This window comes from Streptomyces sp. NPDC053755, from assembly GCF_040677675.1.
Lineage (GTDB): Bacteria > Actinomycetota > Actinomycetes > Streptomycetales > Streptomycetaceae > Streptomyces.
This window is the reverse complement of the sequence record NZ_JBFASK010000017.1, coordinates 1-55,359: the sequence shown is the minus strand read 5'-3', so window position 1 is coordinate 55,359 and position 55,359 is coordinate 1. Positions and strand designations below refer to the sequence as shown.

The following is a 55,359-nucleotide window of genomic DNA, read 5'->3' as shown; positions in this document are numbered from 1 at the left end:
CATGTCGGGCCAGCCGCCGTCGCGGGTGTAGCCCTCCTCGGGGAGCTTGCGGGTCGCGTCGATGCCGGCCTTGCCACCCCAGAACTGCTGGTAGGAGGCGTGGTCCAGATGGTCCACCGGGCCTTCGACGACCGTCAGGTCACGGGCGTAGTCGGTGTTCCCGAGGGCCCGCCAGGACACCTCGTGCAGGTCGTGGACGTCGCAGTCCTTGTCCACGACGACGATCAGCTTGGTCAGCGACATCATGTGCGCGCCCCAGATGGCGTGCATCACCTTCTGCGCGTGCTTCGGGTACTTCTTGTCGATCGAGACGATCGCGCAGTTGTGGAAGCCGCCCGACTCGGGCAGGTGGTAGTCCACGATGTCCGGGACGATGATCTTGAGCAGGGGGAGGAAGAAGCGCTCCGTCGCCCGGCCCAGCGGCCCGTCCTCCGTCGGCGGCCGGCCCACCACGATCGACTGGAGCAGCGGGCGCCTGCGCATGGTCACGCAGTCGATCCGCAGGGCCGGGAACGGCTCCTGCGGCGTGTAGAAGCCGGTGTGGTCGCCGAAGGGTCCCTCCGGCAGCATCTCGCCCGGCTCCAGCCAGCCCTCGATCACGACCTCGGCGTTCGCCGGGACCTGCAGCGGCACCGTCTTGCAGTCGACCATCTCGATCCGCTTGCCCTGCACGAAGCCGGCGAAGAGGTACTCGTCGATGTCGCCGGGCAGCGGCGCCGTCGAGGCGTACGTCACGGCCGGCGGGCAGCCGAAGGCGATCGCGACCGGCAGCCGCTCTCCGCGCTCCGCCGCCACCGCGTAGTGGTTGCGGCTGTCCTTGTGGATCTGCCAGTGCATGCCGATGGTGCGCTTGTCGTGGCGCTGGAGACGGTAGAGCCCGAGGTTGCGCACGCCGGTCTCCGGGTGCTTGGTGTGCGTCAGGCCGAGGTTGAAGAACGACCCGCCGTCCTTCGGCCAGGTGAAGAGGGCCGGCAGCGCGTCCAGGTCGACGTCGTCGCCGGTGAGGACGACCTCCTGCACCGGGGCGTTCTCGGACTTCACCTTCTTCGGCGGCACGTGGACCATCGAGCCGAGCTTGCCGAAGGCCTCCCGGACCCCGACGAAGCCGTGCGGCAGCTCCGGCTTGAGCAGGCCGCCGATCTTCTCGCTGATCTCGCCGTACGACTTCAGGCCGAGTGCCTTGAGGAGCCTGCGGTCCGTCCCGAAGACGTTCATCGCCAGCGGCATGGCGGAGCCCTTGACGTTCTCGAAGAGGAGCGCCGGGCCTCCCGCCTTGTTCACCCGGTCGACGATCTCCCCGACCTCGAGGTACGGGTCGACTTCGGCCTTGATGCGCTTGAGGTCGCCTTCGCGTTCCAGAGCCCTGAGCAGCGAGCGGAGATCGTCGTAAGCCATAGGGGTCAGTATCCGCCACCGGCTAGGCTGGGCTCGTCACCGGGGCCGTCGAAACGGGCTCCGCCATTGCTTCCAGGGGGCCGTCCCACATGCTCAGGGCGCTGATGTACATCCTGCCGCTGGCGCTGACGATCTATGCCTTCATCGACTGCCTCAACACCCCCGAGGACGAGGCCAAGCACCTGCCGAAGGTCGTCTGGGTCATCATCATCCTCCTCTTCTGGATCGTCGGACCGATCGTCTGGTTCGCCGCGGGCAAGATGCGCCGTGCTCCCGCCGGAGGCCGCACGCCCTCGGAGTGGCACCGCAACCACCGCCAGGAGTGGGTGGCCCCCGACGACAACCCCGACTTCCTGGCCTCCCTGCGCGAGGAGAACGAGAAGGACGAGGCCGTCCTCAAGGACTGGGAGGCGGACCTGCGCCGCCGCGAGGAGGAGCTGCGCAAGCGCGAGCAGGGCGACGACGGGGAGAAGCCCTGACGCGGAGCTCCGGCTCCCGGCCGCCTTCGAGGAGGCGGCCACCGCCCTCTCCCCCGCCCGCGCCGCCGCCGGGCGGGCGTACGCCCGGTGGCGCGTGACGGGTCGGATCAGGGCGCCCTCGCGCGGGTGAGTCCGAGGGCCCGCCGGTGTCGGTCCTCGTGGCCACGACGCCGGGGACCGGGGCCGGCCGGCCCACGGGCCGGCGGGGCGTCCTGCCGCCGGGGCCGTCGCCGGGTCCGCCGGAGGCTCCCGGCGGTCGGCCGGAGCCGACGGAATACCCCCGCGCGCCGGGAGGTTGGAAGCGTGGCACCCACCCCCCGGCGGCGGCCGGCGCCCGACAGCACGGCGGCCGGGCGAGCCGGGGGCCGAGACCGGAGCGGACATGACCACCGACACGACGCCCCCTGCCCCCGCCACCGACCCGACGGCCGACGGCCGCTCGTTCCTCTTCGTCCTCGGCAGCGCCCGCCCCGGTGGCAACACCGAGATCCTCGCCCGCGCCGCCGCCGCCGCACTGCCCGAAGGCGTGCCCCGGCACTGGGTGGACCTGGCCCGGCTGCCGCTGCCCGACTTCCAGGACGGCCGCCACGAGAGCGACGACTGGACGGCCGGGGAGAACGAGGAGGCGCTGCGCCGGGCCACCGTGGAGGCCACCGACATCGTGATCGCCTCGCCGCTGTACTGGTACACCGTCTCCGCGCACACCAAGCGCTACCTGGACTACTGGTCGGGGTGGCTGACCGCGCCTGGCTCGGACTTCAAGGCGCGGATGGCGGGCCGGACCCTGTGGGGGGTCACGGTCATGGCGCAGCGCGAGGAGGTGGTCGCGGACCCGATGGTGGGCGCGCTGCACCACACGGCGGCGTACATGCGGATGCGGTTCGGCGGGGTGCTGACCGGGAACGGCTCCCGGCCGGGACAGGTGCGGAGCGACGAGGGCGCCCTGCTCCGCGCCCGCACGTTCTTCCGGGGCGAGACCCCGCTCGCCCTGTTCCCCTACGAGCAGGAGCCCGCCGGCGTCTGACACGGGGCACGGCCCCGGCCACGGGGCACGGTGCGACACCTTCGCCACAGGACGACAACACCCGCACAGCAGTGTCGAAAAGCCTGACGCCTTGCCAACAGCCTGTCGATACCCTGGACTTGGGATGTGACGGGGCACGCCCGGTGGGGATGCGGGGGCGCGGTGGACAGAAATCTGTACGGCAGGGAAGCGGTCCTTCACCCGACCGGGCTCGCGGCCCGGTTGATCGGACTGACGCCGGAGACCTTCGAGCGGGTGGCGTACGAGCACGGCGACGACCCTCCGGTCACCGTCTTCACCGGCGGCCGCGGCATGGGCAAGACCGCCCTGCTCAAGCAGGTGCGCAACGCCTACAGGGGGGCGACCCCGCTCGCCCTGATCGACTGCGGGCACATCGACCGCCCCGCCGACCACGGCCCCGGCTGGAACCCGCTCACCGGGGCCCTCGCCGAGCTCGCCGTCCAGCTGGCGCCGAGGGTGCACGCCGCCAAGCCCGTGCAGTTCCCGCGCCTCTCGCTCGGGCTGGTCGCCGTCGCCTCCATCAGCTGGTCCCAGGAGGACGACGAGCGGGCCCGGCGGGACCTGCAGCGGCTGGGTCCGGTCCTGGCCACCGTCGACGCGGCCAAGGGCGCCGCGACGACCTGGGTGAGCAAGGTGCTCGCCAAGCTGGCCGCCGACTTCGCCGAGGCCACCGCGCCGATGGCCGGACTCCTCGCCGAGGCGACCGTCGAGACCGTCCTGGAGGAGGTGTTCGGCCGCTTCCAGCAGAAGTCGGAGAGCTGGTACGGGAGTTACCGCAACGCCGGCGGCCGGGGCAAGGCCGGGCTCCAGCAGCTGGCCGTCGACTTCGAGCAGGGCGGCCGGCGCCGCCGCGAGGCCGAGGACTTCCTCGTCGGGGCCCTGGTCGAGGACCTGTGCCGGGCCTACACCGGGCTCACCCGGCTCGGCACCCGCCGGGGCCGGCCCGTCGTCCTCCTCGACAACGCCCACGAGCCGCTCGGCCGCCGCCTGGTCGAACCCCTCCTGCGGGCCCGCGCGGACGGCCGGCGGGACCGCGTCGTGGTCATCGCGGCCTCCCGCGTCCGCGACCACGAGGGCGTCCGGCACGCGACCCGCGTCCGGCTCCCCGAGACCGCCCACCGGGCGCCCTGCCCGCGCGGTACGGACGTCACCTCGGGCGTCCTCGCCGTCGAACTGACCCCGCTGAGCGCCGCCCAGACGCAGAGCGCCTTCGACCACTTCGACCCCGCCGGCCGGACCCCCGCCGACCTGGCCCGGGGCGTCCACCGGCTCACCGCGGGACGCCCCCTCGGCGTGGTCCTGCTCGGCCGGGCGGCGGGCGAGGCGCCGGCCCGGCTGAAGCCCCGGCTCACCCCGGGCGCCCTGCTCGACCTCACGGTGGAGCTGCGCGAGGACACCCCTCCGGTGCCGGTCGCGCCCACCCTCCTCGCCGAGCTGCTGCCGGGCCGCGCCCCCGGCCCCTTCGCGGTCCTCGCCGCCGCCCACGACGAGGAGTCGGCGCGGCTGCTCGCCCGGACCCGGCTGCGCGGCGAGTCCCTCGACGGGGACATGGCGCTGCGCGTCCGGGACCAGTTGCGCGCCGAGGACTGGCCGGAGAGCGGCGAACGGTTCGTCGCCGACCCGCTGCTGCGCGCGCTGCTGCTGCACCGGCTGCGCTTCCACGACGCCGACCATCCCGCGTACGCCGCGTGGCGGGCGGTCCACGAGACCCTGCACCGGCACTACGGACCCGAGCCCGGCCCGTACCGGCTGCACCAGGAGCTGGCGCTGGGCCGCACCGAGGAGGCCGTGACCCATCTGCGCTCCACCTTCCCCGAGGCGGACGTCGTGGGCTGGCTGGACCGTCTGCGGTTCATCACCTCGGCGCCGTACCCGCGCGAGCGGCACAGCGCCGGGCCGGATCCGCGCCGCGCGATCGCGCTCGGCCAGGAGCCGACCGAGCGACTGCCCGCGGGGCTCGACGACGACCGGACCGAACTCCACCTGCGCGTGCGGAGGTTGCTGCACGCCGCCTGGCTGCTGACCGACCCGCTCGCCCTGCCCGACGACGAGGTGACCGACAAGCTGGCCCACGAGCTGCGCCAGCTCTCCGGGCGCCACCGGACGGGCAACAGACCGCTGTGGGACGCGGCCACCCACTGGCCGCGAGACATCCGGGCCTGGCGGGCGCTGTCGCTCCCGCCGGGCGGGGAGAACGGAGGCTGAGGACCATGGCCAACCGGCTGCGCTACCGCGTCTTCTACACGACCCGCCAGAAGGTCCTCACGACCCTGGTGGCCCTGGCGGTCCTCGGCACCCTCATCGGGTACGCCGTCAACCGTGCCACGACCCCGGAGGACCGTTCCTGCGCCCCGGGCGTCGAACGGCCCCCGGGCACGTCGGAGTGCGTCGGTGTCAACGGCTCCGGATACGACTTCGGCGTCCCGTCCCTGACGGACGTCGCGAAGGCGGTCAGCCGGGAGAACGCCATGCTGAAGGAGGGGGAGTACGCGACGGTCGCGCTGCTCCTGCCGCTCACCTCCACCGACGCCGGGATGCGGGTGAAGGTCCGGCACGAGGTGCTGGGCGCGTTCGCCCGGCAGTACCGCGCCAACCACGCCTCCAACAGCGAGACCCCGAAGATCCGGCTCGTGCTGGCCAACACGGGCAAGGGCAACGCGCACTGGAGCGCCACCGTCGAGCGGCTCAAGACGATGACGGCCGCCCCCGACCGGCTGCGAGCGGTCTCCGGCGTCGCCACCAGCTCCACCGAGGTACGCCTCGCGGTGGCCGCCCTGACCGCCGCCGGGATCGCCGTCGTGGGCACCACCATCACCGCCGACGACATCGCCAACGGGCCGGGGCCGGGCAACAACCGCTACCCCGGTCTGGCCAGGGTCTCCCCCACCAACGGCGACGAGGCGAAGGCGCTCGCCCACTTCGGCCGGGTGGATGCGGCGAAGGCGCTGCTCGTCCAGGACACCCGGACCGGCGACCACTACACGGACACCCTGAAGGCGGCGTTCACGGCCTCGCTCAAGGGCGCGCCCTACGAGCCGCAGCTGTTCACCTCGCCCGCCGACCCGACGGAGGAGGGCACGACGGCCAACACCTTCCGCCAGATCACCCATCTGATCTGCGACACGAGGGCGGAGACGGTCTTCTTCGCGGGCCGCCACACCCAGCTGCGGCAGTTCATCAACGCCCTGGGCTCCCGGGGCTGCGCGGAGCGCTCCTTCACCGTCCTGACCGGCGACGAGGGCTCCTACCTGGGCGCCGATGTCCGGCTGAACAAGGCCGCGCTGAAGGCGAGGCTGACCGTGCGCTACGCCGCGCTGGCCCACCCCGACGCCTGGAAGCCGGCGGCGGGCCGGCCGGTGCCCGGGACGGGCGGCTCGACGGTGGCGTACGAGACGTTCCTCGCCGACATCGCCAAGGTCTCCGCGAAGCCGGTGCCGCTCGCCGACGGCCAGGCGATCGTGTCGTACGACGCGATGGCCACGGCGGTCCACGCGATCCGGCAGGCGACCCCGCAGGGCAGGCAGTACCCCGAGCTCGCGGACGTGGTCACCCAGTGGCCGCAGGTGAAGGGATCGCTCCGGGTCGACGGCGCGAGCGGCTGGATCTGCCTGGACAACTTCGGCAACCCCTTCAACAAGGCGGTCCCGATCGTGGAGCTGGCCCCGGACGGCACACAGAGGTTCGTGCAGATCGCATGGCCCGAGGGCCGCCCGCCGACGGGCGACTGCCTGCCGCCCCGCAAGGGGTAGCCTCCGGTGTTCTGTCTAGGGGATCCAGACGGGCCAGGGCGCCTCGTCCCTCGCGTACAGCTCGCGCAGGTGCAGTCGGCGCTCCGGCGTCCACCCCGGCCAGTCCGCCGGGGTGCCGTCGAGCGCCGCCGCCAGCCGCTCGACGTGGTCGTGCCACCGGGCCAGCAGGTCGAGCGCGGCCTCCGGCGTCGCCCGGGTCCCGAGGGTGAGACGCAGCACGGTCGACCCGCCGCCCGTCCCGCCCGGCTCCAGGTGGAACCGGATCCGGGCGTGCGGCGGATCGACCGTGTACTCGGCCACGTACTCCGGGTCCCACGCCGTCACCCGCCCCGCGAGCACCGGGTCCCCGGTCAGCGGGCGCAGGGAGACCCGGCCGCCCAGCCTCGGCTCCAGCACCTCCGCCGCGCAGAACCACCGCCGCAGGCCCTCCGGTGTGGCGACGGCCGCCCACACCCGCGCCGGCGGGTGCGGCAGCTCCACCACGAAGCGCAGGAGCCGCGCGTCGCCCTCGTGGGTCTCGCACCTGCCCCGGGGTATCTCGCTCATATCCTCAGCGTGGCCCCGGGGCCGTCACGGTGCCAGCTCAGACGCCCGCGTAGGAGTGCTTGCTGCTCACGAAGATGTTGACGCCGTAATAGTTGAAGAGGAAGCAGCCGAACGCGATCAGCGCGACGTACGCGGCCTTGCGGCCCTTCCAGCCCGCGGTCGCCCGCGCGTGGAGGTACGCGGCGTAGCCGACCCAGGTGATGAAGGACCAGACCTCCTTGGCGTCCCAGCCCCAGTAGCGGCCCCACGCGTCGCCGGCCCAGATCGCGCCCGCGATGATCGTGAAGGTCCACAGCGGGAAGATCGCCGCGTTGACCCGGTAGGAGAACTTGTCCAGGGAGGCCGCCGACGGCAGCCGCTCCATGACGGACCGGGCGAAGGGGCCCGGGTTGCCGCCGGTCGCGAGCTTGTTCTCGTAGGAGTCGCGGAAGAGGTAGAGCAGGGTGGCGACGGCGCCGAGGTAGAAGACGGCGCCGCAGAAGATCGCGGTGGAGACGTGGATCCACAGCCAGTAGGAGTCGAGCGCCGGGACGAGCTGGTCGCTGTCGGTGTAGAGCCACGTGGTGGCCAGACCCAGGTCGAGCAGGACGGTCGTCACCAGCGGCAGACCGAGCCAGCGGACGTTCTTCTTCGCGACGAGGAAGCCGAGGTACGCGCCGACCGCCACGGTGGAGAAGGTGGTGGAGAACTCGTACATGTTGCCCCAGGGGGCGCGCTGCACGGCGAGGGCGCGGGAGACCACGCCCGCGGCCTCGACCAGGAACGCCAGCACGGTGAGCGAGACGGCGATCCGGCCGTACAGGTCGCCCTTGACCGTGCCTCCGGCGGCGCCGGGGCCGTCGGGCACGTCACGGGCGCCGGAGGCGGAGCGGGTGACGACCTTCGGCTTGTCCAGGACGGCGGTGGAGCCGGCCGCGCCCCGCACGGTCACGGCGGGAGCGGCGGCCGCGGCGGTGGCCGACGTCAGCGCGGCGGCCGTGCGGCCCACCTTGCTGCGGCTGCCGAGCACCCACTCGGCGATGTGGGCCAGGAAGGCCAGGGTGTAGACGGCCATCGAGGAGTAGATGAGCGTGTTGCTCATCTGCGCCAGGCTTTCGTTGGTCTCGGCGGCGAGCATCACTTGGTCTCGGCCCCTTCGGCAGGTACGTCGGCTGGTACGTCGGCGGGTTCTTCTGCGGGATCGGGCGCGGTCGGCGCCTGGGCGTGGAGGGCGGCCGCGAGGCCGGCCAGCTCCTCGGGGAGCTTCGCGGACTCGCTCCGGCCGAGGCCCGCCATCTCGACGACGGTGACGCCGTCCTTCGCCCGTACCGCCCGGACCCAGATCCGGCGCCGCTGGATGAACAGCGAGCCGGACAGTCCGGCGATCGCGGCGATCGCGCCCGCGAGGGCGAGACCGTTCCCGGGCTGCTGGGAGACCTGGAAGCTCGCCCACTCCTTGATCTCCTTCTCGAAGGTGATCGAGCCGGCGCCGCCGGGCAGCGTCATGGTCTCGCCGGGCAGCATGCGCTGCGCGAGCTTGTTGCCGTCCTTGTCCGTGAACTGGGTCATCTTGGACTTGTCCAGCTGGTACACGTTCTGTGGCAGTCCGGAGTCCACGCGCAGGTCGCCGTGGTAGCCGGTCAGCGCCATGACCGGGAAGTCGAGCGCGGGGAACTGCGAGAACATGTCACCCTTGCCGGCGCCCGCGAAGGTCGGCACGAAGAAGGCCTGGAAGCCCAGCTGCTCCTTCTTGCCGTTCTTGTCGCGGTAGCCGTCCATCACCTTGATCGCTCCGGTGGAGGTGATGTTGTTGTCGAACGGCAGCAGCGGGACGGCGCCGTGGAAGACGACCTTGCCCCGGCCGTCCTTGACGGTGACGACGGGCGCGTACCCGTGGGAGATCAGGTAGACCTTCGAGCCGCCGACCTTCAGCGGTTCGTTGACCTTGATGACCGCCTTCCTGTCCGCGCCGCCGGCCTCGGAGTAGGTGACGGCCGCCTCGAAGGTGCGCGGGGTGCCGCGCTGGGGTCCGCTCTTCTCGTACGTACCGGTGAAGCGGTCCAGCTGGAAGCTGAAGGGCGCCAGGTCGTCGGTGCTGTAGAGGGAGCCGGACTTGAAGTCGTCGTACTGCGTGAGCGTGTTGGAGAAGCCGTCGCCCTCGACGATGAGCTTGCCGCCCTCGGACTTGAACAGCTGGCCCCAGGCGAAGGCGACGAGCATCACGATGAGCGCGATGTGGAAGAGGAGGTTGCCGGTCTCGCGCAGGTACCCCTTCTCGGCGGCGACGGCGTCACCGGCGGAGTCGGCGCGGAACCGCCGGCCCTTCAGCAGCCCGAGGGCGGCCTCGCGGACCTGCTCGGGCGTGGCGTCCGTCCGCCAGGTCGTGTAGGCGGGAAGCCGGTCGAGGCGCTTGGGGGCGCGCGGCGGGCGGCCGCGCAGCTGGCCGACGAACTGCCAGGTGCGGGGCACGATGCAGCCGATGAGGGAGACGAACAGCAGGATGTAGATCGCGGAGAACCACACCGAGCTGTAGACGTCGAAGAACTGCAGCTTCTCGTAGAGCGGCGTGAGGGTCGGGTGGGCGTCCTTGAAGGTCTGCACCTTGAGCTCGTCCGCGCTGGTCTGCGGGATGAGGGACCCGGGGACGGCGCCGAGGGAGAGCAGGAAGAGCAGGATCAGCGCGACCCGCATGGACGTCAGCTGCCGCCAGAACCAGCGGATCCAGCCGACGACGCCGAGGGTGGGGCCGCCGACGGCGGTCTCCTCCCTCGGGGCGGTGGAGAGCTGCGCTCCGGCCTCGCCGAGATCGTGTGTTTCGGTTTCGGTCTTGCTCATCGGAACTCTCAGATCCCCACCGTGAAGCCGTTGGACCAGCCCTGCATCGTGGACACCATGCTGTCCCACACGCCTGTGAGCATGAGCAGCCCGGTCAGGATCATCATGCCGCCGCCGATCCTCATGACCCACGCGTAGTGCTTCTTGACCCACCCGAACGCGCCGAGCGCCTTGCGGAAGGCGATCGCGGCGAGGATGAAGGGCAGCCCCAGGCCGACGCAGTACGCGAAGGTCAGCAGCGCCCCGCGGCCGGCGCTGGCCTGCTCGGTGGCGAGCGCGTTGACCGCGGCGAGCGTCGGGCCGATGCACGGCGCCCAGCCGATGCCGAAGAGCGCGCCGAGGAGCGGCGCGCCGACCAGACCGGCGGCGGGCTTCCGGTGGATGCGGAACTCCCGCTGGGTGGCCCACGGCATGAGGCCCATGAAGAAGAGGCCCATGACGATCATGAGGACGCCGAGGACCTTGCCGAGCACGTCCCGGTGCTCCTGGAGGGTCCATCCGAAGTAGCCGAAGAGGGCGCCGCCGGAGACGAAGACGGCGGAGAAGCCGAGGACGAAGAGGGAGGCTCCGACGGCCATCCTGCCGCGCCTGGCCTCGGCCAGGTCGGTGCCGGTGACGCCGGTCACGTACGACAGGTAGCCGGGGACGAGCGGCAGGACGCACGGGGAGAAGAAGGAGACCAGGCCGCCGAGCACGGCGATGGGCAGAGCCAGCAGGAGGGCTCCGCTGAAGACCGTCTCGTTCACCGGATCACTTCTCCGCGAGAAGCGGCTCGATCATCGAGCGCAGCTTCTTCTCGTCGAGTGCCATCAGCGAGCGGGCGGCGATCTTCCCGTCCTTGTCCAGCACGACGGTGGACGGGATGGCCTGGGGGTTCAGGGTGCCTTTGGGGAAGCCGTTGAGGATCAGCTTCCCGGAGGGGTCGTAGAGGCTCGGATAGGGAACCTCGTAGTCCTCCTCGAAGGCGACCGCCTGCTGCTTGTTGAAGTCGCGGGTGTTCAGGCCGACGAACTCGACGCCCTGGGGCTTGAGGTCGTTGGCGACCTTGGTGAAGTGGGACGCCTCGGCGCGGCAGGGGGAGCACCACGAGCCCCAGACGTTGAGGACGACGACCTTGCCCTTGAGGTCGGCGACGTCGAGCCGCTCGCCCTCGATCGTCTCTCCGGCGATCGTGCGCGGGGCCGTGCGTTCGCCCTTGGCGACGGTGGAGATACCGCCCGTGTTGGTCACGAAGTTGGTGTCACCGCCGCCACCGGACTTGCCGTTGGAGTCCGAGCCGCAGGCCGACAGAGCGAGGGCGGCCGACAGCGTTCCGACGGCGAGCAGGGTGCGTCGTGGGGCACGGTCAAGGCTCATGTGAAAAGTTTCGCATGGACGTTTGGGAGATCTTGGGCACCCCCCTACGTGCCCGTTAAGACCCTTGTCAAGGTCGCCTAAGGGCGCTCCGGCAGTCACCGGCGGCCGTCAGGCGGGCTTGAGGAAGGCCTTCCAGCCCCCGGCCGGCGCCTGGCCGACCTCGAGCGTGCGCAGCCTGGCGAGGATCCCGGGGTCCTGGACGTCCAGCCAGTCCGTGAACTGCCGGAAGGACACCAGCCGGACGTCCTTCTCGCCGGCCATGCCCTTGAGCGCCTCTTCGACGGCGTCCATGTAGATGCCGCCGTTCCACTGCTCGAAGTGGTTGCCGATGAAGAACGGCGCCCGGTTGGACTCGTACGCGCGCCGGAAGCCGGCGAGGTAGGCCCCGGCGGCCTGCTCGCGCCAGCCCGGGTAGCGCGAGGGCATGCCCTTGGTGGTGTTCTTCGACTGGTTGGCCAGCATGTTGTAGTCCATGGAGAGGACCTCGAAGGAGTGGCCGGGGAAGGGCACGGCCTGGAGGGGGAGGTCCCAGACGCCCTGGCGCTTGGCCGGCCACATCTGGCGGCCGCCGGGCGAGCTGGCGTCGTAGCGCCAGCCGAGGCGCTTGGCCGTGGGCAGGAGGTTGTCCTGGCCGAGGAGGCAGGGGGTGCGGCCGCCGACGAGTTCCTTCGTGTAGTCGAAGGGCAGCGGGTCGAGGTCGGTCCAGCCGCTGTTGGTCTTCCACTCGGTGACGAACCTCACCGCCTGGTCGATCTCGTTCTGCCACTGCCCGGGGGTCCAGTTGCCGACGGAGCCGGAGCCTCCGCAGAAGTGGCCGTTGAAGTGCGTGCCTATCTCGTGTCCGTCGAGCCACGCCTGGCGGACGTGCCTCAGGGTGTCCTTGATGTGGTCGTCGGTGAGGTAGCCGATGTCGGAGGCGCCGACGCGGTTGTTCGGGGGGCGGTAGAGGTGCTTCTTCGACTCGGGCAGGAGGTAGATCCCGGAGAGGAAGAAGGTCATCGCCGCGCCGTGGTTCTTCGCGAGTTCGAGGAAGCGCGGGAAGAGTCCGTTGCCGACCTCGCCCGCGCCGTCCCAGGAGAAGACCACGAACTGCGGCGGGGTCTGGCCGGGCTCGAGGGGGACGGGGGCGTCGGGCTGGTGCGGCTGCTTGCCGGTGTCGGCGGTGGAACCGTCACCGAGGAGCTTGGCGTCGTCCGGCGTCGGGGCGGGCGAGCTCGGCCCACCCGAGGCGTCACCACCCTTACCCGTCCCGGAACGACCCTTTTTGTCCTGATTGCCGGTTTGACATCCGGCTACCCCGATCGCCGCGGCGGCACCAACGCCCGCCCCCAGAAGTCCCCTTCGAGTGATCCCGCGCATGTCGTTCCCCATTCGCGCTTACGTATGACCCGAAGGTCATCCAAACCGACAATGAGTGAGATGCCGGGAGGAAGGCGGAGGTTCCGGAAATTCGCACGAAAAAATTCAGGGCGACCGGATGACAGTGCGTCACCTGGTCGCCCTGAGGGGTGTACCCGCTGGACGCCTGTCCGAACGTTTCGCCCGGACGGGTCGTGTGAAGGGGTCGCGCGGAGGGGGCGCGCGGGCGGGGCCTACGCGCCGAAGGCCTTCGACTTCCCCTTCACCGGCTTCGCACCCGCGAGGAGGTGCGGCGGCACGAGATCCCGGGCCGGCTCGCTGTACCCGACCGACACGATCCGGTCACCCTGGTACGTGAACGAGGTCAGCGAGGCCAGCGTGCACTGCCGGCGCCGCGGGTCGTGCCACAGCCGGCGCTTCTCCACGAAGCTGCGCACGATCCAGATCGGCAGCTGGTGGCTGACGCAGACCGCCTCGTGGCCGCGGGCCGCGTCCTTCGCCGCGTCCAGCGCGCCCATCATCCGGACGACCTGCTCGACGTACGGCTCGCCCCACGACGGCTTGAACGGGTTGGTCAGGTGCTTCCAGTTGCCGGGCTTGCGCAGCGCGCCGTCGCCGACCCCGAACGTCTTCCCCTCGAAGACGTTGCCCGCCTCGAGCAGCCGCTCGTCGGTGGCCAGGTCCAGACCGTGGCTCTTGGCCACCGGCTGCGCCGTCTCCTGGGCGCGCTCCAGCGGCGAGGCGACGACGTACGTGACGTCCCGCTCGGCGAGGTGGTCGGCGACCCGGTCGGCCATCCGCCGCCCCAGCTCGGACAGGTGGTAGCCCGCGCGGCGGCCGTAGAGGATGCCGTCGGGGTTGTGGACCTCGCCGTGCCGCACCAGGTGGACGACGGTGATGTCACTGGCGGAGCCGGTCATGCCGTGGCCTCCGCTGCGGCGCGGGCGGCGGCGGGCAGGGCGGCGGCGATCCGCTCGACCGCGCGCTCGTCGTGGGCCGTGGACACGAACCAGGACTCGAAGGCGGACGGCGGCAGATAGACCCCGTCGGCCAGCATCGAGTGGAAGAAGGCGTTGAAGCGGAACGCCTCCTGCTTCTTCGCGTCGTCGTAGTTCCGGACCTCGGCGGCCGTGAAGAAGACGGAGAACATGTTGGAGGCGGTCTGCAGCCGGTGCGCGACGCCCTCCTTGGTGAGCGCGTCGGTGACGAGCCCCTGGATCTCCCGGGAGACGGCGTCGACCGTGGCGTAGGCGGCGTCGTCCAGCAGCCGCAGCTGGGCCAGGCCGGCCGCGGTCGCGACCGGGTTCCCGGAGAGCGTGCCCGCCTGGTAGACCGGGCCGGCCGGGGCGAGGTGGCCCATGACGTCGGCGCGGCCACCGAAGGCGGCGGCCGGGAACCCGCCGCCCATGACCTTGCCGAACGTCATCAGGTCGGGCGCGACGCCGTCGACGCCGTACCAGCCGGCCCGCGAGGTACGGAAGCCCGTCATGACCTCGTCGGAGATGTACAGGGCGCCGTTCTCGGCGCACAGCCGCTTCAGTCCGGCGTTGAAGCCCTCGGCCGGCGGGACGACGCCCATGTTGCCGGGCGACGCCTCGGTGATCACACAGGCGATCTCGCCCGGGTGCGCGGCGAACGCGGCCCGCACCGCCTCCAGGTCGTTGTACGGCAGGACGACCGTGTCCCCGGCCTGCGCCCCCGTCACTCCGGGCGTGTCGGGCAGGCCGAAGGTGGCCACACCGGAGCCGGCGGCGGCGAGCAGCGCGTCGACGTGGCCGTGGTAGCAGCCGGCGAACTTCACGACCTTCGCCCGGCCGGTGAAGCCGCGGGCGAGGCGGATCGCCGACATGGTCGCCTCGGTGCCGGAGGAGACCAGCCGGACCTGCTCGACCGGCTCGACACGGGCGACGATCTCCTCGGCGAGGGCGACCTCGCCCTCGCCCGGCGTACCGAAGGAGGTGCCGCGGGCGACGGCGGCCTGCACCGCGGCGATCACCTCGGGGTGGGAATGGCCGAGGATCATCGGCCCCCACGAGCACACGAGGTCGACGTACTCACGACCGTCCGCGTCGGTGAGGTACGGACCCGCACCGGACACCATGAACCGGGGCGTTCCGCCCACGGCCCGGAAGGCGCGCACCGGTGAGTTCACGCCGCCGGGCGTCACGAGGGAGGCGCGGTCGAAAAGCGTCTGTGAGACTGGGGCTTCGTATGAATACGGCACTGTGGTCCTGACCTGCGAGTACGGCTGCGAGTACGGAGGGAAGTCGTGGGCGCCCTGTGCGCTACGCCGAGGCGTCGCTCCTCCGGGTCTGCGAAACTGGGGCGTCATAGGGATGGCTCACGGAATCCATGGTGTCAGAGCGTCGGACGTTCTTGCGGACGGGTGTTTCACCGCGAGAGCGTGGGGGAGGTCACTGACACGATGATCGGGTTGCGCGGCGGGGGTCGTGCTGCCTAAAAAAGCAGTCGGGTGGAGATATGCATCGCGGTGGCGGACTGGGCGAGGGGACGGACGACCTGGGTCCTGAGCCTGCCCGTCGGGGGAGGCACCGGCGAAGGCGTACGGAGGAACCGACGGAGTCCACGGGACCGACCGGAGCGCCGGGACCGAAGGGGCCGACGGGGCCGATGGGATCGATGGGACCGACGAGTCCCACAGGACCGATGTCGACGAGTCCCACAGGACCGATGTCAGGGAGCGGGAGTGGCCGGTTGGGGGTGACGTACAAGTACTTCGGCGCACCCGACGGCGCCACGGCGGCCCGCGTCCCGATCTCGATGCGCCCGGAGGAGCTGGGCGGCGACGAGCTGGGCATGGGCGGCATGTTCACCAAGATCAAGCCGGAGACCATAGCCGCGATGGTCCTCACCGGCATCCAGGGCATGCCCCTGCACAAGGTGCCCCCGCTGGAACTGGTCGTCCTGCACCCCGACTACGCCGTCGTGAAGCTGCCCATGACCGTGGTGGACCCGCTGCGCGGCATCGGCGAGGAATCGGTCGGCGCAGCGGCCTTCATCTGGTCCACGGTCCCCGACCGGGGCGGTCCGCGGGACGCCTTCAACGTCTACCAGCTGCTGCACGAGTGGCAGGACTTCTCCGTGCGGCTCCACGAGGCCGGCCACCAGCCGTACTGCCTGGTCTGGCCCTGACCGCCCGCCGGACCGACGGCCCGTGACCCGGGTCGGTCGCAGCGGTCCGTGTCCGCGATCCGCACCCCGGCTGAGCACCCGTGTCAGCGGCCCGTGTCAGCGGCCCGTATGCGCAGGCGTTTCGTCACACTTTCCCCTCTCATAAGTGCTGAAGTGTGGACAAAAGCGGCATGCAGTGCGCGCGGTCGTCTCCGGCGGCGCGCCCGCGCGAGGAAGGACGACGACGTGAGCGGTGTACGCGCAGTACGCGTGGCGGACGGGCCCATGCAGATCGGGGAGGTCGCGGCGCGGACGGAACTGTCCCTGCGGGCCATCCGCCAGTACGAGGACAGCGGCCTGGTGGTCCCCTCGGCCTCCTCGCCGGGAGGCTTCCCGCTCTACACGGACGCCGACGTGGACCGGCTCATGGTGATCCGCCGGATGAAGCCCCTCGGCTTCACCCTGGAGGAGACCCGCGAGCTGCTGGAGGCCATGGACCGGCTCGCCGTGGACCGCCCCGGCACGGACGCGGAGCTCTCCCCCGAGGAGCGGTCCGCGCTGGTCGCCCGGGTACGCGGGTACGAACAGGCCGCCACCGCACGGGTCGCCGAACTGCGCGAGCAGCTCGCCCGCGTGGAGGAGTTCGCCGGCTCCCTGCGCGCCCGCCTCGGGACGACCACGCCGGCGTGAGCCGGGCGCGGGGAGGGGACCGGGGCGGGAAGAGGGTTGCGTCGCCGGGCGCGGCCGGAGGCCGACCGGTCGTGTGGGGCGGTGTGGTTGCCCGTGACGGAGGGGCGGCGGCACGGCGGGCCTGCCCGCGCCAGCACCACGGCGGCACGGCGGGTCTGCCCGCGACGGAGACGGGGCCGGCCAGGACGGGCCGGGGTTCCCGCGCCGCGAGGTCCGCACAAAACGGACCGGGTCTGCCCGCGACGGAGACGGGTCCGGCCAGGACGGGCCGGGGTTCCCGCGACGCCGACGGGTCGGGTCTGCCCGGGCGGGCGGGCCCGTCGGCGCGGGCGGGACTACCTCGGTGGAGCGGCCTCGGGCCGGTGGTCGCGGAGGGCCTCGGCGAGATCGCCAAAGAAGCGGGCGTACGCCGCCGGGCTCGGCGGGGTCTCGGGGTTCCAGGGCGCCACGCGCGCATGGCCCACGGGCGGGAGGTCCGCGGGCTGGACGGCGTTGGCCCGGCTGTCGAAGAGGACGAGATCCGGCCGGAGCCGTGCGGCGTGCTCCCAGTCGGCGGTGAGCCAGTTCGCGCCGGGCCCGGGCCCCGGGTCCAGGACCCGCACCCCCAGCTCGACGAGCCGGGCCAGCTCGGGCCAGGCGTGCGGACGCGCCAGGTGGACCTGGTCGCGGCCCGCGCCCGAGAGCACCAGGACGCCGACGTCGGCTCCTCCGTCAAAGACGGCGGCCCGCAGGGCGTCCTCGGCCGGCTCCACCGCGCCGAAGACCTCGTCGAAGCGCGAGCCGGAGCCCGCGCCTAAGCCCACTCCGGACCCCGCGCCCGTATCCGGCCCCGTGCCTCCGCCCGCCGCCCCCAGCGCGGCGCCCAGCTCGCCGAACCGTCCGATGATCTCCCCCAGGGTCGTCTCGTTGCCCACCGACAGCGCGACCAGCGGTACCCCGACCCGCTCGGCCACGGCCTCGTCCAGCGCGTACGGGCTCTTCCCGTCGTACGTCACCTCGACCACCAGGTCAGGCCGCAGACCGCGCAGCGCCTCCTCGTCCAGGCTCCGCCCAGGACCGAGGTACGGCACGCCGGCCGCCTCCAGGTCGCCCGCCTTGACCGGATCGAGCACCGCCCCGTCGTGCCCGGAGCCGTACACCGCCACCGGTGTCACCCCGAGGTCCCGCAGCGCCGCCCCGGCCCGTACATAGGCCACCACCCGCTCCGGCTTCCGCACGGCCGTCACCGCCGCGCCTCTGTCGTCGACGAACTCCCACACACCCGCGTCCGACATCCGGTTGCTCCCTCCCCGGCCGGAAATAACCCTCTGCCCGCCACCTTGGAGGGCTTCCCGCACCCGCACAAGAGCGCCTCCGGCGGTCTCCGGCGCCTCCCTCCGGCGCATCCCGGGCGCCGCGCGCGGCCCTTCCCTCGCCGCCCTGCCGAAAGGCCGTCGGCGGGTGTTTACTGAACAGGTCGGGAGGAAGCAGTAGGAACCGTCAGCGCCGTACGCGGGCGCCGGAGGTACGCGTCGTCCACCGAGGCGCACCGGCGTAGCGGCCCTCTCGCCTGGAGTCAGCCATGTCGCCCTCGCACCGCACGTTCTCGGCCCCCCGTGTGCTCTCGCTCCTCGGTCTGCTCGCCGCCTCGGCGGCCGTGGGGACGGCCCACGCCCTGCGCTCCCGCGCCCGCCGCGCGCGGGCGGCCACCCCCCTGGACCGGGTCTGGCACCCGAGGGAGACGGTCCCGCTCACCGCCGCGGAGGAGGACACCTTCGGCCAGGTGGTCTCCCGGCTCTCCCTGGGCTCGGCCGGCCGACTGCGCTGAACCCGTCCCTTAGAGTCCGGCCATGGACCTCCTTGCCTCACCCGTACGTCTCGAGCCGTGGGCCGCGTCCGACTTCGAGCTGCTGCGGGCCATGAACGCGCCGGACCTCATGGAACATCTCGGCGGCCCCGAACCGGAGGAGGCGCTCGCCGGGCGGCACCGGCGCTATGTGGATCTCAGCGCCGACACCACCGGCGCCGGGCGGATGTTCCGCGTCGTGCTCCTCCCCGAGGAGGTGGCGGTCGGCAGCGTCGGTTTCTGGAAGAAGACCTGGCACGGGGAGCAGGTGTACGAGACGGGCTGGACGGTGCTCCCCGGCTTCCAGGGGCGCGGCGTCGCGACCGCCGCCACGCGCGCGGTGGCCGAACGCGCCCGGGCCGCGAGCGTCCGGGCCGGGGGCGCGTACCGCTTCCTGCACGCCTTCCCCTCGACGGACAACGGTCCCTCGAACGCCGTGTGCCGCAAGGCCGGCTTCGAACTGCTCGGCGAAGAGGCCTTCGAGTACCCGCCGGGCCGCCCGATGCGCTGCAACGACTGGCGTCTGGAGCTGCTCCCGGGACGGAAGGGCTAAGGAGTGCCGGCAGGGGCGGCGAGCGACTTGGCGAAGTGGAAGGCGACGATGTCGAGGCGCTCGCGCAGGTAGAAGCGGTGGGCGCCGGTGCGGTGCGTGCCGGAGTCCAGATTGAGCGCGTGGCAGCCTGCCTCGCGCGCGTGCTCCTCCAGGTGCGCCAGGAGGGCGTGGCCGACACCGGTGGAGCGGGCGGAGGCGGCGGTCACCAGGTCGTCGACGTACAGCGTGCGGATGGCGCTGGTGTTGTCGACGACCCGCCAGCCGGCGGCGCCGACGCAGGGGCCCTCGTCGCCGTAGGCGGCGGAGAAGCGGAGCCCCTGGGCGTGTCCGCGGTCGTACACCTCGGCGAAGAGCCGCGGGGTCAGATGGGGGCGCAGCTCGCTCAGGACGGGAAGCAGGTCGGACTCCAGGCGCGGGTCGCCGGGCGGGAGGTCGATGATCTTCATGGCGGGACGGTATCGCAGGGGTGGCGGCCGCGGGCGGCGGTCCGAATTCCCTGGCCGGACGGCGCACGCCGGTGACATCCTGTCCCCGTGAACGGACCGGAGATCCAGATCAGCTTCGCCCCCGGCCTGCGGCTCTTCGTCGCGGCGGATCGGCGCTCGGGGCGCACCACCGTGGTGACGGACGGCGTCTCGACGCTCGGCCACGTCGTGGAGTCGCTCGGCGTTCCGCTGACCGAGGCGGGGCGGCTGCTCGTGGACGGCGCCCCGGTCGGCGTCGCGCACATCCCGGCGGCGGGCGAGACGGTGGAGGTGGAGGGCGTCGAGCGTCCCCAGCCGGTGCCCGGCGCCCCGCTCCGGTTCCTGCTGGACGTCCATCTCGGCACGCTGGCCAGGCGCCTGCGGCTGCTGGGGGTCGACGCGGCCTACGAGAGCGAGGACATCGGCGATCCGGCGCTGGCCGCGCTGTCGGCCCGGGAGCGGCGGGTGATGCTCTCGCGGGACCGCGGGCTGCTGCGCCGGCGGGAGCTGTGGGCCGGGGCGTATGTGTACAGCGACCGGCCGGAGGACCAGCTCCGGGACGTACTGGAGCGGTTCGCTCCGGCTCTGAGGCCGTGGACGCGCTGCACCGCCTGCAACGGCGAGCTCACGGACGCGGACAAGGACTCCGTGCGCGAGCGGCTGGAGCACGGAACGGAGAAGACGTACGACGTCTTCGCGCGGTGCACGGCGTGCGAGCGGGTGTACTGGCGGGGTGCCCACCACGCCCGCCTGGAGGCGATCGTCACCGACGCCCTGCGCGACTTCGGCGGCGCGACGGCCCGCTGACCGGGGCCGGAATGACGACGGCGCTCGCACCGGTCGCCGTGGCGCCGCCCACCAGCCGGATGACCGGGCCGGGTGCGACGGACCGCGGACCGGGCCGGATGACGACGGCCGGGTGACCGACGTCTCCGGTGTTCGGGCCGGACGGCGGGCGCCTCCGGAGTTCGGGCCGGACGGCGGGCGCCTCCGGATTTCCGCCGCGCCTCGGCCGGGGGTCTTCGGCTTGCCCGCATGCCCTACGGCCGCTCGGCCGTCAGGTACCGCTGGACGGTCGGGGCGAGCCACGCCACGATCTCGTCGCGGGACATCTCGACAGCGGGCGGCAGCCGCAGCACGTAGCGGGTCAGCGCCATGCCGAGGATCTGCGAGGCGACCAGCGCGGCGCGCCGAGGCGCGTCGGCGGGATCGGGACAGACTCCGCGCGTCACGGGACCGAGCTGTTCGGCGAAGATCGCCTGCATCCGCTCGGCGCCGACGGCATTGGTGACGCCGACCCTCAGCAGCCCGGTCAGGACGTCGTCACGCTCCCACCGGTCGAGGAAGTGCGTGACGAGAACCGCCCCCACGTGCCGGTCCGGCAGCGCGCCCAGTTCGGGCAGGCGCAGGTCGAACTCGGACGCGGCCGCGAACAGGCCCTCCTTGCTGCCGTAGTAGCGCATGACCATCGACGGGTCGATGTCGGCGTCGCGGGCGATGGCCCGGATGGTGGCGCGCTCGTAGCCGTCCGTCGCGAAACGCTCGCGGGCGGCCTCCAGGATCGCGGCGCGGGTGGCGTCGGAGCGACGGGCGGTGGTCATGTCCACAAGTGTAGGCCAACAGGTGTTGACACTCCATTGAGGGCGGCCCTAACGTTGCCAACAAGCGTTGACCAACACCCGTTGGCCTACGTCGCAGCCCTTGTGCCGACGCGTCCGCGCGCCGGCCCCGGCCCTGGGAGGCAGCCATGGACCACCACCTGGACACGGACGTGCTCGTCGTCGGCGCGGGCCCCACCGGCCTGCTCCTCGCCGGTGACCTCGCCGCCTCCGGCGCGCGCGTCACCCTGATCGAGCGGCGCCCGCAGGGCATCGCCAACATGACCCGTGCCTTCGCCGTGCACGCCCGCACGCTGGAGCTGCTCGACGCCCGCGGCCTCGCGGACGACCTGGTCGCCACCGGCAGCCGGGTGACCCGCATGCGCCTCTTCCGCCGCCTCACCTTCGACCTGAGCCGGCTCCCCTCCCGCTTCCCGTATCTCCTCGTCACGCCCCAGTACGAAGTGGAGAAGCTGCTCACACAGCGCGCGTTGTCCACAGGTGTGGACGTCCGCCACGACACCGAGCTGCGCGGCCTCACCCAGGACGCCGACGGCGTGACCGCCTCGATCACCGGGCCCGAGGGCGCCCCCGCCACCCTCCGCGCGCGGTACGTCGTCGGCACCGACGGCATGCGCAGCTCCGTGCGCACCACGCTCGGCCTGCCCTTCCCCGGCTCGTCGGTGATCCGCTCCCTCGTCCTCGCGGACGTCCGCCTCACCGAGGCGCCGGCGGAGCTCCTCACGGTCAACGGCGTCGGGGACGCCTTCGGCTTCATCGCCCCCTTCGGCGACGGGTGGTATCGCGTGATGGGCTGGGACCGCCGCCGCCAGGTCCCCGACAGCGAGCCCGTCGACCTCGAAGAGGTGCGCGCCATCGCCCGCCGCGCCTTCGGGACCGACTTCGGCATGCACGACCCCCGCTGGATCTCCCGCTTCCACAGCGACGAGCGCCAGGCTCCCGCCTACCGCGTGAACCGCGTCTTCCTCGCCGGGGACGCCGCCCACGTCCACTCCCCCGCCGGAGGCCAGGGCATGAACACCGGCCTCCAGGACGCGGCCAACCTCTCCTGGAAGCTCGCCGCCGTCCTGCGCGGGGACACCGCCGAGCCCGAGGCCCTCCTCGACAGCTACCAGGCCGAGCGGCACCCGGTGGGCGCGGCCGTGCTGCGCAGCAGTGGAGCGATCATCCGCCTCGCCATGGCGCGCGGCCTGTTCCTGCGCGCCGCCCGCACCCTCGTCCCCCCTCTGGTCACGCTCATGAGGCCCCTCTCCGCCAAGGTCATGGGCATGATCAGCGGCATCGGCATCGCGTACGGCCGGGACGGCGCGCGCGTCCCGGACCTCGACCTGCGCGAGGGCAGGCTCTACGAACTCCTGCGCGGGGGCGAGTTCGTCCTGATCGCCCCCGCGGGCACCCGCCCGCCCCTTCCGCCGGCCGCGCCCGTCTCGCCCGCGCGGCTCACACGGGCGACCTGGGCCGACCCGGCCCGCCGCACGGTGCTGCTGGTCCGCCCCGACGGATACGCGCTGCCGACCGGTCGCGCGAGCGGCTGAGAGCCCTGCCCCGACGTCAGAAGACGTACGGATCGCCGGTCGCCAGGACGAGCACGCGGTGCCGGTCGTTCCCCGGGTGGCGGTCGGCGGCGCCGTCGCTCCAGACCGTTCCGATGTCGACGGTCATCTCGTCCGGGGACCCCGCCGCCCGCAGGTCCAAGGTCAGCTCGCCGGCCGCCCCCGCGGCCCGCAGCTCACCCGTCCGGCAGGCGATGATCCGGTCGCTGACCCACAGGCAGGCCGCCGGCAGCCGTTGCCCGCCGGCCAGCGGATGGGAGAAGCCGAGTCGCACGGTCGCCTGGGACACGTGCGCCGGCCCGTGGTTCTCACTCACCAGCCGGAGACCCAGCCGCCCGTCCCAGAGGGACACATGACCGTGGTGGGCCAGGTCCGCCTCGGGGGCGGCCTCCGGACCGGCCGCACGGGCCGTGCCGCCCGCACCGACCACCACAGCGGCCACCAGGGCCGCACCGAGCAGAGCCTTGCGCATCGCACACATGCCCCGAAGATACCCATAGATCCGCATATCGTCTGACTAACCATCAGTCCGCGTGTCTCCGTGGCACGCTGACCGCATGCTGATCGCCCGTTCCGCCGCCCTGTTCGCCCTCGCCGCCCTGTTCGAGATCGGCGGCGCCTGGCTCGTCTGGCAGGGCGTCCGGGAGCACCGCGGCTGGGCCTGGATCGGCGCCGGAGTCATCGCCCTCGGCGTCTACGGCTTCGTCGCCACCCTCCAGCCCGACGCCCAGTTCGGCCGTATCCTCGCCGCCTACGGCGGAGTGTTCGTCGCCGGCTCGATCGCCTGGGGCATGGTCGCCGACGGATACCGCCCGGACCGGTGGGACGTGACCGGGGCGCTGATCTGCCTCCTCGGCATGGCCGTGATCATGTACGCGCCCCGCGCCCGCTGACGGGCGACGACGCCCGCCACCTATCCTGATCAAGCGATCGACGTCATCGAACCCACGCGCGAGGAGCACGCCATGACTGCCGCCGCCACCCCCATCGCCGTCGTCACCGGAGCGAGCAGCGGCATCGGCGCGGCCACGGCCAGGCAGCTCGCCGCGGCCGGATACCGCGTGGTCCTCACCGCCCGCCGCAAGGACCGCATCGAGACCCTCGCCGCCGAGATCAACGAAGCCGGCCACCAGGCCACGGCGTACGCCCTCGACGTCACCGACCGGGACGCCGTCGACACCTTCGCGACGGCCTTCCGCACGATCGCCGTCCTGGTCAACAACGCGGGCGGCGCGCTGGGCGCGGACCCCGTCGCCACCGGCGACCCCGAGGACTGGCGCCGGATGTACGAGGTCAACGTCATCGGCACCCTCAACATCACCCAGGCCCTGCTCCCCGCCCTCACCGCGAGCGGCGACGGCACGGTCGTCGTCCTCTCCTCCACCGCGGGCCACTCGACCTACGAAGGCGGCGGCGGCTACGTCGCCGCCAAGAACGGCGCCCGCGTCCTCGCCGAGACCCTCCGCCTGGAGATCGTCGGCACCCCTGTGCGCGTCATCGAGATCGCCCCCGGCATGGTGAAGACCGACGAGTTCGCCACCACCCGCTTCCGCGGCGACTCCGAGAAGGCCGCCAAGGTCTACGCGGGCGTGTCGGAACCCCTCACCGCGGACGACGTCGCCGACACCATCACCTGGGCCTGCACCCGCCCCTCCCACGTCAACATCGACCTCCTGGTGGTCCGCCCCCGCGCCCAGGCCTCCAACACCAAGGTCCACCGCGAGCTGTGACCGTCAGGGAAGACCGAAGAGGGGGCCGGCGCACCGCGCCGGCCCCCTCTTTCCTTCAGCCCTTCACGCAGATGACCTGCTTCAGCTTCGCGACGACCTCCACCAGATCCCGCTGCTGATCGATGACCTTCTCGATCGGCTTGTAGGCACCCGGGATCTCGTCCACGACGCCGGAGTCCTTCCGGCACTCCACGCCCCGCGTCTGCTCCTCCAGGTCCTTCGTCGAGAAGCGCCGCTTCGCCGCGCTGCGGCTCATCTTGCGGCCGGCGCCGTGCGAGGCCGAGTTGAAGGACGCCGTGTTGCCCAGGCCCTTCACGATGTAGGAGCCGGTGCCCATGGAGCCCGGGATGATCCCGAACTCGCCGGACCCCGCGCGGATCGCCCCCTTGCGGGTGACCAGCAGGTCCATGCCCTCGTACCGCTCCTCCGCCACGTAGTTGTGGTGGCAGGAGATGACCTGGTCGAAGGTGACCTTCGCCTTCCGGAACTCCCTGCGGACGACCTCCTGGAAGAGCGCCATCATGATCGCGCGGTTGTACTTCGCGTACTCCTGCGCCCAGAAGAGGTCGTTGCGGTAGGCCGCCATCTGTGGGGTGTCGGCGACGAAGACCGCGAGGTCGCGATCGACGAGCCCCTGGTTGTGCGGCAGCTTCTGCGCCTCACCGATGTGGTGCTCGGCGAGTTCCTTGCCGATGTTGCGTGATCCCGAGTGCAGCATCAGCCACACCGAACCGGACTCATCAAGACAGAACTCGACAAAGTGGTTTCCGGATCCGAGCGTCCCCATCTGCAATGCGGCACGTTCACGACGGAACTTGACCGAATCGGCGATCCCGTCGAACCGCGACCAGAAGTCGTCCCAGCCCGACGTCGGGAACTGGTAAAGCCGCTTCGGATCCACCTCGTCCGGGTGCATCCCCCGGCCCACCGGAATCGCCTGCTCGATCTTCGACCGCAGCCGCGACAGGTCCCCCGGCAGGTCGTTCGCCGTCAGCGAGGTCCTGACCGCCGACATGCCGCAGCCGATGTCGACCCCCACCGCCGCCGGACACACCGCCCCCTGCATCGCGATCACCGACCCGACCGTCGCACCCTTGCCGTAGTGCACGTCCGGCATCACGGCCAGACCCTTGATCCACGGGAGCGTCGCCACGTTCCGGAGCTGCTGCATGGCGCCGCCCTCGACCGTGGAAGGATCGGCCCACATCCGGATGGGCACCTGCGCTCCCGGCACCTCTACGTACGACATACTTCCTCGATTCCCCCGAAAAGCCTGAAAACGCAAAAACCGGCACCAAAGCCCGTACAGGTGACGACGGACCGGCATCGACGGCAGTGCGTGCGATACACATTGTGTCCATCGGCCGACATCCGGCGGCAAACAGTTTTCGGGGGCGACCCCGGGAGAAGGGAGCCTGGGAGCGTGCAGCGACAGGCGTACGGACCCGGCCGCACACGGCCCGCGGCGTTCACGGCGGCCGCGCTGGCGCTGGGGCTCGGCATCGGGGCGGGCCTCACCGGATGTTCGGCGGGCGGCGGCGACGGCCGCGCCACCGTGGACTCCAAGGCGGGGCCTGTCACCGCCGTCGCACCGCCCGGCCGGTACCGCACCCTCTTCGAGCCCTGCCGCGCCGTCGCGCCCGCCACGCTCAAGGACCTGCTGCCCGGCGCCGCCGATCTCCCGGAGCCGGAGCGCAACAAGGCGTACCGCGGCACGGCGACCGCCACGTACGACACCGACCGCCGCGTCGGCTGCACCTGGAAGGCCGACGCCCCCGACGCCTCGCACCGTCTCGTCCTCGACATCGAGCGCGTGGTGTCGTACGACCCCGCCGTCAGCGACGACGACCGCGCGCAGGAGGTGTTCGACCGCAAGCAGACGGCGGCGGACCTCCCGCAGCCGGCCCGTACGCAGGAGTCCCCCCAGACGCCCGCCGGCACGCCGGGCACTCCGGGGACGGCCGGGACCGGCGCCGCCTCGGGCACCGGCGCACCCGGTGCCCCGGTCACCCCGAGCCCCACCGCCACCACCGGCGCCCCCGCCGGCACCCCCACCGGCACTCCCCCGACCGCCCCGGCCACCGGTTCTCCCACCGGCCTGGAGCCCCGGGTCCTGGACGGCCTCGGCGACGTGGCCTTCCTCGACGACGCCCTCGTCACCGGCGAATCCAGCGACCACCATCGCGCGGTGAGCGTGGTGTTCCGCACATCCAACGTGATCGTGACCGTCGAATACCTGGAGCAGGCGACCGATCCCGCGGTGGCGCCGGACAGCCGCAAGCTGCAGGAAAGGGCCCAGAATCTGGCCCGCCTGCTCGCCGAGCGCCTGGAGGAGTAGCCGGACGGCCACGCCCCGTGAGGCCGCGGCGACCACGTACCGTGTCGGCGTACCGTGGCCGCCGCCCAGGCCGTACGACAAGCGACCGACCCGTACGACAAGCGACTGAGGGAACCATGCACCGATCAGCCCCGCGACTCACCCGCATACTCGCCTGCGCAGCCGTCCCGGTGATGCTCGTCGTCGCCGGCTGCTCCTCGGACTCCGACGGCGGTTCCGGTTCGACTCCGGACAAGGGCAAGGGCTCGGCGTCCTCCGCCGCCCCGCAGCCCACGCCGTCGAAGCCGAAGGTCGAGCCCGCGAAGTACGCGAAGCTGCCCGACTTCTGCAAGTCGATCTCGTCGAAGACGACCGCGGCCCTGGTGCCCAAGGCGAAGACGAAGAACGGCACGGCGGCGGCGTCCACCGACCTCACCCGGCGCGGCGGCTGCTCGTGGAACGGTCTGGACGAGAAGGGCGTGAAGGGCTCCCAGTACCGCTGGCTCGACATCTCCTTCTACCGGTACGCGTCCGACGAATCGCTCGGCAGCGGCCAGGACCGCGCCCAGGAGAACCTCGCCAAGGAACTGGCCAAGATCCAGGCCACCGAGGGCGCCAAGAAGCTGCGGACGACCGCCGCCGGCGGCATCGGCGACGAGGCGAGCGCCGTCACCTACGAACTGCGCAAGACGAACGAGGACTTCGAGTACGCCTCGATCGTGGCGCGCACGGGCAACGTCGTCGTGCTGCTCTCCTACAACGGAGCCGGTTACGCCGGGGCCGCCACCCCGAGCGACAAGACGATCCTGGACGGCGCGGTGAAGGCCACCCGGGAGGCCGTGGCAGCGGTCGCGGCGGCCAACAAGTAGGTACTCGACTCACCTCGAACACCCGCATATGCGCAGGTTTCCGCGGAGCCCGGCCCTCCCCCGAGGGCCGGGCTCCGCACACGTGTGCCACGCTGTGCCCGCGAGATGTCGAATGACGGGAGGGGATCGCGGGTGGCCGCGGTGCAGCTGACACGCACGCACAAGATTCTGATCGGGGTGGTGGTCGCCGGTGCGGTGGTCATCGCCGGGATCGGTTTCGCGGGTTCGTACGCCGCCGTGCGCGAGCTCGCCGTGGAGAAAGGTTTCGGCGACTTCTCCTACTTCTTCCCCATCGGCATCGACGCCGGCATCTGTGTGCTGCTCGCACTCGACCTGCTGCTGACCTGGATCCGGATCCCCTTCCCGCTCCTGCGTCAGACGGCGTGGGTGCTGACGGCGGCGACGATCGCGTTCAACGGCGCGGCCGCGTGGCCGGACCCGCTGGGTGTGGGCATGCACGCCGTCATCCCGGTGCTGTTCGTGGTCGCGGTGGAAGCGGCGCGGCACGCGGTGGGCCGGATCGCGGACATCACGGCCGACAAGCACATGGAGGGCGTCCGGCTGACCCGTTGGCTGCTGTCGCCGATTCCCACGTTCCGGCTGTGGCGGCGGATGAAGCTGTGGGAGCTGCGGTCGTACGAGCAGGTCATCAAGCTGGAGCAGGACCGGCTGATCTACCAGGCCCGGTTGCAGGCCCGTTTCGGGCGGGCATGGCGGCGGAAGGCGCCCGTGGAGGCGCTGATGCCGCTGCGGCTGGCGAAGTACGGGGTGCCGCTGGCGGAGACGGCCGCGGCCGGTCTCGCCGCGGCCGGTGTGGAGCCGGCGCTGATACCCGCGGCGCCCGCGGCGTCCGATCCGCTCGGGTCCCTCGGCCCGGGCCGTCCCCAGGCGCAGGTGCAGGCGCAGCCGCAGGCTCCGGAGCTGGTACGGGGCCCGCAGGGCCGGGCCGCGCGGGATCGCACCGGACCGGGCGCGCAGGAGCCGACCGAACAGGAGCTCGCGGCGCAGGAGCTGGCGGCGCAGGAGCTGGCGGCCGCGAACCACGAGAGCCCGTGGTTCCAGGCGCAGCAGCTTCCCCCGGAGGCGTACGAGAACGCCTACGCCCCCCAGTACGTCGAGGGCTTGGAGCCCACGCCGGTGGCGGTTCCGCAGGGCCCCGAGGACGTGCCGGCCGCGGGCCCGGAGCACCCGGAGCGGTTCGAGGAGTACGCCGAGTACGTCGAGCCGGAGCCGCCCCTGGAGGAGTTCGCGGACGTCGCGTACAAGGCGATGTGGATGTACGTCGAGGAGAACCAGCAGCCGCCGAGCGTCGAGCAGCTCGACATACTGCTGAGCGACCGGTACGGCGTGCGGCACCCCCGCAGCGCCTCGATGCTGCGCCAGCTGATGCCCGCTCTGCGGGGTCGCATGGAGCAGGAGCTGGCGGAGAACCACATCGCCTGATCACCGCGCGCGGTGATCAGGCCTTGGCGCGCTTCGCGCTCTCGCCCCAGAGGGCGACGGCGATTCCGGCGGCCGCGATGACGAGGTAGCCGGCCGTCGGGATGTCCCACCACCGGTGGAGCAGCCCCCAGGGCTTGTCCCCGAACATCCGCCCTCCGGCGCCGAGCGCCCCCTGGACGAGGGCGATCCAGCCGATGACTGCGATGGCTTCGTTCTTCATGCCTCCACGGTCTCCCGCGTCGTGCGCGTGTGCGTCATGCCCACGACCGAATCGCGCCTCGTCCGAAGGATGCAGAAGGACCGCGGAGGGCGCCGGGCTTGGAAGGCCCCGACGGATCGCGGAAGGCCGAGAGTCGCGGAAGGCGCCGAGAGCCGTGGAGACGCGTCAGGCCGCCGCCCGGGGTTCGGGCGGCGGCCTTCTCGTCCGGCAGGCGACAGGCGGGAGACCGGCGGGCGCGGGCCTCCCGCGGGCCGTCAGGCTCCGAGCAGCTTGCGCACCCGGTCCGCGCCCACGGCCAGCAGCAGCGTGGGCAGACGCGGTCCGGTCTCGCGGCTCACCAGGAGCTTGTAGAGCAGGGCGAAGAAGGCGCGCTGGGCGACCTTCAGCTCCGGGGTCGGCTTGGCCTCGGGGTCGAGGCCGGCCATGACCTTCGGGACGCCGTAGACGAGCGTCGTCAGGCCGTCGAGCGACCAGTGCGTGTCCAGTCCCTCCAGGAGCAGGCGAAGCGACTCGCGCCCCTCGTCGTCCAGGGAGCCGAGCAGCTCCGCGTCGGGCTCCGAGCGGACGATCGTGCGCTGGTCCGCGGGGACCTGGGTGGTGATCCAGTTCTCGGCGCGGTCGAGGCGCGGCCGCACCTCGTCCAGGGACGTGACGGGATTCTCCGGGTCCAGGTCGGTCAGGATGCGCAGCGTCTGCTCGTCGTGGCCGGCCGTGATGTCCATGACCGAGGCGAGCGTCCGGTACGGCAGCGGGCGCGGGGTGCGCGGCAGCTCACCGGCCGCCGTGCGCGCGGCACGGGTGTAGGCGGCGGCGTCGGCGGGCAGCACGCTCCCGTCCTGCACCTTGGACTCCAGCTTGTCCCACTCGTCGTAGAGCCGCTGGATCTCCTGGTCGAAGGCGATCTTGAAGGACTGGTTGGGCTTGCGGCGCGCGTACAGCCAGCGCAGCAGCGGCGCCTCCATGATCTTCAGCGCGTCCGCCGGCGTGGGGACGCCGCCGCGCGAGGAGGACATCTTGGCCATGCCGCTGATGCCGACGAAGGCGTACATCGGGCCGATCGGCTGCACGCCGTCGAAGATCTGCCGCACGATCTGGCCGCCGACGACGAACGACGAGCCAGGCGAGGAGTGGTCCACGCCCGACGGCTCGAAGATCACGCCTTCGTAGGCCCAGCGCATCGGCCAGTCGACCTTCCAGACCAGCTTGCCGCGGTTGAACTCGCTCAGCTTGACGGTCTCGGCGAAGCCGCACGCCGTGCAGGTGTAGGCCAGCTCGGTCGTCTCGTCGTCGTAGGAGGTGACGGTCGTCAGGTCCTTCTCGCACCGCTCGCAGTAGGGCTTGTACGGGAAGTACCCCCCGGCGCCGCCGGAGCCGTCGTCCTCGCTCGCGGCGCCGGAACCCTCCTCGGCCTCCAGCTCGGCCTCGTCGACCGGCTTCTGCGACTTCTTCCCCGGGGACTTCTTGGTGCGGTACTGGTCGAGGATCGCGTCGATGTCGCCGCGGTGCCTCATGGCGTGCAGGATCTGCTCGCGGTAGGTGCCGGCCGTGTACTGCTCGGTCTGGCTGATGGGGTCGTACTCGACGCCCAGCTCCGCCAGGGACTCGACCATGGCCGCCTTGAAGTGCTCGGCCCAGTTCGCGTACGCCGATCCGGCCGGTGCGGGCACGGACGTCAGCGGCTTGCCGATGTGCTGCTCCCACGACGCGTCGACGCCCTCGACGCCGTTCGGCACCTTGCGGTACCGGTCGTAGTCGTCCCACGAGATGAGGTGCCGGACCTCGTGGCCCCGGCGGCGGATCTCGTCGGCGACCAGGTGCGGGGTCATGACCTCGCGGAGGTTGCCCAGGTGGATGGGGCCGGAGGGGGAGAGTCCGGAGGCGACGACCACCGGTTTGCCAGGCGCACGTCGCTCCGACTCGGCGATGACCTCGTCCGCGAAACGGGAGACCCAATCGGTCTCGGTGCTGCTCTGAGCCACGGTCGGTTCGTCCTTCTTCCTTGGTTACCTCGGAGCCTTACAGCCTTACGTCAGTCATTCTCCCAGACGGAACGACGCGCTCGGAGGTTGTCCACAGGTCCGGGTCCGTCCACCGGCCGAAGGGGCGCGAGCGGGCGGCGAAAACGCGTTGCCCGCCCATGGGACACTTGACAGGCGAAACAGCCCTTCCGGAACCGACCCCGGGAACCGGAACACGACGACTCAGGAACGGAAGCTCATGGCCTCGGTCCCTTCCCTCGCTTCGACCGTGCAGCAGCGCCTCGCGGAAGGTCTCTCGGCAGCCCTGCCGGAGGCCGGTTCCGCCGACCCGCTGCTGCGACGAAGCGACCGGGCGGACTTCCAGGCCAACGGCATCCTGGCCCTGGCCAAGCGGCTGAAGGGCAATCCGCGTGAGCTGGCCACGCAGGTCGTCGGCGCGATCCCGGCGAACGACCTCCTGAAGGAGATCGAGGTCTCGGGCCCCGGCTTCCTGAACATCACGGTCACCGACGAGGCGATCGTGCGGACCCTCGCCGCCCGCGCGGCCGACGACCGTCTCGGCGTGCCGTTCGCGGAGAACGCCGGCACGACGGTGATCGACTACGCCCAGCCGAACGTGGCCAAGGAGATGCACGTCGGCCACCTCCGCTCCGCCGTGATCGGCGCCGCGATGGTCGAGATCCTGGAGTTCACGGGCGAGAAGGTGGTCCGCCGCCACCACATCGGCGACTGGGGCACCCAGTTCGGCATGCTCATCCAGTATCTGATCGAGCACCCGCACGAGCTGGACCACTCCTCCGGCGAGGAGGTCTCCGGCGAAGAGGCGATGTCGAACCTCAACCGGCTGTACAAGGCCTCGCGCGCGCTGTTCGACTCCGACGAGGAGTTCAAGACGCGGGCGCGGGCGCGGGTCGTCGACCTCCAGGCGGGCGACGAGCAGACCCTCGCGCTGTGGCAGCGGTTCGTCGACGAGTCGAAGATCTACTTCTACTCCGTCTTCGACAAGCTCGACATGGACATCCGCGACCCGGACGTCGTCGGCGAGTCCGGCTACAACGACATGCTGGTGGAGACCTGCCGCATCCTCGAGGAGTCGGGCGTCGCGGTGCGGTCGAACGGCGCGCTGTGCGTCTTCTTCGACGACGTCAAGGGCCCGGACGGCAATCCGACTCCGCTGATCGTGCAGAAGTCGGACGGCGGCTTCGGCTACGCGGCGACCGACCTGTCGGCGATCCGCGACCGGGTGCGGAACCTGAAGGCGACGACTCTGCTGTACGTGGTCGACGCCCGGCAGTCCCTGCACTTCAAGATGGTCTTCGAGACGGCCCGCCGGGCCGGCTGGCTGAACGACGAGGTCAAGGCCGTGCAGCTGGCCTTCGGCACGGTCCTCGGCAAGGACGGCAAGCCGTTCAAGACCCGTGAGGGCGAGACGGTCCGGCTGGTGGACCTGCTGGACGAGGCGATCGACCGGGCCGCGTCCGTGGTCCGTGAGAAGGCGCGCGACCTGACCGAGGACGAGATCGCCGAGCGGGGCGCCCAGGTGGGCATCGGCGCCGTGAAGTACGCGGACCTGTCGACCTCGGCGGCGCGGGACTACAAGTTCGACCTGGACCAGATGGTGTCGCTCAACGGCGACACGTCGGTGTACCTCCAGTACGCGTACGCGCGGATCAAGTCGATCTTCGGCAAGGCCGGCGAGCGCACCCCGCTCGCCCACCCCGAGCTGGAGCTGGCCCCGGCGGAGCGCGCCCTCGGCCTGCACCTGGACCAGTTCGGCGAGACGGTGGCCGAGGCCGCCGCCGAGTACGCACCGCACAAGCTCGCCGCGTACCTCTACCAGCTGGCCTCGCTGTACACGACGTTCTACGACCAGTGCCCCGTCATCAAGCCCGAGCCACCGCAGGAGGTCGCGGAGAACCGCCTCTTCCTCTGCGACCTGACGGCCCGCACCCTCCACCGGGGGATGGCCCTGCTGGGCATCCGGACGCCCGAGCGTCTCTGACGGGACCCCGCTGCACGACGAGGGCCCCGGCACCGTATCCGTACGGTGCCGGGGCCCTCGCTCACTCCGCCGCGGCCCACTCGTTCCTGTCGTACTGGTAGTTGTAGAGCTTCCTGCCCTCCATGGCGCTGACCCGGAACGGCTTGCCGCCGTCGTCGACGACGATCGTGCCGCGCCGCTCGCCGTCACTCCATTCCAGCTCCAGGTACCAGGCGACGACATGCCCCTCGGTGTGCACGTCGAGGTTGAAGACCTGGGGGTCGCTCGTGGACACCTTGAAGGGGAAGTCCTTGGCGGGCACCGTGCTGTCGCCGTCCTGGCCCGCGATGGGCTTGGCGGACGGGCGTGCCGCGTCGAGGTCGATGTCGAAGGTCTGGGGCGTGACGCCGCCGCCGCAGCCCTCGCCCATGGCGTAGACCGCCCGGTCGAGGGGCTCGCCACGCTCCACCACCCGTACGTGGATGCCGGTGACGACCACGGCGGCGTCCGTGCGGCCGGTGGCCGTGAGCTCCAGGTACACGTGACCGGCGTCGACCCCGTCGAAGGGCGCCGCCCAGCGGCGGGACTCCTGCGGCGCGGGCGGCGGCGGGACCTGGTCGGGCCGCCGGTCGAGCAGGTAGTACTGCCCACAGGGTCCCGCCCAGTTGTACGAGCTGACGCCCGCGCGCAGAGGCGTTCCGGACGCCTTGCCGCCGGGCGCCGCGGTGTCCTTCGTACGGCTCGGAGTCGCGGACGCGCCCGAGGGCTTCGTGGAGGCGGGGGGTGTGGAGGCGGACGGGGACGGGATGGTCGGCGAACCGCTGGGGGAGACGCTCACGCCGGGCACCTCGGAGGGACCGGCCGCTGCCCGCCCGCTCTTGTCCCCTTCGCCGACGGGGTCTCCGGAAACCGTCCGGCCGATGCCGTAGGCCAAGGGCACGGCGAGCGCGACGACGGCGGCCGCGGCGAGCACCATCCGCAGCCGCTTGCGGGAGCGGGGAGCGGCCGGGGCGGAGGCTCCGACGGTGACGACGGGCTCGGGCCGGTCGCTCGGGTCACTCTCCGAGTCTCCCGGCTGGGCGGACGCAGCGGCCCCGGTGGTCCCGGCGGCCCCGGCTGTCACGCCGGTGCCCGCGCTCTCGGTGGTCGCGCTGGTCCCCGCGGTCACCGCGGTCCCCGCGCTCTCGGCCGACTCGGCCTGACCGGTGGTCCCGTCAGTCCCGGAGGCGACAGCTGTCGCCTGGGGGACTGACGGCACCCCAGAAGCCTCAGGAACCCCACCAGCCTCCGCCCCATCAGCCGCCACGTCCGCCACCGGTGCAGCGGGACCCACCGGAGTGACCGCGGCAGCCGGCTCCGTGACCGATCGCCGTCTCCTGGCGTCGTCGGCCACGATCCAGCTGCGGTGAAGGGCGATCATCTCCTCGCGCGTGGCACCGCAGAGTCGCCCCAGCCGTTCGACGGGCGCGAACTCCGTGGGGACGGCGTCCCCGTTGCAGTACCGGTGCAGCGTCGACGTGCTCATGTGCAGCTTCTTGGCCAACGCCCCGTAGCTGAGCCCGGATCGCTCCTTCAGTCCGCGTACGAGCTCCGCGAAACCGCCCGTCTCCGTTGCCACCTGCCCCGTCCCCCTCGATTCGCCGTCTCAGGAACGCGTTCCAGGGAAGGGTCGTTCCCCCAGGTCACGGTAGGTGCGTGCGTTCCAGCGTCCCCCATTGTCCCGTGCCGATTGCCGACGGACCGCCGGGGGCCGCAGGGTATGAGCCATGCCGAGCAGCCGGGCCACGGACATCGTGGCCACCGCGGTGCTGATCGCCTGCACCGTCATCGTCGTCGCACTGATCAACCGTCACTGATCAGGCCGTTCATCACACTTCACGGGGGACCACCATGGGCTTCACCACTCGTGCCACCACGACCGCCGCCACCGCCCTGCTCGCGGCACTGTCGCTCACCGCCTGCCAGGGGGACGGCGGCGAGCCCGCCGCCTCCGCACCGAAGCCGTCGGCCGCGACGCCTTCGACCGGCCAGAGCCCCGCGGCGACGCCTTCGACGGGCCAGGACCCCGCGGCGAGGCCGTCCGCCGGACAGCCCTCGGGCGCCTCGTCCGCGTACGGGTCGCCCGGTCGGTCGTCGAAGCCGGGCCCGAAGCCCACGGCCGGCCCCGAGGACCACGCCCCGGTCACCACGCCCTGCACCGGCGCCACGGCCAAGGTCGTCGCCAGCAAGGTGACCCGCCCCGTCAACCACCTTCTCCTGACCGTCACCAACACCGGCAGCCGCGCCTGCAACGCCTACGGCGCGCCGTTCGTCGGCTTCGACGACGCCCAGGCCCCCATCGGCGTCGTCGACGCGTCCCGCCCGCAGGCCGTCGTCTCCCTCTCCCCGGGCGCCTCCGCCTACGCCTCCGTCCTGCTGTCGGGCGAGCGCGGCGGCGACCCCGGGGCACACGGCCGGACCGTGCGGCAGGTGTCCGTCCACTTCGCCCCGGGCGACGGCTCGGGCGGCTCGGTGGGCAGCGGTACGACGCTGGCGGCACCCGGCGGCACGTACGCCGACGACGACGCCAGGGTCACGTTCTGGCAGCGCGAGATGGACCAGGCGCTGACCTTCTGACCCCTCCGGTCAGCCGAGGGGGTGGGAGGTCCTCCCCGACACCTCGTCGATCTCCGTGTGCGCCTTCTGCAACAGCTGGGAGGCGAGATCCATGAGCGCGCGGGCGCCCGCGATCTCCTCTCCCACACGCAGCTGTTCCGGATCCGAGGGATGCCGGTGCGCACCGCCATGGGCGCGGTATTCCGTGCCGTCGCCGAGCCTCACCATGGCGGCGGCTCTGGTCCGGTCGCCGTCCTCCTGGAACTCCATCTCGATGTGCCAGCCGACGAGTGTCTGCATGAGGACCACCTCCAGCGGTACTACCAGGGTGCGCCGCCCGGCCCATCCTTACCAATCGGTGCGTAGCCGACCGGAAAGTCGGTACTTGTGGGGCGCACCGCCCCGGAGAAGGATCGACGTCGGGCCGCGAGACGGCCCGGCACCCCGGTACCGAGCCCTGGAGCACCCCCATGCCCGAAACCCCGTCCCCCTCCCTGCCCGAAACCGCCACCGCGCGCGCCGGGGACCTCTCCCACGCCCCTGCCCGCGGCCCCGCCCGGGTCTCCGTCCTCGGCCTCGGCATGATGGGCAGCGCCCTGGCCGCCGCCTTCCTGGACGCCGGCCACCGCGTCACCGTCTGGAACCGCTCCCCCGCCAAGACCGGCCCGCTGGTCGCGCGGGGCGCCCTGCCCGCCGGGTCGGCGGCGGACGCGGTGGCGGCGAGCCCGCTCGTGGTCCTGTGCCTGCTGACGAACGAGGACGTCGAGGGCCTCCTCGCCACGCTCCCCGGCCGGTTGGAGGGCAGGACCCTGGTCAATCTGACCAACGGCACCCCCGCGCAGGCCCGCGCGCTCTCCGCGTGGACGCAGCGGCACGGCGCTCGGTACGTCGACGGCGGCATCATGGCGGTGCCGCAGATGATCGCCGGCCCGCACGCGTACGTCTTCTACAGCGGTGACGAGGCGGCGTACGAGACCCACCGCCCCACCCTCGCTGCCCTCGGCGGCACCCGCTGGACGGGCGGCGACCCGGGGCTCGCGGCCCTGTACGACCTCGGCCTGCTGACCGGCATGTACGGAATGGTCATCGGGGTGGTGCAGGCCCTGGCCCTGGCCCGTACGGAGCACGTCGGCGCCGAGGAGTTCGGCGAACTGCTGGTGCCCTGGATCACGGCGATGCTCGGTACGGTCCCGGAGATGGCCCGTGCGGTCGACTCGGGGCAGCACCTGACCGACGTCTCCAGTCTGGCGGTGAACCGGGCGGCCTTCCCGAACTTCCTGGCGGCGTACCGCGACCAGGGGATCAGCGGGGAGCTCTTCGAGCCCTTCCAGGCACTCCTGGAGCGGGCCGTCGACGCCGGGCACGCGGCGGACGGGCTGTCCCGGCTCACCTCGATGCTCACTCTCCGTCAATTCACTTGCACGGTCGGTTCCGGGTCCGGAAACTGTGGGGAATGACCAACGTTTTAGTGGAGTCCTCGTCGTTCCCCGAATTCGGCCGCCCGGACGCCGGCCTGGTACTGATCTCGGAGTGGCGGACACCGGACGCGGAGCGCCGGCAGGCCGTCATGGACGGCGTCATCGACGCCTGGGCGGAGGCCCGGCTGCCCGAGTCGTTCCTCGGCCGCTACTGCCTGGTGGGCTCCGACGGGCTGACGATCCTCAACTACGCCCAGTGGACCGACGCCGCCGCCCACCACGCCTTCGCCGCCGACCCGGCCAACCAGCGGGCCATCGCCGAATCCGTCCAGGCCCTGATCTCGGTCGGCCCGCCCGGCCGGTACCGCTACGAACGCTCGGTCGTCCTCCGGGAGGGGCCTCTCCGCACGCTCGCCACCGCCCCGTCCGAGACGGGGGTCGCCCAGTACGTCCACCGCGGCGAGGACGGCAAGACCGTCCGCGTCCTCACGGCCCACGACGACGAAGGGGACGGAACCACCGTGCGGTTCCGTCCCTGCCGAGGGCTCGTCAGACCGCGCGGCTGAGCATCCGCGCGGCCTCGGTGGCCCAGTACGTCAGGATCATCCGGGCGCCCGCGCGCCTGATCCCGGTCAGGGTCTCCAGGACGGCCTTGTCCCGGTCGATCCAGCCCCGCTCGGCCGCCGCCTCGACCATCGCGTACTCGCCGCTGATCTGGTAGGCCGCGACCGGCACGTCCACCGCCTCGGCGACCTTCGCCAGCACGTCGAGGTAGGGGCCCGCGGGCTTCACCATGACCATGTCGGCGCCCTCCTCCAGGTCGAGCGCCAGCTCGCGCATCGACTCGCGGAGGTTCGCCGGATCCTGCTGGTACGTCTTGCGGTCGCCGGTCAGCGACGAGCCGACGGCCTCGCGGAAGGGCCCGTAGAAGGCGGAGGAGTACTTCGCCGTGTACGCCAGGATCGACACGTCCTCCTTGCCGATCGTGTCCAGCGCGTCGCGGACCACGCCGACCTGGCCGTCCATCATCCCGGAGGGCCCCACCACGTGGACCCCGGCATCCGCCTGAACCTGCGCCATCTCGGCGTAACGTTCCAGCGTGGCGTCGTTGTCGACCCGCCCGCTCGCGTCCAGGACCCCGCAGTGACCGTGGTCCGTGTACTCGTCGAGGCAGAGGTCGGACATGATCACGAGGTCGTCCCCGACCTCGGCCCTCACGTCCCTGATCGCGACCTGGAGGATCCCGTCCGGGTCCGTGCCCGCCGTACCGGCGGCGTCCTTCTTCGCGTCCTCGGGGACGCCGAAGAGCATGATTCCGGAGACCCCCGCCTCCAGCGCCTCCACGGCGGCCTTCCGCAGGGTGTCCCGCGTGTGCTGCACGACGCCGGGCATCGCGGCGATCGGCACGGGCTCACCGATGCCCTCCCGCACGAACGCGGGAAGGATCAGGTCGGCCGGACTCAGCCGCGTCTCGGCCACCATCCGCCGCATGGCGGGAGTCGTCCGCAGCCGCCTCGGCCGCGCCCCGGGAAAGGATCCGTACGAGTTCATGCCCCCGAGGCTACGCCCGCCCCACCCCTCCACTTACCGACACCCTGTTGCCCCACCCGGGGCGTCCCCACCGGGACGAACGCCCGATCCTCCCGCCATGGGCACACGTCCCACCGGGACACCACACCCGAGACGCCCGTCGTGGCCACCCGTCCCACCTGGACGGGTGGCCACCGCACTCCCCGTCGTGGGCATGCGTCCCGCTGGGGCGGGACGGGTGGGCACGACGGGACGGCGCCTTCGCGGGCGCCTCCGCCCCGGCGCCCCGCCCGGCCCCGTGAACGCCGAAGGGGTGCGGAGCCCCGAAAGGCCCCGCACCCCAACACGTCACGTCACGTCACACCACGTCACGGCCGTCACGGCCGTCACGTCGTCCGCCGCCTCCGCGCCCCCGGCCTCCGCTCGCTCGGACGCGTCACAGGATCGCCCGCCTCCAGCGCCGCCTCGCGTCGCCGCAGCCCGAAGTCCGCCAGCGCCTCCGCCAGCTTGTGCACCGACGGCTCCGGCGACAGCACGTCGACCCTTAGGCCGTGCTCCTCCGCCGTCTTGGCGGTCGCCGGGCCGATACAGGCGATGACCGTCACGTTGTGCGGCTTCCCGGCGATCCCCACCAGGTTCCGCACGGTCGACGAGGAGGTGAAGAGCACGGCGTCGAAGCCACCGCCCTTGATCGCCTCGCGCGTGTCCGCCGGCGGCGGCGACGCGCGCACCGTCCGGTAGGCGGTCACGTCGTCGACCTCCCACCCGAGCTCGATCAGGCCCGCGACCAGCGTCTCCGTCGCGATGTCCGCCCGCGGCAGGAAGACGCGGTCGATCGGGTCGAAGACCGGGTCGTAGGGCGGCCAGTCCTCCAGGAGGCCCGCCGCCGACTGCTCCCCGCTCGGCACGAGGTCCGGCTTCACACCGAAGTCCACGAGCGCGGCCGCCGTCTGCTCGCCCACGGCCGCGACCTTGATCCCGGCGAACGCCCGGGCGTCGAGCCCGTACTCCTCGAACTTCTCCCGCACCGCCTTGACCGCGTTGACCGAGGTGAAGGCGATCCATTCGTAGCGGCCGGTCACCAGGCCCTTGACCGCACGCTCCATCTGCTGCGGCGTACGCGGCGGCTCGACGGCGATCGTCGGCACCTCGTGCGGCACGGCACCGTAGCTGCGCAGCTGGTCGGAGAGCGACGCGGCCTGCTCCTTCGTACGCGGCACCAGCACCCGCCACCCGAAGAGCGGCTTCGACTCGAACCACGCCAGCTGGTCCCGCTGGGCCGGTGCGCTGCGCTCGCCGACCACGGCTATGACGGGCCGGTGGCCCTCGGGCGAGGGGAGCACCTTGCCCTGCTTGAAGACCTGCGCGATCGTGCCCAGGGTCGCGGTCCACGTCCGCTGGCGCGTCGTCGTGCCGGCGATGGTCACGGTGAGCGGGGTGTCCGGCTTACGGCCTGCCGCCACCAGCTCTCCGGCCGCCGCCGCCACCGAGTCCAGCGACGTGGACACGACGACGGTGCCGTCCGAGGCGCCGACCTCGCTCCAGCACCGGTCGTCGGCGGTGCGGGCGTCCACGAAGCGCACGTCCGTGCCCTGCGCGTCGCGCAGCGGGACACCGGCGTACGCGGGTACGCCCACCGCCGTCGCGACACCGGGTACGACCTCGAAGGGGATGCCCGCCGCGGCGCAGGCGAGCATCTCGCTCCCCGCGTCGCCGTCGAGTCCGGGGTCGCCGGTCACCGCACGGACGACCCGCTTGCCGCCCCGCGCGGCCTCCATGACAAGATTGGTCGCGTCCCTCAACACGGGGACCCCGGCGGTTGTTGACGCCTCGTCAACAACCGTCAGCTCAGGCGTGCTCACGCCCGAGCGTGCATGGCCGCGGACGACCTCGAGAACCTCCGGCTCGGCGATCAGGACGTCCGCCCCGGCGAGGACCTCGACGGCCCGGAGGGTCAGCAGTCCGGGATCGCCTGGTCCGGCACCGAGGAAGGTGACGTTCCCGTGGCCGGCGAAGACCGGGGACAGGGGGCTGGTGGTCGGGCTGGTGGGGCTCAAAGTGCTCGCTCCCCCATAAGACCGGCCGCACCCTTGGCGAGCATCTCGTCCGCGAGTTCGCGTCCGAGCGCCATCGCCTCGTCGTAGGACGTGGGTACGGGACCGGTGGTGGACAGCTGCACCAGCGTCGAGCCGTCGGTGGTACCGACGACGCCGCGCAGGCGCATCTCGGTGACAGTCTGCCCGCGGCCGGAATCCTCGGCCAGCAGGTCGGCCAGCGCACCCACGGGTGCGGAGCAGCCGGCCTCCAGGGCGGCGAGCAGGGAACGCTCGGCGGTCACGGCGGCCCGGGTGTACGGGTCGTCGAGTCCGGCGAGCAGGGCGACGAGGTCCGTGGCGGAAGCCGCGCACTCGATCGCCAGGGCCCCCTGGCCGGGGGCGGGCAGGACGGAGTCGACCGACAGGAAGTCGGTCACCTCGTCGGTCCTGCCGATGCGGCGGAGACCGGCCGCGGCGAGAACCACCGCGTCCAGCTCGCCCTTGTGCACGTATCCGACGCGGGTGTCGATGTTCCCCCGGATCGGCACGGTCTCGATGGTCAGCCCGTGGCTGCGCGCGTACGCGTTGAGCTGGGCCGTGCGCCGCGGGGAGCCGGTGCCGATCCGGGCGCCCTCGGGCAGCCGGTCGAGCGTCAGGCCGTCGCGGGCGACGAGGACGTCACGCGGGTCCTCGCGGCGCGGGATCGCGGCCAGCACCAGATCGGGGTGCTGGGCGGTCGGCAGGTCCTTCAGGGAGTGGACGGCGAAGTCCACCTCGCCGGCCAGGAGCGCGTCACGCAGGGCGGCGACGAACACACCCGTACCGCCGATCTGCGCGAGGTGCTCGCGGGAGACGTCCCCGTACGTCGTGATCTCCACGAGCTCGACGGGCCGGCCGGACAGCTGCCGGACGGCGTCGGCCACTTGCCCGGACTGGGCCATGGCGAGCTTGCTGCGCCTGGTCCCGAGCCTCAGTGCCCTCTCGGTCATACTCGCCCTCGGTTCTTGACGTCGGCGTCATTCAGGTCGGCCCGGGAGACGGAGGCGACCGTCTCCGGGTCGAGGTCGAAGAGTGTCCGCAGCGCGTCGGCGTACCCGGCGCCACCGGGTTCGCTGGCCAGCTGCTTGACCCGTACGGTCGGCGCGTGCAGGAGCTTGTCGACCACGCGTCGGACGGTCTGGGTGATCTCGGCCCGCTGCCGCTCGTCGAGGTCGGGCAGCCGGCCCTCGAGCCGGGCCACCTCGCCCGCGACCACGTCGGCGGCCATGGTGCGCAGCGCGACCACGGTCGGGGTGATGTGCGCGGCGCGCTGGGCGGCGCCGAAGGCGGCCACCTCGTCGGCGACGATCGAGCGGACCCGGTCGACGTCGGCGGCCATCGGCGCGTCGGCCGATGCCTCGGCCAGCGACTCGATGTCGACGAGGCGCACGCCGGGCATCCGGTGGGCGGCCGCGTCGATGTCGCGGGGCATGGCGAGGTCGAGCAGGGCGAGGGCCGGGGCTCCGTCGGGCGCGGCCTCGGCGGAGGTCCGGCCGGCCAGGGCGGTCTCGACGGCCTCGGCGGTCAGGACGAGTCCGGTGGCGCCGGTGCAGGAGACGACGACGTCGGCACGTGTCAGTTCGTCGCCGACGGCCGTCATGTCCACCGCGCGCGCGGCCACACCCGGACCGCCGGGCTCGGTCAGGATCTGGACGAGCCGGTCGGCGCGGGCCGCGGTGCGGTTGGCGATCACGATCTCGGAGACCCCGGCGCGGGCGAGCGTGGCGGCGGCCAGCGAGGACATCGATCCCGCGCCGATGACGAGGGCGCGCTTGCCGGCGGCCCAGACGTCGACGTCCGTGCCGTCGGCGAGCTGCTCGAGGCCGAAGGTGACGAGCGACTGCCCGGCCCGGTCGATCCCGGTCTCGCTGTGGGCCCGCTTGCCGACCCGCAGGGCCTGCTGGAACAGGTCGTTGAGGAGCCGGCCCGCGGTGTGCAGGTCCTGGCCGAGCGCGAGGGCGTCCTTGATCTGGCCGAGGATCTGGCCCTCGCCGACGACCATGGAGTCGAGCCCGCAGGCCACCGAGAAGAGGTGGTGGACGGCCCGGTCCTCGTAGTGCACGTAGAGATAGGGGGTGAGCTCTTCGAGCCCGACGCCGCTGTGCTGGGCGAGCAGCGTGGACAGCTCGGCGACACCGGCGTGGAACTTGTCCACGTCGGCGTAGAGCTCGATGCGGTTGCAGGTGGCCAGGACGGCGCCTTCGGCGGCCGGCTCGGCGGCGAGGGTGTCCTGCAGCAGCTTGGCCTGCGTGTCCGAGGCGAGCGAGGCCCGCTCGAGGACGCTGACCGGGGCGCTGCGGTGGCTCAGCCCGACGACGAGGAGGCTCATGCCGGCATCACGGCGGGGACGTCCCCGTCGGGTCCCTTCCGGGCCGGGCCCGTGGCTCCGCCGCGAACGGCGGGCGCCGCGGCGGCGGCGTCCACGGCGTCCGCTTCCTCGCCGGCCTTGCGCTGCTCGTGGAAGGCGAGGATCTGCAGCTCGATGGAGAGGTCGACCTTGCGCACGTCCACGCCGTCGGGCACGGACAGCACGGTCGGGGCGAAGTTGAGGATGGAGGTGACTCCGGCGGCCACGAGCCGGTCGCAGACCTGCTGGGCGGCACCGGCCGGCGTCGAGATGACACCGATGGAGACGTCGTTGTCCTCGATGATCTTCTCGAGCTCGTCGGTGTGCTGGACGGGGATCCCGGCGACCGGCGTGCCGGCCATGGCGGGGTCGGCGTCGATCAGCGCGGCGACCCGGAAGCCACGGGAGGCGAACCCGCCGTAGTTGGCGAGGGCGGCGCCGAGGTTACCGATGCCGACGATGACCACGGGCCAGTCCTGGGTCAGGCCGAGCTCGCGGGAGATCTGGTAGACGAGGTACTCGACGTCGTAGCCGACGCCGCGCGTCCCGTACGACCCGAGGTAGCTGAAGTCCTTGCGCAGCTTCGCGGAGTTGACCCCCGCGGCGGCTGCGAGCTCCTCGGAGGAGACCGTGGGTACGGAGCGCTCCGACAGTGCGGTGAGCGCACGCAGATACAGCGGAAGGCGGGCGACGGTGGCCTCGGGAATTCCTCGGCTGCGGGTCGCCGGTCGGTGAGTTCGGCCAGTTGCCACGGTGCTCCTGCGGGATGAGCGGGGCTGTAGGCGGCCTTGTGTCCCTCGACCGCCCCGTCTAGTGCAGGCTATGTCTTTGTGAACGCGTGCACAAAGATGGTGTCCGTTTTGTCCGGCCAAAGTGACCGGGGTCACGCGACCGGTTCGCGCCATGACGGAACCGCGGAGCCCGTCGACCCGTTGAGAACACGAAGGGGGCAAAACCGCACACTCTCCTTACGATCACGCCCCCGGAACCCACCGAAACGTCCACGATGGTAGCCGTCTTCCGGTCAGCCACCCAGTGCTCGCCGCAGGCGCCCGGGGTCCACCCGCCAGAAGGTGTGCTGCTCGCCGTCGACCAGGACCACCGGAATCTGCTCCCAGTACGCCCGGTGCAGCTCCTCGTCCCGCGTGATGTCCTTCTCCTCCCAGCTGGCCCCGGTCTCCGCGCAGACCGCCTCGACGACGGCGCGCGCGTCGTCGCAGAGATGACAGCCCGGCTTGCCGATCAGCGTCACGGTCCGCGGAGCGGAGGCGCCGGGAGCCGTGGGGGTGTCCTTCTTCTTCGTCCGTCCGAACATCCCTCCATTCTGCGCCGCGCCCGGCCCGGCCCGGGACCTCCGCTCCCACGCCACGCCCGGCCCGGCCCGGGACCCTCGCCCCCGCCCGCTGCACCGTCCGTCGACAGGAGCGTCGCGGAGTGTTCACGCCTCGGCATCCCCACAGGTCGGGAAGTACCGAACAGACTGGCTATGCTCACGCCATGGCCGCACTGGGATGGCTCACCTCTCACCGGCGCTCCGCCACCGCGCGCAGCGTCCTGGCAGGCGAGGCCGCTGCCGAGGCAGCGCGCAAGACCTCGCAGCAGCTCGAGCGCGAGCGGGAGGAGGCCGCCGGGGGCGCCGCGCCGTCCGAGCCCGAGTTCCCCGTGATGGGCGACGTACAGGCCGCCGCCTTCTTCGACCTCGACAACACCGTCATGCAGGGCGCCGCGATCTTCCACTTCGGCCGCGGCCTGTACAAGCGGAAGTTCTTCCAGCGCCGCGAGCTGGCCCGCTTCGCCTGGCAGCAGGCGTGGTTCCGGCTGGCCGGCGTCGAGGACCCCGAGCACATGCAGGACGCCCGCGAGAGCGCCCTGTCCATCGTCAAGGGCCACCGCGTCTCCGAGCTGATGTCGATCGGCGAGGAGATCTACGACGAGTACATGGCGGACCGGATCTGGCCCGGCACGCGCGCCCTGGCCCAGGCCCACCTGGACGCCGGCCAGAAGGTCTGGCTCGTCACGGCCGCCCCGGTCGAGACGGCCACGATCATCGCCCGCCGCCTCGGGCTGACCGGCGCGCTCGGCACCGTCGCGGAGTCCGTCGACGGCGTCTACACCGGCAGGCTCGTCGGCGAGCCCCTGCACGGCCCGGCCAAGGCCGAGGCGGTGCGCGCCCTGGCCGCCGCCGAGGGCCTGGACCTGAACCGCTGCGCCGCCTACAGCGACTCCCACAACGACATCCCGATGCTGTCGCTGGTCGGCCACCCCTACGCCATCAACCCGGACACCAAGCTGCGCCGGTACGCCAAGGCCCGCGAATGGCGGCTCCGCGACTACCGCACGGGCCGCAAGGCGGCCAAGGTCGGCATCCCCGCCGCAGCGGGCGTCGGCGCGCTGGCCGGCGGCACGGCCGCCGCGGTCGCCCTGCACCGCCGCCGCCGCTGAGCGGCCCTTCCACCCCTCCCGGCCCCGCGGGACACCACCGGACTGCCGATACGTTTCGGCCGCGATCACCTGCGACAACACGAGACCAGCATTCGTCACCCGTACGTGGTCGAACAACGCCGCACAGGTCGACTCCGAGGCATTCGCGGCTCCCTACCCAGCAGCGGCCCAGATCACTCCCCCGCCCCGGACTCGAGCACAACAGAGCGTGCGCGTAGTCACACTCGGAAGCAATCCGATCAACAAGCGGTCACGAAGTGCACCTGTATCCGCCCGCAAGCGGTAACAGATACGACGTAATCGATGATTTGAGCAACTGGGTGTAGCGCTGCCTGTACGAAGCGTTATTCTCCTCAGACGCACAACGGAACCCACACGTCGCCACGACGAGTGAACGGTCCCGCACTGCTCGTGATGGAAGCTCTGCCTCTGGGAGTCCCGTGTACCCACACGTCGGGGTTGACGCCTCGGGCCTGGCTACGCTGCGCGCAACGGTCCTCGACCACTTGCGCGGCTTCGTCCCCACCGCGTACGCCGTCCCTGTCCCCGCCTTTGCCTTCGCCGCACCGGCACCCGCCGGTCCCTGCTATGCCCTGGCCGAGAGCGGTGCCGCTGTCGGCAGAAGGGGCAGCCGCGGCGGCACCGGAACCTCGACCGCCGCCCGCCGCCCCACCGCCGACAGCGACAGCGCTCGCATGATGGACCTGGTCGAACGCGCCCAGGCCGGCGAGGCCGAGGCCTTCGGCCGCCTGTACGACCAGTACAGCGACACCGTCTACCGCTACATCTACTACCGCGTCGGCGGTAAGGCGACGGCGGAGGACCTGACCAGCGAGACGTTCCTGCGCGCCCTGCGCCGGATCTCCACCTTCACCTGGCAGGGCCGCGACTTCGGCGCGTGGCTGGTCACGATCGCCCGCAACCTGGTCGCCGACCACTTCAAGTCGAGCCGTTTCCGGCTGGAAGTGACCACGGGAGAGATGCTCGACGCCAACGAGGTCGAGCGCAGCCCCGAGGACTCCGTCCTGGAGTCCCTCTCCAACGCGGCCCTCCTGGACGCGGTACGCCGGCTCAACCCCCAGCAGCAGGAGTGCGTGACCCTGCGCTTCCTGCAGGGCCTCTCCGTCGCCGAGACGGCCCGGGTCATGGGCAAGAACGAGGGCGCGATCAAGACCCTCCAGTACCGGGCCGTGCGCACCCTGGCACGCCTCCTCCCGGACGACGCCCGCTGACCACCCGGCGCCCCCCACACGCGCTCCCACCCCCCTGCTCCCCGCTTCCGTCCCCCACCTCCCCCCACGCCCCCCGACCCCCGTCCAACTCACAGTCGGTGACGCCTCGATGACGCACTGGTCCGATCATCTTTCGCGCGTAACCCAAGTGCCGCGCCGCTCGTTGTGCGGAATGCAGGCTCCCTGTGGTCACGCTTTGCCCGCAGCCACTCACTCTTTCGTGTGGATGTGTTCAAGGTGTGCAACCTTCCGGACACCCCGGGGAGTCGACCGTCATGACGAGAGGAGGTGCCGCCAGTGATCGCGAACGTATCGGCGCACCGGCGGGCGAACGCCTTCGCCCAGGCCCTGGAGGATCGGGCGTCCGAGGGCGCGGCGGCCGAGCAGCCCGAGGCATCGGCCGAACCGGCCGGGCAGGGGCGGCTGTTGGCGCTGGCGAACGGACTCGGCGAACTGCCGAGACCGAAGATGGACCCCGAGGTCAAAGTGGTGCAACGAGCCCAGCTCGTCGCCGCCATGGAAGCGATGCTCGCGGAGGGGAGCGCTGCCGCGGGCCCTACCGTGCCGGAGCAGCGGACCTCGAGCGGACGGGGAGCCCACCGGGCCTCCCCCCTGCGCAAACTGCGTCCCCGCTCCCGCTGGTCGAAGGGGATCGCCGCGGGCGGCCTCACGGTCGGTGTGGCGGCGGGCGCCTTCAGCGGTGTCGCCGCTGCCAGCTCCGACGCCCTCCCCGGTGACTCGCTCTACGGGCTGAAGCGCGGCATGGAGGACATCAAGCTCGGGATGGCGGACGACGACGCCGACCGGGGCGGGATCTATCTGGACCAGGCATCGACCCGGCTCAGCGAGGCCCGCAGGCTGATGGAGCGCGGACGCGCCGGCGCACTCGACCACGAGTCCCTCGGCGAGATCCGCCGCGTCCTCGGAGGCATGAAGCACGACGCCTCCGAAGGCCACCGGCTGCTGCGCCAGGCGTACGAGCGGGACGGAGCCATCGCCCCGATGGCCCGGCTCAACTCCTTCGCCCAAGCCCACCGCACCACCTGGAACGGCCTGCGCGAGCGCCTGCCCGTCCAGCTCACCGACGTGGGCAACGAAGTGAACGACGTCTTCGTCGCCATAGACGAAGAGGTCGAGCCGCTCCAGGCGATGCTCCCCCGCACCCCGGAGAAGGGCGCGGTCGGCAGCAGCACTCCCAGCGCCGGCCAGGACTCCTCCTCCGGACCGCGGACCCAGCGCCCTCCGTCCACCCCGGCCGCCCCCTCCACCGGCGCCGGCACCAGCCGGCCCCAGCCCTCGGGCTCCGGCAGCGGCTCAGCGGAGAACGACGGCCTGCTCGGCGGCAACACCGGCGGACTGCTCGACCCGCCGCCGCCCGGCACCACCCCGACCCCGTCGGGCGGCCAGTCATCGCCCCCCGTGCCGGACGTGGAGATCCCGCCGCTGCTGCCGGGCCTCCTCCCGGGCCTCGGCATCGACAGCGAGGACGCGGGCTGACCACACGGGAAGGGGGCGCCCCCACCGCCTGGGGGCGCCCCCTTCCCGTACCGTCAACCGCCGTCCGGCCACCCGTGCCGCCGGTACGCCCCTCGGCCCGGGCCGGAACGGCTCAGAAGAACAGCTCAGAAGAACACCGACCGACGCTGCACCAGCAGCTTGTACAGCGTGTGCTGGATCTGCTCCCGCACCTGATCCGTCAGGTTGAACATCAGCATCGGATCCTCCACCGCCTCCAACGGGTACCCGTCCGTGGCGATCGGCTCGCCGAACTGGATCGTCCACTTCGTCGGCAGCGGCACCGCGCCCAGCGGCCCCAGCCACGGGAAGGTCGGCGTGATCGGGAAGTACGGAATCCCCAGCACCCGGGCCAGCGTCTTCGCGTTGCCGATCATCGGATAGATCTCCTCCGCGCCCACGATCGAGCACGGCACGATCGGTACCCCGGCCCGCAACGCCGTCGAGACGAACCCGCCCCGGCCGAAGCGCTGCAGCTTGTACCGCTCGCCGAAGGGTTTCCCGATGCCCTTGAACCCCTCCGGCATCACACCCACGATCTCCCCGGCCCGCAGCAGCCGCTCCGCGTCCTCCGCGCACGCCAGCGTGGAGCCGGCCTTGCGCGCCAGCTCGTTGACCACCGGCAGCATGAACACCAGATCCGCGGCGAGCAGCCGGAGATGACGGCCCGCCGGGTGGTTGTCGTGCACGGCGACCTGCATCATCAGGCCGTCCAACGGCAGCGTCCCGGAGTGGTTGGCGACGACCAGGGCGCCCCCCTCCGCCGGAATGTTCTCGATGCCCTTCACTTCCACCCGGAAGTACTTCGCGTACAGCGGGCGCAGCAACGACATCAGGACCTGGTCGGTCAGCTCCTTGTCGTAACCGAACTCGTCGACCTCGTACTCGCCCGTCACCCTCCGGCGCAGGAACGCGAGCCCGCCCGCGAGCCGCCGCTCCCAGCCGCCCCGGTCGCCGGCCGCACGCCGCGCGCCGGCCTCGTCCTCCACCGGCCCGTCGGAGCCCCTGGAGCCCTCCGCGGCTCCGGAACCCGGTCCGGCGGCCGACAGGTGCTCCTCGGGGCCCTGCTGCCCCGGCAGGGACCGCACGGCGGCCTCCTGCCCGGCCCGTGCAGGGCGCCGCCGCGCCCGCGAGCGGTCGTCGTCGAACGGAATGACCTTGGCGTCCGCCATCGTTACGTGGGCTCCTTAGTCGCCGCTCTCAACAGGGGTGTGCGTCAGCCGGTCCGCGACCCGGTCCACCGCCCCGGCCAGACGCTCCGGCGGCAGCAGCCCCGGACCGCGGCTGTCCGCGAAGTCGGCGAAGGCCTCCGCCGTGGTGAACCTCGGTGCGAAGCCGAGTGTCTCGCGCATCTGGACCGTGGAGACGACCCGGCCGTGCGTCAGGAGACGGATCTGCTCGGGCGAGAAGTCGGTCACGCCGACCGTCCGCAGTGCCGAGCCGACCCAGGTGACCGCGGGCATGGGCACCGGCACCGTCGGCCGCCCCAGCCGCCGCGCGCACTGGGACAGCAGCAGCACCCCGTCGCCCGCGATGTTGAACGTACCGCTGTTCAGCGTCGCTCGCCGCGGCTCCTTCGACCCGACGTGCAGGACGTCGATCACATCGTCCTCGTGGACGAACTGGAGCCTCGGGTCGTATCCGAAGACGGTCGGCATCACCGGAAGCGACAGGTACTCGACAAGCGGCGAATCCACCCGCGGCCCCAGGATGTTCGCGAACCGCAGCACGCACACGGCCACGTCCGGACGGCGCCGCGCGAAACCCCGCACGTACCCCTCGACCTCGACCGCGTCCTTGGCGAAGCCCCCGCTCGGCAGCGACTTGGGCGGCGTGGTCTCCAGGAACACGGCCGGGTCACGCGGCGCGGAGCCGTACACGCTCGTGCTGGACTTCACCACCAGCCGGGAGATCCGGGGCGACTTCTGGCACGCCCCGAGGAGCTGCATGGTGCCGATGACGTTGGTCTCCTTGACCGACGTACGGCCCCCGGCGCCGAGCGCCGTCCCGGTGACGTCCATGTGGACGACCGTGTCCACGTCGTACTCGGCCAGCACCCGGGCGATGGCGGGCTGGCGGATGTCCGCCCGGACGAAGGCGGCTCCCCCCAGGTCATGCGCCGGCGCGACCGCGTCCAGGGCGACCACCCGGTCCACCTCGGGGTCCCGCTGAAGGCGTCGTACGAACCGCCCTCCCAGATACCGGGCCGCACCGGTGACGAGCACGACCTTGCCCAAGATCCGCGCCTTCCGTCGGTTCGATGCCCCGGGTGCTCCCCAGGGGCCTCTGCGCCACCGTAGCGCCTCGTCGCCGCCCCGCGGCGACCGGCGTGGGCAACGGGACCAAAAAGGCGTGGCCCCCCACCGAACCGGTGGGGGGCCACGCCCGACGCACAATCAGCCGTCGTTACAGCCGTCGCTTACTTCTTGTTGCGACGCTGAACGCGGGTGCGCTTGAGCAGCTTGCGGTGCTTCTTCTTGGCCATCCGCTTGCGCCGCTTCTTGATAACAGAGCCCACGACTACCCTCGCTCACTTCTCTTCACTGGTGCGGGGCGTCTGGGCCCACACGACCTACGTCGGCCTAGCCTACCGGCATGAGCGCCGCACCTTGTAATCCGAGGGCTCACCGAGACTCCCCGAGCTTCCGGCCGCGCGCTCGCTACGCGGTCTCCACCCCCACGAACGACTCCCTGAGGTACTCGTGAACCGCCTGTTCCGGGACCCGGAAGGACCTGCCCACCCGGATCGCCGGCAGATGACCGCTGTGCACCAAGCGGTACACGGTCATCTTCGACACTCGCATCACCGAGGCGACTTCCGCCACGGTCAGAAACTTGACCTCGTTGAGAGGCCGATCGCCAGCAGCCATGACCCACCTGTACCTTCCGCACACGACGCCCACCGGCTTCCCCTCCGGTGACCCTGCGTCGCTGTGCGCTCACGCTCCAGACTAGGGGCGGGTGGTACGAGTGGGGAAGAGGAGCAGCCATCGGCCGTTTACCGTGACAGACGCGCTCGATTGAGTACATAGCGCGTGAGCGGACGGTAGTAGTCGGACCGTACGGCGTCATCAAGCGGAACGGCCACGGACACCTGCCCCTCCGCCTCTCCGACGAACAGCGCGGGGTCGTCGGTGTCCGCCAGGCCGATGGCCTCGATACCCAGCTGACCTGCACCGCAGACCCATCCGTGGTCGCCGACGACGAGTTCGGGAAGCGGCCAGCCATCCTCCACGGCACCCTCCAGGGCGGCCCGAACCGGCAGCGGGGAATGCGTGTGCGCCCCCGTCTCACGCCCGGTCGCCGGCAGACCGGGTTCTCGCACCAACGCGACACCTCGTACGTAGTCGAGGAGGTACGTGCGTAGACCGAACCGGGTCGTTATGTCGACACATCTCCCCTGCGCGGGTGTGAGGACAAGACATCCCACCGCCGATAAGGCGTCTGCGAGCGTTGCGTAGAACCCCAGGAGCCGGTGCGGATGGCCCGTCCCGAACAGCACCGGAGCCCCCCGCCTCGCCGCCGCCCCCAGCCGCGCCGCGAACGCGTCGAGACCGCTCAACGTCCGCTCGGGATCGATCACATCGGGCCCCGCGCGGTGCGCCGGATCCGGCGAGACCCCGCACTTGTCGGCCATGAGGTGCAGCAACTCCGCCTCACCCCAGGCCCACGCGGGATCGAGCCCCAGCATCACCCGGGGATCCCGCGCGGCGAAGAGCCGATAGCTGCGCAGGCTCTCCTCCCGCGACGTCGCCACGGTCCCCGCCAACCCCGCCGCCAACAGATGCGCCCGCAGCGCTCCGGTACTCAGCACCCTCTCGATGCTGCCCGAGCGCGGCCCTCTCCGGGCCAAAAGCGCTGCGAGACCGCACAGTTGGCGTAACCACGGACCTCCGCGGGACCCGTTCCGCCGACCGTCTACGCCAGCAGCCCCCGGAGCGGGAACGCCGCCCGCCGCGTCGCCAGCACCGACTGGTCGAGCCGGTCCGCCGGGTCGTACCCCTCCGACCAGTCCCGCCACCGCACCGGCCACCGGCCGTCCGTCATCCGCGCCGGCCCCAGCTGCCGCGTCCGCGCGTACACCTCGTCCCGCCACGACGACGGGATCACCGACTCCGGCTCGACCGGAGCGTGCGCCGCGATCCCCACCAGATGCGTCCACGACCGCGGTACGACGTCCACCACCGCGTATCCGCCTCCGCCGAGCGCCAGCCATCGCCCGCCCTCGACATGGGCGTGCGCCAGGTCGTGACAGGCCTCCTGCACCGCCCGCTGGGCGTCCAGCGATACCGCCAGGTGCGCCAGCGGGTCCTCGAAGTGGGTGTCCGCCCCGTGCTGGGTCACCAGGACCTGCGGCCGGAAGTCCGCGATCAGCTCCGGCACCACCGCGTGGAACGCCCGCACCCACCCCGCGTCGCCCGTCCCCGCCGGCAGCGCCACGTTCACCGCGGAGCCCTCTCCCGGCCCCGCGGCTCCGGTCTCCTCGGGCCATCCGGTCTGGGGGAACAGCGTCCGCGGGTGCTCGTGCAGCGAGATCGTCAGCACCCGGGGGTCCTCCCAGAACGCGGCCTGCACCCCGTCCCCGTGGTGGACGTCCACGTCCACGTAGGCGACCCGCTCCGCGCCCAGCTCGAGCAGCCGGGCGATCGCCAGCGACGCGTCGTTGTAGATGCAGAACCCCGACGCGCTGCCCGGCATCGCGTGGTGCAGCCCTCCGGCGAAGTTCACCGCGTGAGCGGCCTCCCCCCGCCACACCGCCTCCGCCGCCCCCACCGACTGCCCGGCGATCAGCGCCGAGACCTCGTGCATCCCGGAGAACGCCGGATCGTCCACGGTCCCCAGGCCGTACGCCTGGTCGGCGGCCCGCGGCCGCGCCGAGGCGGCCCGCACGGCGGCCACGTAGTCCTCACGGTGCACGAGCCGCAGCGTCGACTCCCCGGCCGGCTTCGCCGCCACCACGTCGACGGCCCGGTCGAGCCCGTACGCCCGCACCAGCCCCATGGTCAGCGCGAGCCGTACGGGGTCCATCGGATGCTCGGACCCGAAGTCGTACCCGGTGACAGCTTCATCCCACATCAACAGTGCGCGGCCGCTCATGCCCGTCACCGTATCGGGCCCGTTGAGAACCGAACGACGTGGCGTACGCCACCGTCACCAGGACCAACACCATCGGTACGAGCATGGCGCCCCGGTAGCTCCACGCGTCCCCGAGCGCCCCGACCAACGGCGACCCGATCAGGAACCCCACGTAGTTGAAGACGTTCAGCCGGGCGACGGCCGCGTCACTGGCCCCCGGGAACAGCCTCCCGGCCGCGGCGAAGGTCTGGGGCACGATCACGCTCAGGCCGAGGCCGAGGACCGTGAACCCGGCCATCCCCACCCAGGGCCCCGGGGCCAGCGCCACCAGGGCGAACCCGAGCGCCGCCAGCACCGCCCCGCACCGCACCACCGCCGCCGCACCCAGCCGCCGCACCCCGAAGTCCCCGACCGAGCGCCCGAGCAGCGTGGTGACCATGTACGCGTTGTACGGCACGGTCGCCAGCTCCTCCGAACCCCCGAGCACGTCCTGCAGGTACTTCGCGGACCAGTTCGACACCGTCGAGTCCCCGATGTAGGCGAAGGTCATGACGAGGCACAGCGGCAGAAGCAGCGCGAACCCGGCCCCGGTACCGCTCGCGGCCCCCGCCTCCTCGGTGCCGGGGCCCGGCTTCCCGTCGACGTACCACCGGCCGCCGATCCACGCGGCGGGCAGCAGCACGGCCACCACCGGAAGGTAGGAGACGGCGAGCGGAAGGTCCCAGTGGGCCCCCGCCCAGGCGAGCGAGGCCCCCACGATGCCGCCCAGGCTGTACGTGGCGTGGAAGCCGAGCATGATGCTCCGTCCGTACTCCCGCTGGAGGCTGACCCCCAGCATGTTCATGGACGCGTCCAGGGCGCCGACCGCGAGCCCGAACACTCCGAGCGCGACGGCTGCCTGCCACATCCCGCTTCCGGCGCCGACGGCGAGCAGCGCCAGGAGGACGAGCGGCTGGGCGGCGCGCAGCACCTTCCCCGGCCCCACACGCGCCACGATCCTCTCGGTGGCGACGCTGGCCACTCCGGCGAGGATCGGCACGGCGGCCAGGAACGCGGGGAGCAACGCGTCGGAGATCCCGTACCGGTCCTGGATGGCGGGTATTCGGGTCACGAGGAGCGCGAAGGTCACCCCTTGCACGAAGAAGCTGACCGCCAGAGAGCCCCGCCCACGCCGCAACCGCGCATCCGTCATGGCGGCACAGCGTAGGACCCGGGTCTACCCATGGGTAGATGGATCACCTACCCAATCTTCGCGGGCCCCCGGCCGAGCAGGGTCAGGAGCTCGCGCATGTCGCCGAAGTATCCCCGTGCTCCGGCCAGTGTCTCCTCGGGTGTCATCGCCGTGAATCCGTACACGTCCATCCCGGCGGCGAGGGCCGCCTGGACGCCGAGCCGGCTGTCCTCGATCACGACGCACCGCTCGGGGGCGGCTCCCATGCGTGCGGCGGCGTGGAGGAAGAGGTCCGGGGCGGGCTTGCCCCGGCCGACGTCCTCGGCGCTGAAGACGTTCTCGTCCCGGAACCACCGGTCGAGTCCGGTCTTCCGGTGTCCGACCCGGATCCGCTCGTGACTTCCGGAGGAGGCCACGCAGTAGGGGACCCCGTCCTCGACCAGCTGCTTCAGCACGTCGGCCGTGCCGGCGACGGCCTCCAACTCCTGGTGGAAGGCGGCGAAGACGCGTGCGTGGAGGGTTTCGTCGAAGTCGTCGGGCAGCCGCTGTCCGGTGCGCTCCCCGATCAGGTCGTGCACGCGATGCACGGCGGCGCCCATGTAGTCGCGCAACGAGTCCTCGTACGAGGTGGGGTGCCCGAGCTCGGTGAGGTAGCCGGCCAGGATGGTGTTGGAGATCGGCTCGCTGTCGACGAGCACCCCGTCGTTGTCGAAGATGACCAGGTCGTATCGCATATCGGTACCCTAAACGCAGAAAAGCCCCGCACCATAAGGTGCGGGGCTTTCCCACAATGATTGTTCGGCGGCGTCCTACTCTCCCACAGGGTCCCCCCTGCAGTAC

Annotated in this window: 54 protein-coding genes (1 of these 54 only partly in view); 22 read left to right on the top strand and 32 right to left on the bottom strand. The window is 72.0% G+C overall.

What is annotated here, in order from left to right; genetic code table 11:
• Positions 1 to 1,395, bottom strand: the 5' portion of a protein-coding gene (locus AB0K65_RS18080; RefSeq protein ID WP_365717544.1) for a menaquinone biosynthesis decarboxylase. Its footprint begins 63 nt before the window's first position; 1,395 of the gene's 1,458 nt are visible here — the first part of the coding sequence; the start codon lies at positions 1,393 to 1,395; its stop codon lies off the left edge, out of view.
• 89 nt (positions 1,396 to 1,484) lie between these two features.
• Between AB0K65_RS18080 and AB0K65_RS18075 the strand changes: the two genes are divergently transcribed.
• The 4 genes from AB0K65_RS18075 to AB0K65_RS18060 all read left to right on the top strand — a co-directional run bounded on the left by AB0K65_RS18075 (position 1,485) and on the right by AB0K65_RS18060 (position 6,668).
• Positions 1,485 to 1,874: a PLD nuclease N-terminal domain-containing protein gene (locus AB0K65_RS18075; protein WP_365717543.1), complete on the top strand. Its 390-nt coding sequence runs from the start codon at positions 1,485 to 1,487 to the stop codon at positions 1,872 to 1,874.
• A gap of 382 nt (positions 1,875 to 2,256) precedes the next feature.
• Positions 2,257 to 2,898, top strand: coding sequence for an NAD(P)H-dependent oxidoreductase (locus tag AB0K65_RS18070; protein ID WP_365717542.1), 642 nt, complete (start codon positions 2,257 to 2,259; stop codon positions 2,896 to 2,898).
• 162 nt (positions 2,899 to 3,060) lie between these two features.
• Positions 3,061 to 5,124 carry a hypothetical protein gene (locus AB0K65_RS18065; protein ID WP_365717540.1) on the top strand — a complete coding sequence of 688 codons (2,064 nt, stop codon included), beginning with the start codon at positions 3,061 to 3,063 and terminating at the stop codon, positions 5,122 to 5,124.
• Between the two features lie 5 nt (positions 5,125 to 5,129).
• Entirely contained in the window at positions 5,130 to 6,668 is a 1,539-nt protein-coding gene (locus AB0K65_RS18060) for a hypothetical protein (RefSeq protein ID WP_365717538.1), read from the top strand.
• Between the two features lie 15 nt (positions 6,669 to 6,683).
• Here AB0K65_RS18060 and AB0K65_RS18055 read toward each other — a convergent pair whose 3' ends face one another.
• From AB0K65_RS18055 to hemL, 8 genes are all read right to left on the bottom strand, one after another.
• On the bottom strand, positions 6,684 to 7,214 hold the full coding sequence (locus AB0K65_RS18055; RefSeq protein ID WP_365717536.1) for an SRPBCC domain-containing protein: 531 nt from the start codon (positions 7,212 to 7,214) through the stop codon (positions 6,684 to 6,686).
• 37 nt (positions 7,215 to 7,251) lie between these two features.
• Positions 7,252 to 8,334: a c-type cytochrome biogenesis protein CcsB gene (ccsB, locus tag AB0K65_RS18050; protein ID WP_365717534.1), complete on the bottom strand. Its 1,083-nt coding sequence runs from the start codon at positions 8,332 to 8,334 to the stop codon at positions 7,252 to 7,254.
• Complete coding sequence (locus AB0K65_RS18045; RefSeq protein WP_365717532.1) at positions 8,331 to 10,028, bottom strand: cytochrome c biogenesis protein ResB; 1,698 nt, start codon at positions 10,026 to 10,028, stop codon at positions 8,331 to 8,333. Before AB0K65_RS18045 ends, ccsB begins: the two co-directional genes overlap by 4 nt.
• Before the next feature lie 8 nt (positions 10,029 to 10,036).
• Positions 10,037 to 10,774, bottom strand: a complete 738-nt coding sequence (locus AB0K65_RS18040; protein WP_365717530.1) for a cytochrome c biogenesis protein CcdA — start codon at positions 10,772 to 10,774, stop codon at positions 10,037 to 10,039.
• 4 nt (positions 10,775 to 10,778) lie between these two features.
• Complete coding sequence (locus AB0K65_RS18035) at positions 10,779 to 11,384, bottom strand: TlpA disulfide reductase family protein (protein WP_365717528.1); 606 nt, start codon at positions 11,382 to 11,384, stop codon at positions 10,779 to 10,781.
• A 108-nt stretch (positions 11,385 to 11,492) separates the two neighbouring features.
• On the bottom strand, positions 11,493 to 12,743 hold the full coding sequence (locus AB0K65_RS18030) for a hypothetical protein (RefSeq protein ID WP_365717526.1): 1,251 nt from the start codon (positions 12,741 to 12,743) through the stop codon (positions 11,493 to 11,495).
• 233 nt (positions 12,744 to 12,976) lie between these two features.
• Positions 12,977 to 13,663 (bottom strand): histidine phosphatase family protein, encoded by a 687-nt coding sequence (locus tag AB0K65_RS18025; RefSeq protein ID WP_365717524.1) that lies wholly within the window; start codon positions 13,661 to 13,663, stop codon positions 12,977 to 12,979.
• Positions 13,660 to 14,967 (bottom strand): glutamate-1-semialdehyde 2,1-aminomutase, encoded by a 1,308-nt coding sequence (gene hemL, locus AB0K65_RS18020; RefSeq protein ID WP_365717522.1) that lies wholly within the window; start codon positions 14,965 to 14,967, stop codon positions 13,660 to 13,662. The genes AB0K65_RS18025 and hemL overlap by 4 nt, the downstream gene beginning before the upstream one ends.
• A 497-nt stretch (positions 14,968 to 15,464) precedes the next feature.
• Here hemL and AB0K65_RS18015 point away from each other — a divergent pair, with 497 nt between their 5' ends.
• Positions 15,465 to 15,896: a hypothetical protein gene (locus tag AB0K65_RS18015; RefSeq protein ID WP_365717520.1), complete on the top strand. Its 432-nt coding sequence runs from the start codon at positions 15,465 to 15,467 to the stop codon at positions 15,894 to 15,896.
• Positions 15,897 to 16,160: 264 nt separating this feature from the next.
• Positions 16,161 to 16,565: a MerR family transcriptional regulator gene (locus AB0K65_RS18010; RefSeq protein ID WP_365717694.1), complete on the top strand. Its 405-nt coding sequence runs from the start codon at positions 16,161 to 16,163 to the stop codon at positions 16,563 to 16,565.
• Between the two features lie 335 nt (positions 16,566 to 16,900).
• Here AB0K65_RS18010 and AB0K65_RS18005 read toward each other — a convergent pair whose 3' ends face one another.
• Positions 16,901 to 17,839 (bottom strand): ABC transporter substrate-binding protein, encoded by a 939-nt coding sequence (locus AB0K65_RS18005; protein ID WP_365717518.1) that lies wholly within the window; start codon positions 17,837 to 17,839, stop codon positions 16,901 to 16,903.
• Positions 17,840 to 18,126: 287 nt separating this feature from the next.
• On the opposite strand from AB0K65_RS18005, the gene AB0K65_RS18000 reads away from it, so the two are divergent.
• Together AB0K65_RS18000 and AB0K65_RS17995 are read left to right on the top strand one after the other, a co-directional pair.
• Positions 18,127 to 18,372 carry a hypothetical protein gene (locus tag AB0K65_RS18000; RefSeq protein ID WP_365717517.1) on the top strand — a complete coding sequence of 82 codons (246 nt, stop codon included), beginning with the start codon at positions 18,127 to 18,129 and terminating at the stop codon, positions 18,370 to 18,372.
• A gap of 22 nt (positions 18,373 to 18,394) precedes the next feature.
• A complete protein-coding gene (locus tag AB0K65_RS17995) occupies positions 18,395 to 18,943 on the top strand; it encodes a GNAT family N-acetyltransferase (RefSeq protein WP_365717515.1) in 549 nt (182 codons plus the stop codon).
• Here the strand turns inward: AB0K65_RS17995 and AB0K65_RS17990 are convergent.
• Entirely contained in the window at positions 18,940 to 19,389 is a 450-nt protein-coding gene (locus tag AB0K65_RS17990; protein ID WP_365717513.1) for a GNAT family N-acetyltransferase, read from the bottom strand. The genes AB0K65_RS17995 and AB0K65_RS17990 overlap by 4 nt on opposite strands.
• An 87-nt stretch (positions 19,390 to 19,476) precedes the next feature.
• Between AB0K65_RS17990 and AB0K65_RS17985 the strand changes: the two genes are divergently transcribed.
• Complete coding sequence (locus AB0K65_RS17985) at positions 19,477 to 20,214, top strand: Mut7-C RNAse domain-containing protein (RefSeq protein ID WP_365717511.1); 738 nt, start codon at positions 19,477 to 19,479, stop codon at positions 20,212 to 20,214.
• A gap of 233 nt (positions 20,215 to 20,447) precedes the next feature.
• Here AB0K65_RS17985 and AB0K65_RS17980 read toward each other — a convergent pair whose 3' ends face one another.
• A complete protein-coding gene (locus tag AB0K65_RS17980; RefSeq protein WP_365717509.1) occupies positions 20,448 to 21,008 on the bottom strand; it encodes a TetR family transcriptional regulator in 561 nt (186 codons plus the stop codon).
• A 146-nt stretch (positions 21,009 to 21,154) separates the two neighbouring features.
• Here AB0K65_RS17980 and AB0K65_RS17975 point away from each other — a divergent pair, with 146 nt between their 5' ends.
• Entirely contained in the window at positions 21,155 to 22,561 is a 1,407-nt protein-coding gene (locus tag AB0K65_RS17975; RefSeq protein ID WP_365717507.1) for an FAD-dependent monooxygenase, read from the top strand.
• A 16-nt stretch (positions 22,562 to 22,577) separates the two neighbouring features.
• Here AB0K65_RS17975 and AB0K65_RS17970 read toward each other — a convergent pair whose 3' ends face one another.
• Complete coding sequence (locus tag AB0K65_RS17970) at positions 22,578 to 23,060, bottom strand: hypothetical protein (RefSeq protein WP_365717505.1); 483 nt, start codon at positions 23,058 to 23,060, stop codon at positions 22,578 to 22,580.
• 76 nt (positions 23,061 to 23,136) lie between these two features.
• Here AB0K65_RS17970 and AB0K65_RS17965 point away from each other — a divergent pair, with 76 nt between their 5' ends.
• Entirely contained in the window at positions 23,137 to 23,472 is a 336-nt protein-coding gene (locus tag AB0K65_RS17965; protein WP_365717503.1) for a YnfA family protein, read from the top strand.
• Between the two features lie 72 nt (positions 23,473 to 23,544).
• Positions 23,545 to 24,309: an SDR family NAD(P)-dependent oxidoreductase gene (locus AB0K65_RS17960; RefSeq protein WP_365717501.1), complete on the top strand. Its 765-nt coding sequence runs from the start codon at positions 23,545 to 23,547 to the stop codon at positions 24,307 to 24,309.
• A 55-nt stretch (positions 24,310 to 24,364) separates the two neighbouring features.
• Here AB0K65_RS17960 and AB0K65_RS17955 read toward each other — a convergent pair whose 3' ends face one another.
• The gene (locus AB0K65_RS17955) at positions 24,365 to 25,558 is read right to left on the bottom strand and encodes an RtcB family protein (RefSeq protein WP_365717499.1); all 1,194 of its coding nucleotides are present in this window, start codon (positions 25,556 to 25,558) and stop codon (positions 24,365 to 24,367) included.
• 174 nt (positions 25,559 to 25,732) lie between these two features.
• On the opposite strand from AB0K65_RS17955, the gene AB0K65_RS17950 reads away from it, so the two are divergent.
• From AB0K65_RS17950 to AB0K65_RS17940, 3 genes are all read left to right on the top strand, one after another.
• Positions 25,733 to 26,647, top strand: coding sequence for a DUF3558 domain-containing protein (locus tag AB0K65_RS17950; protein ID WP_365717497.1), 915 nt, complete (start codon positions 25,733 to 25,735; stop codon positions 26,645 to 26,647).
• Between the two features lie 116 nt (positions 26,648 to 26,763).
• The gene (locus AB0K65_RS17945) at positions 26,764 to 27,495 is read left to right on the top strand and encodes a DUF3558 family protein (RefSeq protein WP_365717495.1); all 732 of its coding nucleotides are present in this window, start codon (positions 26,764 to 26,766) and stop codon (positions 27,493 to 27,495) included.
• 132 nt (positions 27,496 to 27,627) lie between these two features.
• Complete coding sequence (locus AB0K65_RS17940) at positions 27,628 to 28,938, top strand: DUF2637 domain-containing protein (protein ID WP_365717493.1); 1,311 nt, start codon at positions 27,628 to 27,630, stop codon at positions 28,936 to 28,938.
• Positions 28,939 to 28,954: 16 nt separating this feature from the next.
• Here AB0K65_RS17940 and AB0K65_RS17935 read toward each other — a convergent pair whose 3' ends face one another.
• Positions 28,955 to 29,158 carry a hypothetical protein gene (locus tag AB0K65_RS17935; RefSeq protein ID WP_365717492.1) on the bottom strand — a complete coding sequence of 68 codons (204 nt, stop codon included), beginning with the start codon at positions 29,156 to 29,158 and terminating at the stop codon, positions 28,955 to 28,957.
• 254 nt (positions 29,159 to 29,412) lie between these two features.
• Positions 29,413 to 31,137 carry a lysine--tRNA ligase gene (gene lysS, locus AB0K65_RS17930; RefSeq protein ID WP_365717490.1) on the bottom strand — a complete coding sequence of 575 codons (1,725 nt, stop codon included), beginning with the start codon at positions 31,135 to 31,137 and terminating at the stop codon, positions 29,413 to 29,415.
• A 238-nt stretch (positions 31,138 to 31,375) separates the two neighbouring features.
• Between lysS and argS the strand changes: the two genes are divergently transcribed.
• The gene (gene argS / locus AB0K65_RS17925) at positions 31,376 to 33,139 is read left to right on the top strand and encodes an arginine--tRNA ligase (protein ID WP_365717488.1); all 1,764 of its coding nucleotides are present in this window, start codon (positions 31,376 to 31,378) and stop codon (positions 33,137 to 33,139) included.
• A 61-nt stretch (positions 33,140 to 33,200) separates the two neighbouring features.
• Here the strand turns inward: argS and AB0K65_RS17920 are convergent, their stop codons facing one another.
• A complete protein-coding gene (locus tag AB0K65_RS17920; protein ID WP_365717486.1) occupies positions 33,201 to 34,736 on the bottom strand; it encodes a helix-turn-helix domain-containing protein in 1,536 nt (511 codons plus the stop codon).
• Between the two features lie 272 nt (positions 34,737 to 35,008).
• On the opposite strand from AB0K65_RS17920, the gene AB0K65_RS17915 reads away from it, so the two are divergent.
• Positions 35,009 to 35,734, top strand: coding sequence for a DUF4232 domain-containing protein (locus tag AB0K65_RS17915; protein WP_365717484.1), 726 nt, complete (start codon positions 35,009 to 35,011; stop codon positions 35,732 to 35,734).
• 9 nt (positions 35,735 to 35,743) lie between these two features.
• Here the strand turns inward: AB0K65_RS17915 and AB0K65_RS17910 are convergent, their stop codons facing one another.
• A complete protein-coding gene (locus AB0K65_RS17910; protein ID WP_365717482.1) occupies positions 35,744 to 36,013 on the bottom strand; it encodes a DUF1876 domain-containing protein in 270 nt (89 codons plus the stop codon).
• A 170-nt stretch (positions 36,014 to 36,183) separates the two neighbouring features.
• On the opposite strand from AB0K65_RS17910, the gene AB0K65_RS17905 reads away from it, so the two are divergent.
• On the top strand, positions 36,184 to 37,170 hold the full coding sequence (locus tag AB0K65_RS17905) for an NAD(P)-binding domain-containing protein (protein ID WP_365717480.1): 987 nt from the start codon (positions 36,184 to 36,186) through the stop codon (positions 37,168 to 37,170).
• Entirely contained in the window at positions 37,167 to 37,697 is a 531-nt protein-coding gene (locus AB0K65_RS17900; RefSeq protein ID WP_365717478.1) for a hypothetical protein, read from the top strand. The genes AB0K65_RS17905 and AB0K65_RS17900 overlap by 4 nt, the downstream gene beginning before the upstream one ends.
• Here AB0K65_RS17900 and hemB read toward each other — a convergent pair.
• The 6 genes from hemB to AB0K65_RS17870 form a co-directional block, all read right to left on the bottom strand.
• On the bottom strand, positions 37,681 to 38,682 hold the full coding sequence (hemB, locus tag AB0K65_RS17895) for a porphobilinogen synthase (RefSeq protein WP_365717476.1): 1,002 nt from the start codon (positions 38,680 to 38,682) through the stop codon (positions 37,681 to 37,683). The two genes, AB0K65_RS17900 and hemB, sit on opposite strands and share 17 nt — an antisense overlap.
• Positions 38,683 to 39,047: 365 nt before the next feature.
• A complete protein-coding gene (locus AB0K65_RS17890) occupies positions 39,048 to 40,718 on the bottom strand; it encodes a uroporphyrinogen-III synthase (protein WP_365717474.1) in 1,671 nt (556 codons plus the stop codon).
• A complete protein-coding gene (gene hemC, locus AB0K65_RS17885; RefSeq protein ID WP_365717472.1) occupies positions 40,715 to 41,686 on the bottom strand; it encodes a hydroxymethylbilane synthase in 972 nt (323 codons plus the stop codon). Before hemC ends, AB0K65_RS17890 begins: the two co-directional genes overlap by 4 nt.
• Positions 41,683 to 43,065 (bottom strand): glutamyl-tRNA reductase, encoded by a 1,383-nt coding sequence (locus AB0K65_RS17880; protein ID WP_365717470.1) that lies wholly within the window; start codon positions 43,063 to 43,065, stop codon positions 41,683 to 41,685. Before AB0K65_RS17880 ends, hemC begins: the two co-directional genes overlap by 4 nt.
• Positions 43,062 to 43,835, bottom strand: a complete 774-nt coding sequence (locus AB0K65_RS17875) for a redox-sensing transcriptional repressor Rex (protein ID WP_365717468.1) — start codon at positions 43,833 to 43,835, stop codon at positions 43,062 to 43,064. The genes AB0K65_RS17880 and AB0K65_RS17875 overlap by 4 nt, the downstream gene beginning before the upstream one ends.
• A gap of 272 nt (positions 43,836 to 44,107) precedes the next feature.
• Positions 44,108 to 44,398 (bottom strand): glutaredoxin family protein, encoded by a 291-nt coding sequence (locus tag AB0K65_RS17870; protein WP_365717466.1) that lies wholly within the window; start codon positions 44,396 to 44,398, stop codon positions 44,108 to 44,110.
• A gap of 182 nt (positions 44,399 to 44,580) precedes the next feature.
• Here AB0K65_RS17870 and AB0K65_RS17865 point away from each other — a divergent pair, with 182 nt between their 5' ends.
• The 3 genes from AB0K65_RS17865 to AB0K65_RS17855 all read left to right on the top strand — a co-directional run bounded on the left by AB0K65_RS17865 (position 44,581) and on the right by AB0K65_RS17855 (position 48,254).
• Complete coding sequence (locus AB0K65_RS17865; RefSeq protein ID WP_365717464.1) at positions 44,581 to 45,525, top strand: HAD-IB family hydrolase; 945 nt, start codon at positions 44,581 to 44,583, stop codon at positions 45,523 to 45,525.
• Between the two features lie 440 nt (positions 45,526 to 45,965).
• Positions 45,966 to 46,757, top strand: coding sequence for an ECF subfamily RNA polymerase sigma factor, BldN family (locus tag AB0K65_RS17860; protein WP_215069951.1), 792 nt, complete (start codon positions 45,966 to 45,968; stop codon positions 46,755 to 46,757).
• Positions 46,758 to 47,054: 297 nt separating this feature from the next.
• On the top strand, positions 47,055 to 48,254 hold the full coding sequence (locus tag AB0K65_RS17855) for a DUF5667 domain-containing protein (RefSeq protein WP_365717462.1): 1,200 nt from the start codon (positions 47,055 to 47,057) through the stop codon (positions 48,252 to 48,254).
• A 125-nt stretch (positions 48,255 to 48,379) separates the two neighbouring features.
• On the opposite strand, the gene AB0K65_RS17850 is transcribed toward AB0K65_RS17855, so the two are convergent.
• The 8 genes from AB0K65_RS17850 to AB0K65_RS17815 form a co-directional block, all read right to left on the bottom strand.
• The gene (locus tag AB0K65_RS17850; protein ID WP_365717460.1) at positions 48,380 to 49,444 is read right to left on the bottom strand and encodes a lysophospholipid acyltransferase family protein; all 1,065 of its coding nucleotides are present in this window, start codon (positions 49,442 to 49,444) and stop codon (positions 48,380 to 48,382) included.
• A gap of 15 nt (positions 49,445 to 49,459) precedes the next feature.
• Positions 49,460 to 50,509 (bottom strand): NAD-dependent epimerase/dehydratase family protein, encoded by a 1,050-nt coding sequence (locus AB0K65_RS17845; RefSeq protein WP_365717458.1) that lies wholly within the window; start codon positions 50,507 to 50,509, stop codon positions 49,460 to 49,462.
• Between the two features lie 182 nt (positions 50,510 to 50,691).
• On the bottom strand, positions 50,692 to 50,790 hold the full coding sequence (locus AB0K65_RS17840; protein ID WP_003948845.1) for an AURKAIP1/COX24 domain-containing protein: 99 nt from the start codon (positions 50,788 to 50,790) through the stop codon (positions 50,692 to 50,694).
• Positions 50,791 to 50,932: 142 nt separating this feature from the next.
• Positions 50,933 to 51,142 (bottom strand): helix-turn-helix domain-containing protein, encoded by a 210-nt coding sequence (locus AB0K65_RS17835; protein ID WP_158988220.1) that lies wholly within the window; start codon positions 51,140 to 51,142, stop codon positions 50,933 to 50,935.
• Between the two features lie 128 nt (positions 51,143 to 51,270).
• A complete protein-coding gene (locus tag AB0K65_RS17830; protein ID WP_365717456.1) occupies positions 51,271 to 52,086 on the bottom strand; it encodes a phosphatase in 816 nt (271 codons plus the stop codon).
• A gap of 104 nt (positions 52,087 to 52,190) precedes the next feature.
• Positions 52,191 to 53,369 carry an acetoin utilization protein AcuC gene (locus AB0K65_RS17825; RefSeq protein ID WP_365717454.1) on the bottom strand — a complete coding sequence of 393 codons (1,179 nt, stop codon included), beginning with the start codon at positions 53,367 to 53,369 and terminating at the stop codon, positions 52,191 to 52,193.
• Positions 53,338 to 54,540 carry an MFS transporter gene (locus AB0K65_RS17820; RefSeq protein ID WP_365717452.1) on the bottom strand — a complete coding sequence of 401 codons (1,203 nt, stop codon included), beginning with the start codon at positions 54,538 to 54,540 and terminating at the stop codon, positions 53,338 to 53,340. The genes AB0K65_RS17825 and AB0K65_RS17820 overlap by 32 nt, the downstream gene beginning before the upstream one ends.
• Before the next feature lie 47 nt (positions 54,541 to 54,587).
• Positions 54,588 to 55,253: an HAD family hydrolase gene (locus tag AB0K65_RS17815; RefSeq protein WP_365717450.1), complete on the bottom strand. Its 666-nt coding sequence runs from the start codon at positions 55,251 to 55,253 to the stop codon at positions 54,588 to 54,590.
• Positions 55,254 to 55,359: the final 106 nt, after the last annotated feature.

What these genes read in the sequence shown, in the direction of transcription:
- AB0K65_RS17835 (WP_158988220.1), bottom strand. Translation starts at nt 51,142, where the DNA reads ATGGCTGCTGGCGATCGGCCTCTCAACGAGGTCAAGTTTCTGACCGTG.
- AB0K65_RS17880 (WP_365717470.1), bottom strand. Translation starts at nt 43,065, where the DNA reads ATGAGCCTCCTCGTCGTCGGGCTGAGCCACCGCAGCGCCCCGGTCAGC.
- AB0K65_RS17905 (WP_365717480.1), top strand. Translation starts at nt 36,184, where the DNA reads ATGCCCGAAACCCCGTCCCCCTCCCTGCCCGAAACCGCCACCGCGCGC.
- AB0K65_RS18005 (WP_365717518.1), bottom strand. Translation starts at nt 17,839, where the DNA reads ATGTCGGACGCGGGTGTGTGGGAGTTCGTCGACGACAGAGGCGCGGCG.
- hemC (WP_365717472.1), bottom strand. Translation starts at nt 41,686, where the DNA reads ATGACCGAGAGGGCACTGAGGCTCGGGACCAGGCGCAGCAAGCTCGCC.
- AB0K65_RS18060 (WP_365717538.1), top strand. Translation starts at nt 5,130, where the DNA reads ATGGCCAACCGGCTGCGCTACCGCGTCTTCTACACGACCCGCCAGAAG.
- AB0K65_RS17910 (WP_365717482.1), bottom strand. Translation starts at nt 36,013, where the DNA reads ATGCAGACACTCGTCGGCTGGCACATCGAGATGGAGTTCCAGGAGGAC.
- AB0K65_RS17955 (WP_365717499.1), bottom strand. Translation starts at nt 25,558, where the DNA reads ATGTCGTACGTAGAGGTGCCGGGAGCGCAGGTGCCCATCCGGATGTGG.
- AB0K65_RS18010 (WP_365717694.1), top strand. Translation starts at nt 16,161, where the DNA reads ATGCAGATCGGGGAGGTCGCGGCGCGGACGGAACTGTCCCTGCGGGCC.
- AB0K65_RS17970 (WP_365717505.1), bottom strand. Translation starts at nt 23,060, where the DNA reads ATGTGTGCGATGCGCAAGGCTCTGCTCGGTGCGGCCCTGGTGGCCGCT.
- AB0K65_RS17915 (WP_365717484.1), top strand. Translation starts at nt 35,009, where the DNA reads ATGGGCTTCACCACTCGTGCCACCACGACCGCCGCCACCGCCCTGCTC.
- AB0K65_RS17900 (WP_365717478.1), top strand. Translation starts at nt 37,167, where the DNA reads ATGACCAACGTTTTAGTGGAGTCCTCGTCGTTCCCCGAATTCGGCCGC.
- AB0K65_RS17945 (WP_365717495.1), top strand. Translation starts at nt 26,764, where the DNA reads ATGCACCGATCAGCCCCGCGACTCACCCGCATACTCGCCTGCGCAGCC.
- AB0K65_RS17990 (WP_365717513.1), bottom strand. Translation starts at nt 19,389, where the DNA reads ATGAAGATCATCGACCTCCCGCCCGGCGACCCGCGCCTGGAGTCCGAC.
- AB0K65_RS17870 (WP_365717466.1), bottom strand. Translation starts at nt 44,398, where the DNA reads ATGTTCGGACGGACGAAGAAGAAGGACACCCCCACGGCTCCCGGCGCC.
- AB0K65_RS17980 (WP_365717509.1), bottom strand. Translation starts at nt 21,008, where the DNA reads ATGACCACCGCCCGTCGCTCCGACGCCACCCGCGCCGCGATCCTGGAG.
- AB0K65_RS18025 (WP_365717524.1), bottom strand. Translation starts at nt 13,663, where the DNA reads ATGACCGGCTCCGCCAGTGACATCACCGTCGTCCACCTGGTGCGGCAC.
- AB0K65_RS17995 (WP_365717515.1), top strand. Translation starts at nt 18,395, where the DNA reads ATGGACCTCCTTGCCTCACCCGTACGTCTCGAGCCGTGGGCCGCGTCC.
- AB0K65_RS18045 (WP_365717532.1), bottom strand. Translation starts at nt 10,028, where the DNA reads ATGAGCAAGACCGAAACCGAAACACACGATCTCGGCGAGGCCGGAGCG.
- argS (WP_365717488.1), top strand. Translation starts at nt 31,376, where the DNA reads ATGGCCTCGGTCCCTTCCCTCGCTTCGACCGTGCAGCAGCGCCTCGCG.
- AB0K65_RS17960 (WP_365717501.1), top strand. Translation starts at nt 23,545, where the DNA reads ATGACTGCCGCCGCCACCCCCATCGCCGTCGTCACCGGAGCGAGCAGC.
- AB0K65_RS17850 (WP_365717460.1), bottom strand. Translation starts at nt 49,444, where the DNA reads ATGGCGGACGCCAAGGTCATTCCGTTCGACGACGACCGCTCGCGGGCG.
- AB0K65_RS18000 (WP_365717517.1), top strand. Translation starts at nt 18,127, where the DNA reads ATGTCGCCCTCGCACCGCACGTTCTCGGCCCCCCGTGTGCTCTCGCTC.
- AB0K65_RS17865 (WP_365717464.1), top strand. Translation starts at nt 44,581, where the DNA reads ATGGCCGCACTGGGATGGCTCACCTCTCACCGGCGCTCCGCCACCGCG.
- AB0K65_RS18035 (WP_365717528.1), bottom strand. Translation starts at nt 11,384, where the DNA reads ATGAGCCTTGACCGTGCCCCACGACGCACCCTGCTCGCCGTCGGAACG.
- AB0K65_RS18070 (WP_365717542.1), top strand. Translation starts at nt 2,257, where the DNA reads ATGACCACCGACACGACGCCCCCTGCCCCCGCCACCGACCCGACGGCC.
- AB0K65_RS18075 (WP_365717543.1), top strand. Translation starts at nt 1,485, where the DNA reads ATGCTCAGGGCGCTGATGTACATCCTGCCGCTGGCGCTGACGATCTAT.
- AB0K65_RS17965 (WP_365717503.1), top strand. Translation starts at nt 23,137, where the DNA reads ATGCTGATCGCCCGTTCCGCCGCCCTGTTCGCCCTCGCCGCCCTGTTC.
- AB0K65_RS18055 (WP_365717536.1), bottom strand. Translation starts at nt 7,214, where the DNA reads ATGAGCGAGATACCCCGGGGCAGGTGCGAGACCCACGAGGGCGACGCG.
- hemB (WP_365717476.1), bottom strand. Translation starts at nt 38,682, where the DNA reads ATGAACTCGTACGGATCCTTTCCCGGGGCGCGGCCGAGGCGGCTGCGG.
- AB0K65_RS18030 (WP_365717526.1), bottom strand. Translation starts at nt 12,743, where the DNA reads ATGCGCGGGATCACTCGAAGGGGACTTCTGGGGGCGGGCGTTGGTGCC.
- AB0K65_RS17935 (WP_365717492.1), bottom strand. Translation starts at nt 29,158, where the DNA reads ATGAAGAACGAAGCCATCGCAGTCATCGGCTGGATCGCCCTCGTCCAG.
- AB0K65_RS17820 (WP_365717452.1), bottom strand. Translation starts at nt 54,540, where the DNA reads ATGACGGATGCGCGGTTGCGGCGTGGGCGGGGCTCTCTGGCGGTCAGC.
- AB0K65_RS17825 (WP_365717454.1), bottom strand. Translation starts at nt 53,369, where the DNA reads ATGAGCGGCCGCGCACTGTTGATGTGGGATGAAGCTGTCACCGGGTAC.
- AB0K65_RS17975 (WP_365717507.1), top strand. Translation starts at nt 21,155, where the DNA reads ATGGACCACCACCTGGACACGGACGTGCTCGTCGTCGGCGCGGGCCCC.
- AB0K65_RS17815 (WP_365717450.1), bottom strand. Translation starts at nt 55,253, where the DNA reads ATGCGATACGACCTGGTCATCTTCGACAACGACGGGGTGCTCGTCGAC.